A 57,671-nucleotide genomic window follows, 5' to 3' on the forward strand; every position below is an offset into this window, starting at 1 on the left:
TCTCCTCATTGGATGTTTGCTAAATATGACCTTAAATATTTAGAGGATCCAAAAGGGACTATGGGTAAAGAAGAAGCCATTCACACAATGGCCCGAAAAGGATTAGAGAAAGAAAATCCTGAAGCTTATAATGTATTGAAAAATTTCCACTGGACAAAAGAAGATATGGAATCTGTCATGTTGGAAATCAATAACGGAACTGAACCAACTCAAGCTGCCAGAGACTGGATCGACAGTCATGCAAAAGAAGTAGCTGAGTGGAAAAAATAAAAAAAAGAACTGACCATGATAATTGTGGTCAGTTCTTTTTTTATTTTGGGAACTTCTCTCCCTTTGGTCGACAAGTACTGTTCATCATCTACTCTGTCGAAGCCTGTCGTAGTGATTCCTAGTATGGGAACTTCTCTCCCTTTGGCCGACAAGTACTGTTCATCATCTACTCTGGCGAAGCCAGTCGTAGTGATTCACAGCAAATACCGCTCGGCTGGGTGACCGAGCGGAAAGGAGTTCTTTTTTACTTGAGGAGTAAAAATGAAAAAGTGTTTTGTTTGGGTTTGTTATTGGGTATGTATTTATAATAACCGGAATATTTGAAGAAACTATGTCTAAATCATTTAGGTTTTCTATAGAATACTTAAGAAAACCTAAAAACTATTTTCTTATAATAAAAACCAATGATCCTATCAAACGTATTACGTTAGGCAGGATCATTGGTCTATTTTTTATTTAGGTGTTACATATGCTAGTGTAATGGCAGTGTCTTTGTCAATCACTCTAAATGAAACCATTCCTAAACCAGCTACATTCATTTCTGAAATTAGGATTGAACCATCTTCATAGACATGCTCTACAAATGCCACATGTCCATATGTTCCATCTGCTCCAGCAACTGTAGGTTGGAAGCTAACTGCGGTACCAGCTTTTGGTTTGTTTGTTACTTCATAACCATTGGCTTTTCCTGTTGCACCCCAGTCCATCCCATTACCCATAGTTGTTTCAACATAACCATCTAATTGAATGATACGATTATAAACATATTGCGTACAATTACCTGCTGCATACGCTTCTGAACCAGAATAAGTTTCTCCAGTGTATTCTTTAAAATCACTATCTGGATGACTATCCGTTACGATAATACCACTAGTTGATGTAGATGGTTTTTCCTTATCGTATTCAGTCAAATCATATTCTTCGATAAAGGCATTCAACTTTTGATCGTAGCTAGTATCAGTAGCATAAACACCTGTTAAAGATTTCGTTGCTTCACGATAACTAACTGCATTGGCTTTCCATGTTCCTGAATAGATTTCTTTATTTGAATCAATGCCTTCTTTCATCAACTTAGCATAGTCTTCAAAAGACTCTTTATAGCTAGGGTATTTTTTAAAAGATGCATCGATTGAGTACCAATTACCAGATCCGTCATCTTCCTGTGTAGAAAAGACAACTTTTTCTCCTTTGTACTCCCCTTTGATTCCGAAAAGATTATGATATGGTTGTTGACTTAAATCACTGTTACCAGAACCTGTCTCCAAAATAGCTTGGGCAATCATGACAGATGCGTAGAGATCATTTTTTTGTCCAACAGCACGCGCTTTTTCACCGATACGGCGAATAAATGTTTCAGTTGGTTCGTTTTTCAAGACTTTGATGTCTTGATCCAATTGTGCAGCTGCATCATAAACAGGCGCTGGTTGTGGTACTTCTACCGGTGCCGTTTCTGCAGGTGCTGTTTCAACCGGTACACCTGGCTGCGGTGTTACAGGTACTTCATCATGACTGTTTGCAGGAGGTTGGACCGTTTCTGAAGATTCTGTTGTCATATCCGTTGTTGTTTCAGTCGTCCCAGTTTCCGTTTCTGAAGTTGATGAATCGGTTGTGGGCGGCGTTACTTCTGTTGAAGAAGTATCAGTTGTTTCGGTTGGACTTTCTTCAATAACGTTTGACTCCGATTCCGACTGAGTTAATTCATCTGCATGGCTAATCACAGGGATTAAATTAACACTGAGCAATACACAAATCATCTGGAGTGATAATAGTTTTCTTTTCATTCATTTTAGTTCCTCTCACATGTATTAAAGATTCAATTATTTTAGAATCCATCACTCATTTTTTAGGTTTTCTCCATAGAACTGCCTGATTTTAAAGAAGTCAGGCGACCTTGTCGTGATTTTAAAGTGCTAAATCTGACTGTAGCTTTTTAAGATAGTAAAGCATTCTGAGTGTGAGAATATCATGAACTTCCAATTGTTCTTGCACTTCTTATGATGTTTCTCCATAGCTTCACCTAACCTTTTCCTCTAAAAACCGCATTTAACCTTCTATAAGTTGAGTTTATTTTACCATAAGTATGTTGGAAAATCTTGCACTTGACTCAAAAGATTGGAAAGTTTCGAAAAAAATTCACGTTTCAGTCAAAAAGAGAGCGATTTTGTTAAAAATAAGTAGCAATAGTAACATAACGCTTATTTTATTACTTTTCAGCCAATCTAACTTTTTTTAAAATCGCTCTAGCTATTTCCTGATTTAACGGCTTTTGATTTTCTAATAAAGCTGTTACTTTCCCTACTTCATCCCCAATAGCTCCAACAGTTAAAGCAAGTGAACGGCTTTGCATTGACATATGTCCTTTTTGAATCCCTTCTGTTACTAATGCTTTGAGAGCAGCTAAATTTTGGGCAAGCCCCAAGGCGGCTATAACTTCCATTAACAAAATTGCCGAATCAACTTTCAATATTTCTAAAGCAATTTTAGCTTTAGGCAACACATTCGTTGCCCCACCCACGGTTGCAATGGCTAACGGAACAGTCAGAGTCCCAACCAGCGTCTCTTCTTTCATGCTCCAACAGCTCAATCCACGATATTGGCCCTCTTTCACCGCATACGCATGACAAGCAGCTGCAATTGCTCTAGTATCGTTTCCTGTTGCTAAAACAACTGCATCAATACCATTCATAATGCCCTTATTGTGCGTTGCAGCTCGATAAGGATCAACTTTTGCTAGTTCAGAAGCCTGAACGATTTTCTCTGCTACCAATTTCCCGCTGATTTCGCCTTTGTTCAAAAGAGAAAAAGGAATCTCACAAGTTGCCGTTACCAATGACTCTGTTGAATAGTTACTTAAAATACTGAATAAAACTTTCTCGTTAGGAAGCGCTTGTTGCAAACGATTCGCCACCGCTTCTAGAATCGTATTGACAATATTGGCCCCCATAGCATCCTTGACATCAATGAATAAATCAAGTGATAGGAATTGAGATGCTGGTAAGCAGCGGATCGACATTTTTTCCAAGCCTCCTCCTCGCTTAATGATCGAAGGATAACTTTGACGTGCCGCTTCAAAAATCTCAGATTCTCTGCTTTCAATCAGCCGACGCAACTCATTTTCATCCTCAACATCATAAAAAACGATCTGTCCTCGCATTAAACGTTGGCTGACCGATGCTCTAAAACCACCTGCCATTTTTACTATCCTCGCGCCATTGCTAGCCGCTGCAATCACAGAAGGTTCTTCAGTTGCCATCGGAATAACGAATTCAGCATCATTGACCACGAAGTTTTGAGCTACTCCAAGCGGTATACTGATTTCGCTAATTTGATTTTCAATCAAGTTATTAGCGATATCCGCTGGTAGCGAAACTTCATATAATAGCTCATTTTTGCTCTCTCGATCAATTGTTCCACCATCTTCTAGTTTTTGTAGTCTTTCCTCACGAGATAACTGATAAAATTTCCGCTGTGTATCTTTCTCTGTTTGACATTCAATCAATAGGGCTAAGCCAAGCCCTCCACCTACACAAAGTGAAGCGATCCCATATTGCTTGCCTTCAGCTTTTAAACTATGAGCTAGTGTCGTAATGACCCGTGCACCAGAAGCGCCGATAGGATGCCCCAAAGCGATCCCCCCACCTTTAGTATTGACTTTATCCTCTGGTAACCCCAGCTCGTTGGTCACAGCGATCGATGTAGCTGCAAAAGCCTCATTGATTTCGAATAGATCAATATCACTGACTTTCAATTGATTATTCTCTAATAATTGACCAACGGCTTTTACTGGAGAAACACCCATGATAGACGGGTCAATCCCAATCTCGGTGCAATCTTTGATCGTCGCTAAATAAGGCAAGCCCTGCTCAATAGCATAGCTTTTTGAAGCTAAAATCAAGACAGCTGCACCATCGTTGATTGTTGAAGAATTACCTGCGGTTACCGTACCATTTTCTTCAAATGCTGGTTTTAATTTCTCTAAATGATCCAATGTTATCTCTGAAGAAATTCCTTCGTCCTCATCAATGACCTCACCTGATTCCAATCTTATAGGTAGTATTTCTTGAGCGAATAAACCTTCTTTTTGAGCTTTTGCTGCTTTAAGATGTGATTTCAATGCAAATTCATCTTGCACCACTCGACTAATCTTAAATTGTTTTGCGACCTTTTCAGCGGTAACACCCATTGGTTCTTGTGTAAATGCATCCTTAAGACCATCGTTCCACATACTAGAAGTTGATGTGTCATATGTATTTGTTTCAGCAAGATATTTTTTTATTTTCGGTGCTTGCGTCATACTTTCTACTCCGCCTGCAACAACAACCTCAGCTTTTCCTAATTGGATCAATTGTTCCGCTAAAATAACGGCTTTCATACCTGAACCACACACTTCATTGATTGTCATGGCTGGTATTGTTTCTGATAATCCTGCACCTAAAGCGATTTGCCTAGCTGGATTTTGTCCTAAACCTGCTTGCAGTACATTTCCAAAAATAACTTGTTTAATATCTTTGGTATTGATTTCATTTCTATCTATAATTTGTTTGACTACTGTTTTGCCTAACTCTACTGCCGAAACAGAACTTAAACTGCCTTTATACTTTCCAATCGGTGTACGTGCAGCGTCAATAATAACAACTTCTTTCAAAAAAGCACCCCCTCATGAGAATATAGCATTTTTATTCTATCAAAAGCAATTACTTTTATTAAATAGTAGAAAATTAAAAATTCTTTAACCATTCTTAAACTATGGCTTTTTTTTGACTACTTTTCTGCGGAAATATGGTACCTTATAATTGGAGCTTTTTTAAATTTGAAGGGAAGTAGATTTTTATGAATATTGGTATTGATAAGTTATCTTTTTATGTTCCGAATTTATATCTTGATATGACTGACCTTGCAAATGCCAGAGACACAGATCCTATGAAGTTTCATGTTGGTATTGGGCAAGACCAAATGGCGGTTAATCCTGTTAGTCAAGATATTATTACCTTTGGAGCAAATGCAGCGGCCGCAATTTTAAGCCAAGCTGATAAAGAACAAATCGACATGGTGATTGTTGGAACAGAATCTGGTTATGATTCTTCAAAAGCTGCGGCTGTAATCATTCACCATTTATTAGATATCCAGCCTTTTGCTCGCTCATTTGAGATAAAAGAAGCTTGCTACGGGGCTACAGCAGCAATAAAAATGGCAACAGATTATGTACGAAGTCATCCAGAGCGTAAAGTATTAGTGGTTGCCTCTGATTTATCTCGTTATGGTTTACATTCAGATGGTGAACCAACACAAGGAGCTGGTGCTGTTGCACTTTTAATCAGTAAAGATCCTCGTGTGTTAGTCTTAGAAAATGATAGTGTATTTTTTACAAATGATATTTATGATTTCTGGCGACCTGTTTATGAAGAGTTTCCTTTGGTAGATGGTCCTTTATCTAATGAAACCTATCTTCAATCTTTTGCTACCGTTTGGGCGCAGCATAAACAGCAAACTGGGTTGGCTTTAGAAGATTATGCTGCTCTTTGCTTCCATATTCCTTATACAAAAATAGGAAAAAAAGCTCTATTGAGCATTGCTGAAGAAACTGATGAAAAAACACTCGAACGACTTATGGCTCAATATGAAGAAAGTATTACTTATAGTCGACGAGTTGGTAACTTATATACTGGTTCATTATATTTAGGGTTGATTTCTTTATTAGAAAATAGTTCTTCCTTAGAAGCAGGTTCAAAAATTGGTTTATTCAGTTATGGATCTGGTGCTGTCAGTGAATTTTTCTCTGGTTATTTAGTAGAAGGGTATCAAAATCAGTTACACAGCGTAGAACATCAAGAGCTTCTTGATAATCGCAAGCAGCTTTCTATAGAAGACTATGAAAACGTCTTTAGCGTAAGTTTACCGAATGACGGCCAATCTGTCTCTTTTGCAGATTCTGTCCCTTATTCGATTGAAAAAGCGGAGAATCATATTCGTTATTATCGTACAGATAAATAAAATAAAATAACTGAGCCGTAGCTATATAAGTTACGGCTCAGTTATTTAGTTTGGTCTAAAATAGTTTTATTATATTTCCATTTGGTTTGCTATTTCCGATACATCTTAAACTCCAAAAACAAGTCATTATAAATCCCCAAATATTTTGCCCCTAGGTCCTCATAAACCTCCAGATGTTTGATAACTTCATCATTAGGATAAAATTGTTCATCGCTAGAGATTTCTTCTGGCAATAGTTTTTCAGCTATTTTATTAGGTGTAGAATAACCAATGTACTCAGCATTTTGAGCTGCATTTTCAGGTCGTAGCATAAAGTTGATAAAATCATATGAGCCTTTAATGTTTTTAGCAGTTTTAGGAATCACAATATTGTCAAACCACAAATTTGATCCTTCTGCTGGAATGACATAATGCAGATGTTCATTGCTCACAAGCATTTCAGCAGCTTCACCTGAAAACGTCACAGCTACTGCGCTTTCTTCATTGATCATATACATTTTGATTTCATCCGCTACGATCGCTTTTACATTTGTGGTCAATTTATTTAGTTTATCCGTTGCAGCTCTTAACTCTTGATTGTTCTTGCTGTTCAAAGAATAGCCCAAGCTATTCAATGATAATCCTAATACTTCTCGTGCACCATCAATCAGCATCACATTATCTTTTAATTCTGGTTTCCATAAATCATCCCAGTGCTTGATCTCATCTTTACCAATGAATTTGTCATTATAGATGATGCCTAACGTCCCCCAGAAATAAGGAATCGAGTATTTATTTTGCGGATCAAAATCTAAATTCAAAAAGCGTTCGTCGATATTTCCTAAGCCTTCCAGCTTCTTATGATCAATTGGTAATAACATTTTTTCTTTCATCATTTTTTGAATCATATATTCTGAAGGAATCGTAATATCATAAGCGGTCCCACCTTGCTGGATCTTGGTGAACATGGCTTCATTTGAATCGAATGTTTCATAATTGACCTTGTATCCTGACTCTTTTTCAAATTTACGCAACAAATCAGGATCAATATAATCGCCCCAATTATAAATCGTCAATGTATCAGCACCAGCCATGCCACTTGCTTTTTCAAGTTGCTGTACACCTAAAAATAAAATCAATATAATCACTAAAATACCAATAAACAAAGATTGTAGTTTTTTCATTTAAGGTTTGCCACCTCACTTTGTTCTCGACGCAGTTTTTTGATTCGTTTTGATGTATTATCTTGGCTGATAAAATAATAACCAATCACTAAAATCATCGAGAAGATAAATACCAATGCACTCAAAGCATTGATTTCCAAACTAATTCCTTGTCTTGCTCTAGAATAAATTTCAACTGATAATGTGGAGAAGCCATTTCCTGTAACGAAAAAGGTCACGGCAAAATCATCAAGTGAGTAGGTAAACGCCATAAAATAGCCAGCGATGATACCTGGCGCTAAAAATGGTAAGATAATATTTTTGATCACCTGAAAGTTATTTGCACCTAAATCGCGAGCTGCGTCGACCATAGAATCGTTCATCTCTTGAAGTTTCGGCAAAACCATCAACACAACGATTGGGATACTAAAAGCGATATGAGATAATAAAACACTAGTAAAGCCTAAGCTAATAAATCCAACTGCTGTGAAAAAAATCAAAAAACTAGCACCAATAATAACATCTGGTGAAACAAGTAAAATATTATTAAAGCTCATTAGTGTTGTTCTCGTTTTTCTTTTCTTCGTATAATAGATAGCCATTGCACCAAACGTACCGATCATCGTTGCTAGCAGAGCTGATAAGAAGGCCAATAAGAATGTATTCAGCACAATGATCAACAAACGAGTATCTTCAAAAACGGCTGTATAGTTATCCAGTGTAAATCCAGTAAAGGTATTCATCGTATCTGTATCATTGAATGAATAGAAAATCAGGTAAAAAATTGGTGCATACAATAAAGCAAAAACGATGATCAGATAAAGATAGGACCATTTAAATTTTTTCTTTGTCATTTCACTCGCCCCTTTTTCTTCTTCTCACCCGTTAATAGCATTACGACGAACATAGCTACGATCAAAATCACACCAATTGTTGATCCCATGCCCCAATTTTGTGTGACCATAAAGTGCTCTTCAATCGCTGTTCCAAGTGTGATCACTCGATTTCCGCCAATCAAACGAGTTAGCATGAATAATGAAAGTGACGGAATAAAAACAGCTTGAACCCCACTTTTCACGCCATTCAAAGATAGAGGAAAAATCACCCGCTGAAACGTCTCAATACTATTCGCTCCTAAATCACGACTAGCACTGATCAAGGAAGGATTCAGCTCTTCCAAAGCATTGAAAATCGGCAAAATCATAAAGGGTATTTCAATATATGTCGCGACAAACAAAAAACTAAAATCGGTAAATAAAATCTGATGCGCTCCAATTCCAATAAAGCTTAGAAACTGATTAATATTCCCATGAATGCTAAAAATCCCGATAAACGCATAGGCTTTTAGTAACAAATTGACCCAAGTTGGTAAAATTACTAACATCAACCATAATTGTTTATGTTTTAACTTAGTCAAAAAATAGGCTGTAGGATAGCTGATCAACAACGTAAATAATGTAATCAAAAAAGCATACCAAACAGAATTTAGTGTCATACTCAAGTAGGTTCCAGAAGTAAAGTAAGTTTGATAATTTCCCAAAGTGAAGTGTCCATTCATATCAAAAAAAGATTGGTAAATGATCATCAAAACCGGAGCAATCACAAATAATAATAGCCACATCATATAAGGAATTGAATAAATCCGACGCATTGTTTTCATTATTCTTCCCCCCCTATTCTTCGTAGCTTTCTAAACGAGCATCAAATTCTTCCTCAGATTCATTGAAGCGCATTACGTGAATATCTTCTGGTTCAAAAAAGAGTCCAACCTTGGCACCTTCTGTGGCTTTCCTAGTTGAATGAACCATCCACTCATTATGGTCTTCATCGTGACAAATAATCTCATAATGAACGCCACGAAACAACTGTGTATCAACTGTTACAACTAGTTTACCTTTATCCGCTGTAGTAATCGTTAAGTCTTCTGGACGTAACACGATTTCAACAGCTTCATTTTGACGCATACCGCCATCTACACATTCAAAGCGTTTGCCGACAAATTCAACGAGATTATCTTCAATCATCGTACCGTTAACAATATTACTTTCTCCTACAAAATCAGCCACAAAATGATTGATCGGCTCATCATAAATATCGACAGGCGTTCCACTTTGCACAATATGCCCTTTGTTCATCACAAAGATCTCATCACTCATAGCCAAAGCTTCTTCTTGATCGTGAGTCACAAAAATAAAGGTAATACCTAAACGTTGTTGTAAATCACGAAGTTCATATTGCATATCTGTCCGTAATTTTAAATCTAAAGCCGACAATGGTTCATCTAATAATAAAACCTTTGGCTCATTGACGATGGCACGTGCGATGGCTACGCGTTGACGCTGACCACCTGACATTTCACTGATTTCACGGACCTCATAACCAGGCAATTGCACCATCCGTAACGCATCTTTGACTTTTTTTTCAATTTCTTTCTTGGGTATCTTTTTGATTTTCAAACCGAATGCTACATTATCAAAGACATTCATATGGGGAAACAAAGCATAATCTTGAAAAACCGTATTGACCTGACGCTTATTTGCTGGAATATCATTGATTCGTTGCCCATCAAAATAAATATCCCCCTCAGTAGCATCGACAAAACCTGCTAAAATACGTAAAATCGTGGTTTTCCCACAACCAGAAGGCCCTAAAAGAGTATAAAATTTCCCTTGTTCAATCTCAAAACTAACATTTTTTAATACTTTTTCATCATCATATTCTTTCACAACATTTTCAAACGTAATAATATTTTTTTTCACTCGTTAATGCCTCCTATTAATAAAAGTGAAGCGGGCTCGTTTAGTCTCGACTGAAAAATAGGAACTTATAACTGAGGTGTTCTTTGCCTCATTTATAATTTATCTTTTTTCCGAGAGACTAGTCCACGTACCTAGATAAATTTAAAAGCTGAAAGAGCTCGTTTAGCCTTGACAGGAAAATAGGAATAAATAACTGAGGTGCTTTTTACCTCATTTATTTTTTATCTTTTTCCCGAAAGGCTAGCTCTTGAAGCTAGATAATGCATGGTAAAAACGTTTAGCTCCGACAGAAAAATAGGAAAATGGGAGGGTGCACTTTATGCCACAATCAGATTTTATCTTTTTCCCGAAAAGCTAGCCCTTAAAGCCAGATACTATAAATAAGATTCCGTAGCCACAATCAATACGCAACTTTTTCCTTTTGAATGATTGATTAACTGATGTGGTTCTGTCGCTTGATAATACATGGCTTCCCCTTTTTTAGCAGAATAAGTTGTTTCACCTAAGATTAAAGAAACAGAACCGTCAATCACATAGATAAATGTCTCAGATAAAGAAGGTTCAAATGTTTTATATTCACCATTCTTATCAAAAGTCAGTAAAACTGGCTCCATTTCTTTTTCATTCGATTCGGGAATCAGCCACTTCAACTCATAACCATTTTCTTCATCGTAATAAAGTGTACTATCTTCATTTCTATAAAGAATTTTTTGTGCCAAGGTTCGTTCACTAAAAAATTGTTCTGGTGTGATCCCTAAAACTTCGAGAATATTAAAGAACGTTTCCATCGAGGGCGAACTTAAATCACGTTCTAACTGAGAAATATAGCCTTTCGTTAAATCAGTTCGCTCACCTAATTCTTCTTGTGTTAAGTTTTTCTGCACTCGTAAATTACGGAGCTTCTCACCAATCTCCATTGTCCCAACTCTTTTCTATTTTTTAACTCTCTATAAGTTTGCTAATACTAAACTACAAGTTTAATTTTACTTTTTCTAGTATACGAATTTTTCAAAAAATAGCAACTAATTTTAATAAAAAATTTTCATTTTTTAGCATCATCTTATTCTTTTATGCTAACACTGATTGGATTATTTTAACAAAATAAAAAGTGTCTGTTAATCAGACACTTCTTCACTCTTACTAGTTCTTATAAATCTTTTTTTACCAACTTTGCATGGAATTACGTAATTCACCAACAACGCAATCCCCATACCGATGAAGCTATCAACAACTCTTGCAAATGCATAACCATATGATTGATTAGCTGGGATCATAAAAACGATCGTCAACAGTGTTGCACACGCTCCAACTGTTCCTTCGTGATACCCTAAGCTAGCCAATAATGCAATCATCAGTGTAATAATTACTGGAATAAAAATCAGCTGTACTAATTCTGTCCTCCCCAGCCAATTAAATATTGCAATCACTGCTATAGACATGATTGCACCCATTACATTCCCAATAATACGATGCTTGCCGTATCTCAAGGTATTTTCCATATCTTCTCTCAAAGTGAAGACGGTTGTGATTGCAGCAACTACATAGGTTTCTCGTTTTAACAAAATACTGACTAAAATACAAAAAAAGACACTTAACCCTGTTTTAAATGTTCGCATACCGATCTTAAATTTCAACAAACTAAATTCCTTTCAAACTTGATCATAGAATGAGGGCTCTCAATGCCTTACTTTAGTTGACCAATTCAACTAAGTAAAGACTACTCTTTCTCATTTTACCCTATTTCGGCTTAAGTATCATCCTAAAATCCAAAAGAGTTCTCACATTATTTTATGAACTATCTGTTTAAATCATTACGATCAGATAAACAAGTTCTACTAGGAATCATTTTTTATTTAGTGTAATCAACCTTATTCATAACAGGTATACCCGGATGTGTAGCAATAAACGTATTAATCACCTGTTCTTATTCCTCAGACGTATAAAAAACACCTAAAAACAAGGCTTCAGACTCTTCGACTTCTTGTTTTGTCAGTTTTTCAGAGCTAGTCCCCATAAAACCATTCCGCATTCTGTACAGATATTTTTTTCCATATCATAACTCTCCTATTAGTTGGTTTTACAAGTCGTTCATTTTTCGCCACATTCTTAACGTTGTTGGCGATGTATTAAAAAGAGCTGCAATTTTCTTTTGATTGTAGCCTTTTGTCTTATAATATAAATATTCTTTTCGCGTAATAGTTGGTTTTGGAAAATTCTTTTTAATATCTGGTTCAATCAAGACTTCTCTCAAGCTTTCAATTTGTTGCGTAATATTTTTCTTTGTTCCCAGTCTGGATATGTATCGATCAATGCAATAATTCTTAATCGCACCATGCGTTGCTCTTGTTTTTTCTTATGATCCATCACAGATTGTGCCTCTTTTCTGTTTACTGATAATTATTTATTCATTACGTAGTGTATATAATCCTGCCAAAGTTGATCGACCGCTTCTTTTTCATTTTTTTCGATTGTGAGATTTAATATCGGGTTATTAGATATGATATTGGTGAACTCATACTTGTCAGCTTTTCTTTAGCATGACATAAATTGATTTTAGTCATGCTAGTATTCGTTGGATATTTAATCGATACGTCCCGCTTTTTAATGACTTCTATCACTTTTGCAGCGTCACTTTCTTGCTCGATCACGGCTGAATATTTTTTATAAATGTATTCCTTCATACTATGTTTGTCCTTCCTTTTCTATTTTTAGTGATTTATTTTTACAAGGTTTAAAGGATTCATTTATGTAAAAAAAATTCTCTTACTGTTCTTTTGTTTTTTTATTATGTTATTTTACTAAGTATACAGGATGACTCGGCTTGATCTTTCCCATTAAGTAGTGAATCTGCAACTACTTTTTGTCTAAATAAATCAATTGAGGTCAGAACAGTAGTCACAACTAGTTATGGTGTAAGATCAAATAAACTGCTAGACGGCTCTTCATATAAAACAATTTGGTTACCATTAATGCCAAAAACCTTCCCTGTTAGTGCTCCATGCATTTGGCTTAATTTATATGCTGTATCAGCTAAAGCTTCACTTGTTCCTATTTGCCAATAATCTGGAAGAGGCTGATTTTTCTTATTATATTTTTTCGCTATTTTATTCATTACTGGCATTGTCATGTCGGTCAAAGCTGCTGGCGCAATGGCATTCACTTGAATGCCGTACTTCTTTCCTTCAAGTGCTAAAGACTTTGAAAAACCAATGATCGCAGCTTTACTTGCACTGTAATTGGTTTGACCAAAAACACCGTAAATTCCTGCCGTTGAAGTCATCATGTAAATTTTTTTAGAACCAGATTGTTGCATCATCTGCTTAAAAACAGCCTGCGACAAAGTGAATAAGGAACTTATATTGGTGCTAAGTACTTTTTCCCACTGATTATCTGTCATTTTACTAAACGTGATATCTTCACAAATACCACTATTCAAAAAAAGATAATCAATTCGACCAAATTTTTTTATCGTATCGGTAACAAAAGCTAGTGAATCTTGTTTATTATTGATATCGACGGTTCGCAAAAAAAGACGGTTTTCTTCAGGATATGCTTGTCGCAAAAGTGACACATTTTTAGCATTACTTGAAAATGAAGCAACGATGAACTGCTTCTGCAGAAATTTATCAACCAGAGATCGACCGATTCCGCGTGTACCTCCTGTAATCAAGACAACTTTATTTACCATTAATTTTCCCCTTTCCAAGACATTTCACACCATAAAAAAGTTCAAAGTTACCATCTGTAGCAATCACTAAGCTAGCCGTTTGGTTGATTATCAACGGTTGGAGTAAGTGATATTCAAAGCTAGTTACCTCATTAAGGTTCAACCATTCTTTTAAGTATCCTTCAATGCGTGCCATTAGTTGGATACCATACACAACACCTGTCTCATGAACTGGATTTTTATCTTGAGAAATACCTTGATAAGCAACTAAATCATCCTTTGTAAATCGAATTTCTTTCAATAATAATCACCTCACATAAAGATCGCTTTCACAAATTGCCATGACTTGCTTTTCATAAAAAAATAGTAGAGTGTACGTCCAGCATTCACCATACGGTTTCTGTTTGATTTCTGTTCGTTGTAACGCACACTCATACTCTTGGTTTACTGTTAACTTTTTGTCTATTTGGATGTTTTGCCTCACTAATAGATACTCTTTGTCATGTAGTTCAGGTGTTGAAAAAGCTTGCCAAAAAACTAATAGATACGCTTTAGGCCAATCTGTGCCTATATAACCAACAACTTTTTTATACTGTTCAATTGCCTTTTCTTCGATAAAGATTTTTGTCATGCGATCACCTTCTTAATCAAAACCGCCGTTCCTTGCCCACCACCAACACACATCGCAGCAATACCATAGCGAAAAGACTCATGCTGTTTTAATTCCGTCATCAACCTTCTAACTAAGATTGCACCTGTCGCACCAAAGGGATGTCCATAACTAATTGCCCCACCTGAAACGTTGAGTTTTTCCTTAGGCCAATTCGTTTCAGCTAAACAAGTCAACATTTGAGCTGCAAAGGCTTCATTGACTTCCAAGCGATCAATTTGCGCCATAGTGATGCCAAAACGGGCCATTAACTTCTGAATTGCAACGACTGGTCCTAACCCAAAATCAATTGGTGCTATCCCAATTGATACACCTCCAACTAATTCAAATTCTGGTTTTATATCATGTTGTTGGCAAAAAAGGCCACTTGCCAATAGACTCAGCGCCGCACCATCATTTAATGGACAGCAATTACCTGCTGTAATCGATCCGTCAGCTGAGAACTCTGGAGCAAGCTTCTTTAATTTTTCAATTGATGTCTCTTTTCGTGGACACTCATCTTCTGTTATATCTTCATATGGTATTATTTCCTCTGTAAAAATAGCCTCCACTTTAGCTGACTGATATCTTTTTTGGCTGAGAAGAGCGTATTGGTCCTGCATTTCTCTGGAAATAGTGTATTTTTCAGCTAGAATTTCACAAGCAATACCAAGATCTGGATCACCAAAAGAACCTGCTGATAGGCTTTGACGTTTCAACATTCTTGGCGGCACACCGTATAATCTTTTGGGACGTTCAATTTGCCATGGCGCTCGACTAGTACTTTCAGCCCCGCCACACACAATAAGCTGACAATCCTGGCTGATCAATTTAGCTCTGGCAACAATAAAAGCTTCTAAACCTGAGGCACATTGCCTATCAATGGTGAAAGCCGGAGTTTCCTCGTTCAATCCGCCTAATAAAGCTATTTTACGTGCAACATTTCCACCTCCTGCTATGATATTCCCAATGATAACTTCATCAACAAACGGTTTTATTTCAACATTACGGTCCATTAATTTTTCCAATAATACTGCGCCTAATTCTTCTGCAGTTGCTTGTGCCAAGGCTCCACCATACTTTCCTATTGGCAAACGAGCACTATCAATGATATAGATTTTTTCAGTTTGCATTTGGCCGCTCCTCTGTGATCTTATTTAGTGAAAAGGTCGCTCGTTTGCCGCTAGGGTTTACCTTAAACGTTTGACGGTCAACGATTTCATCAATTTTCCCTTTAAAAATGAGTTCTTTGTCTAAGTATGCATTAAGCCGCTCTACATTCAATTTTTGCGACCGCCAACTAATCATTGCAATGACTTTTTGCCCAAGTATTTCATCGGGTGCACTGACAATCTTTATGTCCTCAATTTCAGCTCGTTTTCTTAAAGTCGTTTCTAATATAAAGGGAATAATTTTTTCCCCACCTCGATTGATTCGTTCATCGACTCGTCCAAAATAGTATAATCTTTCTTGAATCCTCCCGAGATCTCCTGTTTTTATAAATGAATCAGGTTGCTGGATCCTTTCTTTACCATAATACCCTTGAAAGTTTAGTGGACTTTCCACAGTAATTTCACCAATGCCATAATCATCAGGATTTAAGATTTTAACCTTCACACCTGTAAACAACTTGCCTAATTCATTTATATCTGGGTTCTTTTTTTGATTGATTGCAATAAAGCTAGTTTCAGAACTTCCATAGAAATCTGACAACTTAGCATTAGGAAAAAAGGTAAAAAAATCACTTCTAAGAGTATGATCAATATATTCGCCTGATAAGATCACATGAAAGTAACTGGAATTCGTGCCTTTTTCTTTCTTAAAAAAATCTCGGAAAAATGTCGGAACACCAAAAATTTGTAAGTTGGAATATCTATCAATTCTCTTAAATAACTCAGCTAGATTTTTTGGCTTAAGTAAAAAGGTTTTTCCTAAATACAGAGCGTTCAACAATGCAAATAAACCCAATGTGTAATTTAGCGGAGACAAACAAGCCACATAAGCTCCTGCTTCCATCCATTGTTCCTTGTCTAACCCTTGAAAGCTTTTTATCCAACTTTCATGGTTTCTAACAAAACCTTTGGGTGCTCCTGTTGTTCCAGAAGTAAAACCAACAAAAAGAGTGTCGTCAGGAAGTTCAGTCGTAATAGTTGGATTCGTGAATCTTTTTGTTGTTCCACCAAAATAGACTGCTGCTTTAAATTGATCAGCAATCGTCGCTATTTTTATTGCAGAAGGCGTTTCTTCTAAGGGAACAAAGATTTTTTGGGATCTTAGACAGGCAAAAAGTGTGGCTACCGTCTCAAGGTCACGTTTTAAAGGTAGTAAGACGATGTGCTCTTGGATCAATCGAAGCTCTTTTGTCTTTTTAACTATTGCTTGTTCTAGTTCTCCATAACATATTGACCTATCGTCGATCATCAGGGCTATTTGCTCTTTTGACCCTTGCCATATATCGATCCTCATTTTTTATCCTCCCGAAAAGTATAATCCCTTAAACGCAAAGTGATCCAAGTTGCTACAATTGCTTTAAGCGTATCGACCGGTAGAAAGAAAGCAGCTATTTTAAGCCCTGAAAACCAAGAGGTCTGACTAAAATAAGCTAATGAGAAACTGCCACAAAAATCAATGATAAATGCTCCTCCAATCAAGTAAATCAGAAAAACAGTCCAGAAATTTAATTTTTTAACTTTTTCAAACATAAAACCAATCGTAAATGCAGAAAAAAGATAGCCAATTAAAAATCCTGTACTTGGACCGTAAAAAACTGCTGGGCCGCCTCGTCCTCCTGATAAAAGGGGGAATCCTACTAAAACTAACAGTAGAAAGCTCCCAACAGTCAAGGTTCCCCAACGTTTACCTAAAAATCCTCCTGCTAACATAATCATCATATTTTGCAAAACAATTGGTACGCCGATTCCAGGAATCGGAATTGCTATAAACCCTGAAACAATAATCAATGCTAGAAATAGCGCTATCTTAGTCAGTACTTTTGTCTTCATTTGAAGTCCCCCTCCAATTGTAAACCTATTTTAAAACAAGGTTAACAATAGTAAACCAAAAAAAATTATATTTGGCAAGAACTTTTTGTTTCTCCCTTCATTCTTTTCACCCAAAAAAAAGTTTAAGTCGATTTTACCAAAGAAAAAAAACAGAATATGGTATGATAGTAACAATCAAATAAACATCTAAATAAAGGAGGTTAGCTACAGTGAAATTTTCAGCACTAAAAATTAATAAACACGAGGAAAATATTGCTCTAAACATAGAAGAAACAACGATTGATGCACTATCTCAAGGTGAAGTGGTCATTCAAGTTGCTTATTCTTCCGTCAATTATAAGGATTCACTTGCCGTAAAACAAAATGGTGGTGTCATTCGTACGTATCCGATGATTCCCGGAATCGATTTAAGTGGGACTGTTTTGTCCTCTCAAGACGATCGCTTTAAAAAATCTGATAAGGTTCTCGTAACAGGTTATGGATTAGGCGTTACACACACAGGAGGTTTTGCCCAAATCGCTCGAGTCCCAGCAGAATGGGTCATTCCTTTACCAGATAATCTGAGTTTAAAAGAAGCTATGCTTTTCGGTACTGCCGGATTTACGGCAGCCTTATCAATTCAAGCTCTTGAACAACATGGATTACCTCAAAATAAAGAAGCCACAATTTTAGTTACTGGGGCTTCTGGCGGTGTAGGATCTTTAGCAATTGCAATGTTGAAAAAATTAGGTTATGGGAATATCATTGCCTTAAGTCGAAAAAAAACAGTTACTGATTCCTTGAAAAAAATCGGAGCAACTAAAGTTCTTTTACTAGATGAATTTATTCCTGAAAAAATTAAACCCTTAGCAAAACAAGCGATTGATTTTGCTATCGATACTGTTGGCGGCGAGGTTACTTGTGCCCTTTTATCCCAACTTAGTTATGGTGGTAGTATTGCGATTTGCGGAAATGCAGCAGGAATTAAGTTAAACACAACTGTGTTACCCTTTATTCTAAGAGGAACAAATTTATTAGGGATTGACTCAGTCAACGTGCCAATGAATCAACGAGTAGCTATTTGGCAACGTCTAGCAACTGATTTAAATGTAAGTCAACAGGCGCTAACGAATGAGATTTCTTTAGAAGAACTTTCAACGATTTTTGACCAATTACAATCTGGTACTCATCATGGTCGTACTATCGTCAAAATGAAGTAAAGGAGCATCACATAAATGAATATTTTAATTACAGCAGGTGGAACTTCAGAAAAGATTGATAATGTCCGTTCCATCACGAATCATTCGACAGGACGTTTGGGAAAAGAAATCAGTGAACACTTTTTAGCTAACGGTCATCACTTAACTTATGTAACAACTCCTCAAGCTGTCAGACCAAAAGCAGAAGAAAATTTGACCCTTATTGAAATCGAAACAACAAAAGACTTAGAATCAGCTTTGCTTGAACAATTTAAGCAGCAGTCGTTCGACGGAATCATTCATAGCATGGCTGTCAGTGATTTTACAACTGAAACAACTATGTCAGAAGAGACCTTTATTGAAAAACTGGCTACTACACTAGCAAAACAGCCTACTTTATCCGATTTAACTAAATTAACTGAAGCTCTTTACCTTAGTCTGGATGAAATTGGTAAAACTAGCCAACAAGAAAAAAAAATCCCTTCCGGAACTGATCGCCTCTTGCTTTTTTTGAAGAAAAACCCTAAAATAATTGCAATGCTGAAGGAACAACAGCCACAGGCAATTCTTGTTGGATTTAAGTTGTTGGTCGGCGTTTCCAAAGAAGAACTGATACATGTGGGACAATCAATTTTAGCAAAAAATAATTGTGACTTCGTATTAGCAAATGATCTTGAAGAGATTCATGGAGACCAACATAAAGGGATCTTGATTGACGCACAAGGTCGAACCGAAACAGCTCAGACTAAAAATGAGATCGCTCAACTGATCGTAAACAAAGTTGAAGAAAAATGGAGGAACTAATGATGAAAAACATACTGTTAGGAATTTCCGGCAGTATCTCTGCTTATAAAGCTGCAGATATAACTAGTCAACTCACGAAATTAGGGTATAACGTTGACGTCATTATGACAACGAATAGTACCAAATTCATCACACCATTGACGTTGCAATCACTATCTAAAAATCCGGTCCATACCGATGTTATGGAAGAAATTGCACCAGATAAGATCAATCATATTGAATTAGCCAAAAAAGCAGATCTTTTTTTACTCGCTCCAGCTTCTGCTAATATTCTAGCCAAATTGGCAAACGGAATTGCAGATGACATGCTTTCAACTGTTGCCTTAGCTTTAAAAGAAGAAATTCCGAAGTTTATCGCCCCTGCGATGAATACGTATATGTACCAAAACCCAATCACACAACGGAATTTGACGATGCTGAAAGAAGTTGGGTATCATGAAATTGATCCCCGTGAAGCATTATTAGCTTGTGGTGATTTTGGGCGTGGCGCTCTGGCAACCGTTGAGGAGATTGTTGCGACGATCAATGAAGTTTTAGCGAAATAATTTTGAGGAGTCATTTATGAAAAATACAAAAACATTTACCTTAACCGCTATGTTTTTAGCAATCTTGATTTTGTTATCCGCCGTTCCTTTTTTAGGGTTTATCCCAATTGGACCTATCAATGCAACCACTATGCACATTCCTGTGATTATAGCTTCTATTGTTTTAGGTCCAAAAATTGGTGCGTTTTTAGGCGGTGTCTTCGGCATCATCAGTATGATTCGCAGTACGATTGTACTATCTCCGTTGTCGTTTATTTTCTCACCATTTATTCCTGTGATCGGAACAGATCAAGGAAGCTGGAAAGCGATTATTGTAGCGATGGTCCCAAGAATTTTAATCGGTATCGTACCTTATTTTGTCTTTATCGGTCTTAAAAAACTAACAAAAAATAAACCGAGCTCTCAACCAGTCAGTTTATTCATCGCAGGCTTCCTAGGATCAGCTACTAATACGATTCTTGTAATGAACTTGATTTATTTTCTATTTAAAGATTCTTATGCACAAAGTATCGGCGTTAGTGGCGCGGCCATTTATACTGGTATTTTGACCGTTATCTTTACTAGTGGTGTTGTTGAAGCAATCGTTGCAGCAGTTGCGACTGTTGGGGTCGCTTCAGTATTATTACGTTTAGTGAAAAGGAATGCTACGCAGAAATTATAAAAAGATTGAGGCAGCTAATCCTGCCCCAATCTTTATTTTTTTTGTTTTTTCAATTTATAAGCATATTCACTCGCTTTAAATAGCAAGCCATTAACTGGCAAATCAAATTCACCTATAAATTCATTTACGGTTGGGTTAAAGTTCGCTTTAAACTTGATCAAGCCATCACTCAAGCTACCTTCTAAGCCACCCATATTGCAAGACGTACAGCCTCTTTCAAAACATTCACTGATTGCGTCAAACCAGGTTAGATATGCAGGCATATAGCGCTTGTAGCGATCGTCCATCCCTGCATACAAAATCTCACTAGTTGACCCAAAGGTAATCGCTAAGGCTCCAGCAACCACTGCAACATCACCGGAATGGGCGATATTTTCTTCCAATTCTGTCATTTCACGCGTTAGAGAAAAATCAAGTTCTTCTAAATTATGACGTTTCTTGACTTGATTTTCTTTTAAATTCGCTAGATCCTCTTTGTTTTTATCAAAGCGTTTCTTAGTTTCTTCAAAACGTTCTTTTAAATTTACTTCTGCTAACATGATAAATGAATTCTCTGGATAGATCGTTAATAGTTTTTCAAAATAGTCACTATTTCTCAATGAAATATTTTGACGCTCCGTCGTCAATTCAATCACTTTAGCAAAATCATCCACTAATTCAGTATGCCCCTTTTTAACCGTAACACCTTTTTTCAGGGCTTGTTTCATCATTTTTTTTGTGCTTTTTGATAGTTGTTCTTCGCTGAAATCTTCTTTGTATATATTTGCTTGAAAACGGGGTTGGATCGTCGCATCCATCGCCATCGTCAAGCCTTGGTGTTTCGCTCCACTTGCGACGATATTATCAATGACTGATTGTGCCATTGGATCAATTGTTTGTTCTTCCCCAAGATGAAAATCTTTATAATGAACCGTTGGATCCATTTTTACGAATAAAGCGCGTTTTTGCTTACCGAACTGCTTTAGCTCTTTTAAAAAGAATGCAACTAGTTCTGAATTTGTATAATCCATGATTGGTCCACGTGGTGTATAAAGCATCGAAAATTTCATTGGTAGTGGTCTGATCAATACCAAGCTAGAGGCAACCAGGGTATCATTTTCGTAAACTCCGACAATTTCTGAGCCCCAATTATCTTTTACTTTTGCCCATGCAGATGACTGTAATAAATTGCATAAGGGATGGTTTTTCACAAATTTATCGTGTTCTTTGGCATCAACGCCAATTTTAAATTCAAACATTATAAAAAAACTCCTCTACATTTTAGCTTCTGTATTACCATATCATAATTTATTGTACAGGAACAGTAAAGTTTTTCATGAAATTGGTTAAAAAATAATAAGAGGTGTTTTCTAGACTATTTTTTAGTCTAGAAAGCACCTCTTATTATTTTCTATTGATCAAAGTCGTTTTTCAAAATGAACGGATTTATTGATCCAGTACATCACAGGTGCCGCAACTGCCATAGTTGCAAATTCACTAAGAGCAAGTGTTGCGTAGTTCCCCCAGAAAGCTGCACCGCCATTTGGTGCTAGCATAAAGGCAATAATACACATTGTCGCAGTGAAGAATACCGTATTTAGCGCTAAGCGTGCAATAACATTCGGTACTCTTTTGTGTAATAATGCTGTCAGTCCTAACGAAATAAAGGATTGTAGTCCGCCATATAATGCATCAATTGCACCAAAGCCAAAGAAAAAATTATAGACCACAACACCACCTAAAACGCCCCACATCAATTTCCGATTGAAAACAACTAAGTGATTCAAACTTTCAGAAATTCTAAATTGGACAGGTCCTGACGAAACAGGTGCAACTAAAATCGTTAAGCCAAGATATAACGCCATCACAATACCATTCATGGTGATTGCTTTTCCTTTACTGTTTGTTGTAACAGTTTTTTGCATAGTTTCCCCACTTTCTCCGAGTTTTTTTACAAGGGATGGTTGATGAACCTTGTTGAGGATCAGTTTCCTCAAAAATTGATACGTAGGCATTATATCGCATTATTAGTGGTTTCACAATAAAAAGTCTAAACAAATTCATTTTTGTACAGGTTTATTTATCGTTTTTAAGCATCCATTATTCTTAATTTTTCGCATGTCTGTTATAATAAGACTTTGTACAAGGAGGAAACAAATGAAGAAACATTTTTATCTCGTCATCAATGAGAATGCCGGCAGCGGTACTGGGCGTAAAGCTGCAGATAAAATTATTAAACAATTACAAACGGCTACTATTGATTATACGACTTTTTATACAGATCATGCTGGACATGAAATTGAGATTGTCCAAAATTTAGCACAAGATACTCTGATTCCATGGAGCGCTGATTTAGAGATCGATACTTTCCCACTTTTAGTTGTTCTTGGCGGAGATGGTACCTTGCATAGTGTTCTTAACGCCTTACAACCTTTTGACCCTAAGATTCCGATTGGTTATATTCCATGCGGTTCAGGAAATGATTTTGCCCGTGGTGTTGGAATCAATAGACAAGCCGAAAAAGCTTTCTTTCAACTGCTCAAAGCGGAAATACCACAAGAAATCCAAGTGATTACTTATAATGAATCGATTCAAGAAGAAACTGGACTTGCGGTCAATAATATCGGGATTGGTCTAGATGCTGCGATTGTCAATGCAGCCAATACTTCTGCATCAAAAAATGCACTAAATAAATTCAACATGGGGTCATTATCTTATATTTTTTCTATTCTAAAGGTATTATTCACGCAAAAAGGCTTTCCAATTCTTGTTGAAGTAAATGGAAAGAATCATGAATTTGGCCGGGCTTTTTTATGTACGGTGACAAAGCATCCTTATTTTGGTGGCGGGGTACCGATTGCTCCAGTTGCTGATCCACGTAAACATGTTCTGGATTTTGTTTTAGTAGAACGAGTGAATATGTTTAAAATTTTTTGGCTGATTAGTTTATTGATTCAAAAAAAACATATGAAATCGAAATACTTTCATCATTTTCAATCCAGTAAATTTAGAATCGTTTCTACCGTTCCACAATATATTCACGCAGATGGAGAAATTCTAGGAAAAAGAAGTGCTGATATTTCTTTTGGAACAGAAACTAGATTATTTTGGTTTTAAGCATAAAAATAAGGTTGAAAAAACATTCGCTGTTTTTTCAACCTTATTTTTTATGCTAATGATTCAAAGGCCTGCTTCAAGTCAGCGATCAAATCTTCACTTGCTTCAATTCCAGTAGATATTCTTAATAAATCTGGTGTTAGACCATATGATTGTCTTAATTCTTTTGGAATGTCCGCATGGGTTTGTGTTGTGGGATAGGTGATCAAACTTTCAACACCACCTAAACTTTCTGCATAGGTAAAAATCGTTAAATTCCGTAGAAATTCTTTGATTATTTCTTGATTTTTGATTTTAAAACTCAGCATACCGCCACGTCCTGGATACATTACTTCGTTAACATAGGGACTCGATTTTAGATAGGCTACCACCGCCTGCGCGTTTTTTTCATGTCTTTCCATACGCAAAGCTAACGTCTTGAGCCCTCTGATCAACAACCAACTATCAAAAGGCGACAGGACAGCTCCTGTTGTATTCAAACTATATGCTAGTTTTTCGCCAACTTCTTGAGAGCGTGCAATCACAGCACCTGCCAATAAATCATTATGCCCACCTAAATATTTAGTTGCGCTATGCAACACAATATCCGCTCCTAAGTCCAAGGGGCGCTGGATCAATGGTGTGTAAAAGGTATTATCCACGATCAATTGCGCTTGATGTTGCTTAGTAAAAAACGCAATTTTTTCAAGTGAAACTTCAGTCATCAAAGGATTGGTCGGGGTTTCAATGAATACTGCTGCTGTTTCGTCTGTAATGGCTTTTTCAAAGCCTGCTTCATCATCAACATAAATAAATTGATATACCCCTTGATACTCTAATTCTTTAAAATAGCGGTAACTACCACCATATAAATCTCTTGATGCTACGATTTGACTGCCTACAGGAAACTGACTGAAGACTAATTGAATCGCACTCATGCCAGAACTTGTTGCTAAACCAACTGCACCATTTTCTAATACAGCTAAAGCGGATTCTACAACTTCTCTAGTTGGATTTTTAGTTCTTGTGTAATCATAGCCCGTCGACTCTCCTAGTGTTGGATGTTCATACGTTGTTGAAAAATAAATAGGCGTATTGATCGATCCAGTTACTGGGTTTTGATGATTACCGATTTGTGCCAAAAATGTGTCGGTTTGAATTTGCCCCGATTGTTCTTGCTGTTCCATTAACTTCCCTCATTTCTACCAAAATTAAACTACCTTCATGTGAATAAACGGCGAGAGCAAACGGTCCTCCACGCTTCGAGGATCGGAGTGAAACGAAAACCGTAGATATAGAAGCAACCCCTTCTTATTGCTGTAAAACACAGCGAGGTACGAGCTGATGTTGCACAGTACCTACTTGGTTCTCGATTTTAAACACTTCTGTCCCAGCCTTTGCATTTCATTATATACACCAGTCTTCGCTTAAAGCAAGAAAAAAACTGGAATAACGGCGATCCGTTCCTTCCAGTTTAGCGATTATTTCATAAAATCATAAGGTGTTGTTTGCCCCATGCCGATCATTGGATCAATTGTCTGCGTTTTTACTAGGTCTGGCGTTAGTAATCGATCTAAGACTTCGTTGACTTGCTCCGCACTTTCCTGTACCGGTTCATTAAATAATGAAATTTCTTCTATTTTAGGTTTGGCAGGTGTAATGATCGGCTCTGTTGTTTCTTCGATTACCGCTACTTTATTCTCATTGGCTGCCTCATAAACGATCGACTTTTCTGCTGCCACTGTTTCAGAAAATGGTGCCTCTTTATTTAAGCCTTCTTCATAGGCTTCCAGCTGCATTCTAGTAGTCAGTGACATATCATCAGCACTAGTAATCCGTTCTTTCAACATTGTTAAGCGACTCGCAGATTCATGAGCAACACAAGTATTAAACGCTTGAACTTCTCCCAGTAAAATTAGAATATCTTTACTTCGAGTTACTGCCGTATAAAGCAAGTTTCGTTGTAGCATCCGATGATACTGGTGAACCATTGGCAAAATAACCATTTTAAATTCACTACCTTGGGCTTTATGAATCGAACAACAGTATGAAAGTGTGATTTTATTCCACTCATTACGCTTATAGCTAACTTCATTGTTATCAAATTGAATCACCAATTCATCGACTTTATCTTCTGATTCCTTAGCTAAAATGATCCCGACAATTTCTCCCATATCGCCATTAAAAACATTCAATTCCGGCGTATTGACCAAATGTAGGACCTTATCTCCAATACGGTAAACCGACTCATTCCACTTTACTTCTTTTTTTGTACCATCATTTGGATTGAAAATTTCTTGCATCATTTTATTCAGCGCATCGATCCCAGCAGCTCCACGATACATCGGAGCCAATAATTGAATATCTTGCGGTGAAAAACCTTTCGCCTTTGCTTTGGTCACGATTTGACGAACATAGGTCTCAATATGATGGACATCACTAGGGAAAAATGAACGGTCTTTTTGATTTACAGTAAAATTCTGAGGTAATTTGCCTTGCTTGATTTCGTGCGCCAATGGAATAATGCTTGACCCATCCCCTTGTCGATAGATTTCGGTTAACTCTTTTTGGGGAATTTCGTTGATTTGCATCAAATCGTGCAATATTTGTCCCGGACCAACAGAAGGTAATTGATCCTTATCTCCAACGAAAATCACTTGCATATTAGTTGGAATAGCTTTAAACAAGGTATTTGCTAACCAAGTATCAACCATCGACATTTCATCGACGATCAAGAGACCACCCTCTAGTTCTTTGGCTGTCATACTGGGATTTTTTTCCCTTCCAGTTAACCCTAATAAACGATGGATCGTACTGGCAGGCAAGCCTGTTGTTTCATTCATTCGTTTGGCTGCACGACCAGTTGGAGCCGCTAGCAAAATTGGAAACATTTCCTGAGAGTAATCTTTTACATCGAGAGAAAGGCCGTTTAGTTCAGCAAAAACTGAAACAATCCCATTGATAACAGTAGTTTTCCCCGTTCCTGGTCCGCCAGTTAAGATAAATAATGGCGACTTGATCGCTTCTTCGATTGCTGCTTGTTGAGAATCGCCATATAGAATACCTAAACGTTTTTCCACACCTCGTATATTTTTTTCAATCTCTTTTTTATCGTATTTAATTTCTTTTTTTCGCGAAAGTAAACGCTGGATCGAGGTCCCAATTCCCCACTCAGAAAAATATAAGCTGTTTTCAAACAGTTTAGTGCCTTCTTGCTGGATTTTACCTTCCTCCACCAAATGAATGATTTGTTCTGCTACTTGATCTAAGGATATTTCAACAGGACGACTGGCTTCCAAGGTATTGATCGTTTCACGAAGGAGTATTTCCGCTTCCACATAGGTATTTCCTGACCGAACAGAATGTTGAAAAATCTCATGTGTGATCGCAGCTCTGACTCGTTTATCAGAATCTGCTCCAATGCCAAGTTGTTCCGCAATATTATCTGCTCGTTTAAAGCCAATACCCTCAATGTCCTCTACTAATTGGTAGGGGTTTTCATGAATAATATCTAAGGTCTCTTCTTTGTATGTTTGATAAATCGCAAAGGAAAGCTGACTACCAAAACCATAACGATTTAGGCCAACAATCACTTGTTCCATTCCGTGATTCAAGCGGATCGTTTCAATAATTGTTTGCTGTTTTTTTTCATTTAATTGAGGAACTTCTGCTAATACATCAGGTGTAGCAATGATTCGGTCAATTGCATCTTCCCCTAAGATTTCCACGATTTTCTCAGCTGTTCGTTTTCCGATTCCTGGAAATTTTTCACTTGAAAGATAATTTACCACACCACTTGCAGAAGTTGGTCGTTCTTGCTGGTAGCTATCGACTTGAAATTGTTTACCATAACGAGGGTGATCGACGAAATGACCAAAAAAACGGTAAATCTCTTCTTCTTGTATTTGACCGAAGCTGCCCGTTGTTACGATTTCTTTTTCTAAATAATCTGTATTCGTATCCGTGATTTTTACTAATAAAACTTTATAAAAATTGCTAGGGTTCTGAAAAAAGATTGCTTGAACTTGCCCTACCACATACTCTTTTTCCTCATCACCAAACAATGTTTCCATCATTTTCACCTCGTTCCATCAAACATAATTTTTTATTGTAAAAAAGAATCGTCATTCCATAATTTTAACGTGTAAGCTGAATCAGCCTCAGCTTCTGTTGTTTCTAGAATCGACAAACTATTGTTTTTAAGACCACCCATGCTACGTAAATCGGCCAAGTCTTTGCCAGTAAGCGCCTGGATTGCAGCTGTTAGCGATGCCCCATGCCCTACAAAAAGATAAGGTCCATCACCTGATTCTACCGCCGCTTCAACTACTGTTGCAATACGGGAAATTGCCTGTTCGATCGGTTCTCCTTGAAAGACCTCTGGATTGTAACGGTCTAATCGATAGCGCATATGCTCTAATTCTTTTTCGTATGTTTTTCTCATTTCAGCAATCGATTGTCCTTCTAATTTTCCTAAACCTAGTTCTTTCAGCTCATCTGTGTAAACGATTTTTACTGGTCGTTCAAGTTCCTGATTGATGCCTTCAGCGGTTTTTCTCGCACGCATTGAGGTACTTGAAAATATTTTTTCAAAAGGCACATCTTTAATCGTTTGACCCAATTGCTTTATTTCATCATAACTCGTTGGAAGCAGTGGTGAATCACCGCTCATTCCCTGAAATCTAAGCTCTTGATTCCATTCTGTTTTTCCGTGACGAGTAAAATATAATTTCATTTGCTTTTGCTCCCTTAATTCTGATTTATTCATTCGTTGCTTCCCATTTATCGCTAAGTTATCTTATCTAGTGTATCATTTTCACTGTGAAAATTCCATTTAACCAAAATGTTTCTCTAAACAGACTACTTGATTATCTGCCTAAAAAAAAGTAAATTAGACTAAGTAGTTTTAACTCACTAACTTTACTAGTATTTAGATCTAGGAGGAACCTGATTTGTTTTTTAACCACATCCATCACATTGCCATTAATTGTTCTGATTATCATAAGACAAAAGAATTCTATGTTGAAAAACTAGGTTTTGAGATTATCCGTGAAAATCAAAGAACAGATAAAAATGATACTAAATTGGATTTAAAATTAGGGCAACAGGAATTAGAGATTTTTATAACACCTAATGCGCCTAAACGGCCATCTTATCCTGAAGCTTTAGGGTTGCGTCATCTCGCTTTTAAAGTCGAAGACATTGAAGAAGTTATTGCCTTTTTAAATACTAAAGGAATCGAATGTGAAGTAATCCGGACAGATACATTTACAGGAGAAAAAATGACTTTTTTCTTTGATCCAGATGGTCTGCCTTTAGAATTACATGAATAGAGCATTCACTTACTCTTTGATAGCAAAAAAACTGTTCTCTTTGCAATCAAAGGAACAGTTTTTTAGACTCTTAATCTAATTTATCATTTTCATAATGATGCTTCAATTCTAAAGCTGGAAAATCCTGTTGGCGTAATGCTTCATAGACCACTAAAGCCACTGTATTTGACAAATTCAATGAACGGACATGCTCATCATTCATTGGTATCCGTAAACATTTTTCTTCATTTTCCCGCATAAATTCTTCTGGTAGTCCTGTTGTTTCTTTTCCAAACATAAAATAATGATCTTTTCCATCCGTATAATCCATTTGGCTATACGTTTGATTTGCAAACTTTGTGATCAAATGCAATGGTCGATCCTCCAAATAGTCTAAAAAGGTTGCTAAATCTTTATGGTACATAATATTAACGTCATTCCAATAATCCAAACCAGCCCTTTTCAGGTGTTTGTCATCTGTTGAAAAACCTAACGGCTCGATGAGATGTAGTGGAGAATTTGTTGCTGCACAAGTTCGGGCAATATTGCCTGTATTTGCTGGGATTTGTGGTTCAAATAGAACGATATGATTTGTCATGATTACAGTTTCCTTTCAATTATATGACGCATTATCTATTTTATTTATTAAAATCAACATAAAAAAAACGTATCGCCTCGGTGTCAATCACTGCGAGTCGCTACGTTAGTGAAGCTCTTTTCACTAACTTTTATCAGAACAGGAACCTGATAAAAACCAACGAAAAAACAACTTGTATGTAATATAACACCATTACCAGAGCTTTGCAATACCTTTTAGCAAATTAACTGAATGTAAGCGTTATTTAAACTTTCCTTTTAACATCCGAACGTCAATTGTAATTTCAGATAATGGATTTTCTTGAAGCGCTTCTTTTACTTGATCAGCCACTCCCCATTCAAGCGGAGACATTTCTAATAAATCTAAACGATACTCTTTCGGAATAGCATACGTGAAGGTCACGCGTTCATCGCTCAAAATAGCCATTTCTTTAGAAAACTTGGCTAAAACTTTTTCATTTGAATAGGTTTGTTTTGTTTTATCTTCTGGGTAAAATGCTGCTCTTAACTCTTTCAAATAATCAGCTTCTGGAATCACTTTGATCACAGTTCCATCTTGTTTCAAAACACGCTGAAATTCTTGATAATGAGAGGGAGAAAAAATATTCAAAATGGTATTCATTGATTGATTTGCAAATGGTAGATTGGTCAGATCTGCCACTGACCAAAAAGCCTCGATCGGCTGATTACTAGCTAAGTAAATTCCCTCTTTTGAAATATCAAATCCATATTTTGAACCTGCTAATCCTAATTGAGACAATTCAGCTAAAAAGCTTCCTTCACCACAGCCAACATCTAAGGTTGATCCAGTTAAATCCATTGCAGCAATGATTTTTTCCAACAAAGGCTGATACATGCCACTTTGAATCAAACGACCTCTGTGAAGTAGCATTTTTTTATTATATTCCGTCTGAATACTGTGAGAAAGAAAATAAAGCGTTCCCTTCTTTGATAAATCAAATCGATGATTTTGTGCACAAATCAAACTATATTCTTGTAATTGAAATGCCTGTTTGCAAACTGGACAAAGAAACTGTTCTTGATGTGTTTCTAAAAAATTACGAGCAAAATCAATCTTTTTTAACATAATGCTACTTCCTATTCATTATAAATTCTGAAACTTGCTGATAAACTATCGCTATTTATCTTACAACGAGAACCAGACTTTGGCAACCGCCAGAATTATGGTACAATGCCTGTGAAGAAAAAATGAGGAGTGGATCGAATGATCAAAGAATTTTGCGCTGAAAATTTCACAGATATTCCAACTGCTATCAGAAACGGAGCTGGAAGAATCGAATTATGCGATAATCTGGCTGTGGGCGGTACAACACCCAGTACTGGTGTGATCGAAGAAGTCGTTTCATACGCTGGAGAAAAATCGATTCCAGTCATGACAATAATCAGACCTCGTGGTGGCGACTTCGTTTACAATGATATTGAACTTAAAATCATGCACACAGACCTGATCGAAGCGAAAAAAATTGGGACAGACGGCGTTGTTTTAGGATGTCTAACAGCAGATAGCTGGCTAGATGAAGAAGCATTAGAGTTACTGATTGAGACTGCGGAAGGTCTTCAGATCACTTTCCATATGGCTTTTGATGTGCTAAGTAAAGAAAATCAATTTAAAGCTATTGACTGGCTTGCTGAACACGATGTGCATCGCATTTTAACGCACGGTGGACCTTCTGGCACAGCAATCGAAGACAATTTAGACCACCTGAAGGAATTAATCGACTATGCTCAGGATCGAATCATTATTTTACCTGGCGGCGGCATCTCTGATAAGAACGTTGAAACTGTAGTAGCTGCGCTAAAAGTCAGCGAAGTTCATGGAACAAAAATTGTAGGTTAATTACGAAACCAAGAGGCTGGGACAGAAGCGTTTAATCCCGAGAACCAAGTAGGTACTGTGCAACATCGACTCGTTCCTCATTGTGTTTTACAGCAATTTCGGCTTATTTCCGAAGGGATTGCTTCTGCATCTACGGTTCTCGTTTCACTCCGATCCTCGAAGCGTGGAGGAACATTTGCTCCCGCCGTTTATTCGTATTTAGGGTGTGAAACAAAAGTGTTTTTTACTTTTGTCCCACACCCTTGATTTATAACTAACCCATTATTGTTATTTCAATTTCTTCGCTTCAAAACTCATCACAATACTGCTCAAAAGACCCAATCCCCCTAAATAGAATAACTCTTCTCTTTCAAACAATACTCCGGCAGTTGCAAAGCCTCCACCAATAATTAAATTCATTACTGCGCTTTGGTTCAATCTGTTGCTGGTAAATTCTGGTACTTGAACTGTTACGCCTAATTTCTTATTAAGCTTGCTAATTTTTTTGTTTAAATGTTGAATCATTCATTTTCCCTCCTTTTCATACTTTAACTTTACTGTACATTGATCTATTCATTCCACAGATACATACTAACGGTATGTATCTGTGGAAATAAAAAATGCAGTTAAGCATTGATTATTCTTTGATTGCTCTAAACATTCCGATGAGGTCATTGATATAGTCATCATCGATTAAAGGAAAATTAACCCCTTCATATAATAACTTAAAAAAATTAAGTTTAGTCAAAAGCTGTTCTTCTGTCATTTTATAAAGTGAGGGAGCTAACCAAAAATTAGTTGAAAAAACAATCAGTTCTGCGATTTCCTGAGGATAATCTGTTTTGATTGAACCATCAGCAACCCCTTGTTCTACTATTGTTTTGATATAGGGAATAATATTGGCAAATGCGTCTGTATATAACTCACCAATAATTCTAGGATTTGTAATTAAGGATTTGGCTGAAAATGCTAATTTTTGATGTTCTAATGCTTGCAAACTCATTGAATTGATCTTTCTAATCTTCTCAAAACCAGTTAAATTCTTCATCAACTCAATTTGATTCGTAATACCAAGCGTATATTTCTTTTTTAAAATGGTATTAAAGATTTCTTCTTTTGACTTAAAATGATGATAAATAACTCCTTTAGTTAATCCACCTAAATGATCAATAATATCTTGGATCGTAGTCTGATCATAGCCTTTTTCCAGAAAAAGCTGCTCTGATACTTGTAATATTTTTTTTACTGTTTCCTCTGGATACTTATTGCGTGCCATAAAAAAACTCCTCTTTACATACCGTTAGTATGTATAATATATGACAAAAATAGATTTGTCAAATGACCTTTTATTTCGACTTCAATTTAGCCAACTAAAAGTTGTCTGAGGATCCAAATAAACGGTGGTACAGAAGTAATACCTTCTGCACCACCGCAGCGCATTGCTTTCAAACAAAATACTGCATAAAAAGACTAGCAATGTTGAAATAGATCAAAACACTGGTTAAATCACTTAAAGTTGTAATAAATGGACCACTAGCTACTGCTGGGTCAAAACCTAATTTATCCATCAGCATCGGAATCAAACTTCCTGCTAGGTTCGCCACAGTAATCGCACATAACATCGCCATTCCAATGACAAACCCTAATGGAAAATTATGCTGCCAAACACCAACAACCAGAAAAATTGCTACTCCTGTAATTGCTCCTGTTACTAAACCAGTCAATACTTCACTGACAATCAAGCGACCAAAGTTATTATCTTTTTCATCTGATACAGCTAGTCTTCTAACTGCCACCGCTAATGATTGTGTTCCCGCATTTCCCGCAGTCCCTGTGATCAATGAAATGAATACAGCCAAAATACTTGCTTCACTTACTAATTCTTCATAATGGCTAATCAATGTTGCTGTAGACATCCCTAAAAATAATAACGTAATCAACCAAGGCAAACGCTTTGAAGCTGCTTTGAATGGATTTTCACTGACTTCTTCGACGTTGACCCCAGCCAAACCAGAGTAATCGCTGGCCGCTTCATCATCGATAACATCGATGATATCATCAACCGTTACGATCCCTAAAAGATGATCATCATAATCTGTAACTGGTAATGCTAAGAAATCATAATCCCGAATCGTTTGAGCAACATCTTCTTGGTCATCTCCAACATGAACAGAAATGACCCGCTCACTTAAAACATCAGAAATCATCGTGTCATCATCATTTACGATCAAATCACGCAAAGAAATAACACCGACTAAATGGTTTTCCTGATCGACCACATAGACATAGTAAATCGTTTCGGCAACATCTGCCTGATTTTTCAAGACGTACATTGCAGAACGCACCGTTTGGTTAGCCACGATAGAGACAAACTCAGTTGTCATGATCGAGCCTGCGGTGTCATCTTCATAATGCAATAGTTCTTTAATCTCACCGGCATCTTCTGTGCTCATCAGACTTAAATATTTTGCTTTTTGACCTTTATCCAGCATATTTAATAAATCAACTGCGTTATCCGTATACATCTCTGATAACATTTCTGCAGCATAGCTAGGACGCATTTCAGCAATATAATCCTTCATATTTTCGTTATCTTCTTCAATAACATCAAACATATCCGCCAATTCTTTTGGTGACAGATAACTATAAATTTGCTTTCGATCTGTTTCGTCAATCGATTGGTAGAATTGTCCTTGTTCGTATATGTGGAGCTCTAAAAACAATTCTCTGAATTCAGCCATTTGTTGGTCTTTCAATTTTTCTAACAGTAACGAAAAATGATCGTCCATTTCTTGCCCTTCATTCACTCAAACCGCTCCTTTCAATCTATAATCGATCTACAATTTTCCTCATATCTTCTGCCAAAGGAGAAGTTAATTCTAAGCGCTGTTTGGTAAACGGATGAATAAAACTCAATTTACAGCAATGTAGCGCCTGACGCTCAATACCACTATCCATTTTACCACCATACATCTCATCACCCAACAAAGGGCACCCAATCGCCTCAAAATGCACTCTGATTTGATGGGTTCTACCTGTATGAAGTTGAATATTAACCAAAGCTTCATCGCCTTTGCGTTTTGTCAGCCAATATTCCGTTTCAGCTTGTTGTCCAGTTTCAACAATTGTTCGTTTCAAAATAGAAGATAAATCTCGACCGATTGGAAGTTGAATGGTTGTATGCTCTTTTAATTCAGAAGTCGAACCGCCTACTAGTGCTTGATAAATTTTGATTACTGCTTTTTTACGCAATTCTCGATCCAGCATCGCATGAGCAAAACCATGCTTAGCAAACAGCATTAAACCTGTCGTATCTCGATCCAAGCGAGTGACGACATGTATCACCTGATTTTTATATTCTTGATTTTTATAATAGGCTTTTACACGATTGGCCATAGTTCCATTAGGATGATATTGAGCAGGGATCGAGGCAACTCCTGCTGGCTTATTCACAACTAGATAATGATCGTCCTCAAATACGATATCAATTGGCACATCCTCTACAAGTAATGTCTCATGCTCTTTTTCATCTGGAATCGTGACTTTAACTTGATCTCCGAAAGATAATTTGAACAAGGCATTTTCAACTGAGTGATTGACTTCGATTTTACCGCCTTGAAACTTAATTTTCGCTAACAGACCTTTTGAAATGCCTTGCTCTTTTAAAAAAACTTTTACTTGTTGTGATTCTTCTTTTTCTACTGTCCAATAAAATTCCATTAAGTTATTAATCCTCGCTAATAAAGGCATCTTTTACACGATGCCAAAAGTGCATATGTCGATATGAGGCAAAGTGGATACGCTCATCCGCAATACGATAATAAATCGACTTGATATCATCTTGATAAATATCTAGCTGGTCGACGGTAATCAAATAATCATTGCTTTCCTGCAATTTAATTTCCAACCATTCTGTATGAGCTATCACGATCGGAGACCCTAATGTTCGAAACACGCGATTATTCAATGAAGCAATTTCAGCTAATTGAAATGCATTAATACTTGGATGCAGTACGGCTCCGCCAATACTCTTGTTATACGCCGTTGAACCTGTCGGCGTAGAAACGGACAACCCATCACCACGGAAGCGTTCAAAAAGTTCGTCCTTGATCAATACATCCGCAACCATCGTCCGATTGGCTCGCTTGATCGTTGACTCATTTAATGCTAGAAAATGTTTATCCGGTTTATTTCCATGAAAACTGATTTTCACATCTAACAAGGGATAACTAATACTTTTTTCTTGATGAACTAACAAACTTTGAACTAATTCTTCTAGCTCATAATCCCGCCAGTCCGTATAGAACCCTAAATGACCAGTGTGAACACCTAAAAAACTGACTTCATCTAATCGATGACTAAAACGGTGAAAAGCAGATAATAGCGTTCCATCACCACCTACAGAGATCACAAGATCGGGTTGATGATCATCGATTTCAATTTTATTTTTTTTCAGAAGCAAGAGCAAATGGCGGGTAACTTCACTTGATTTATATTCATGATTATGAACAATGGCTACTTTCATTTTGCTCCTCCTATTCTTTCCCTAACTGCTTTTTATGATCATTGAAATTTTGATAATAGTTAGCTTTTGATTTTCCTCGTCCATGTGAAAATAAATGTTGAGCTTCTTGAATTTCTTCACGGATTGTGGACATTTCTTCATCTAATTGATAGGCAGCTTCAGCCGCACGCTGTAGCCGTTCTTTCATCTCTTCTGGAAAAGCACCTTGATATTTATAATTTAATGAATGTTCGATCGTAGCCCAAAAGTTCATCGCCAATGTCCGGATTTGAATTTCAGCTAAAATCATTTTTTCGCCTGTAATCAATTGAACTGGATATTCGATCACTAAATGATACGAACGATAGCCACTCTCTTTTTTATTGGTAATATAATCTCGTTCTTGAATGATTTTCAAGTCTTTTCGATTACGAATAATCGCTACCACTTGCCGAATGTCCTCAACAAATTGACACATGATCCTCAAACCTGCAATATCCTGCATCTCTTCTTCTAAACGATCAACAGAAATATTACGCAATGCCGCTTTCGTTAAAATACTATCTACAGGTTTCACTCTGCCTGTTACAAACTCAATAGGTGTATGTTTATTTTGCTCTCGAAACTGCTTACGAATACCGCGCAGTTTAACTTTCATTTCTCCAACAGCCTGTTCATAAGGTGCCAGAAAAAGCTCCCACTCTTTCTCCATCCTAATCCCTCTATTTCCTTGAATTTGATTCACTGCTTATTTTACCATAGAGCTGAGAAAAATAGGGTAAATTGAGAAATTGTATAAATTTTTTCAACAATAGGAAATTTTTTAACTTCTAGTTCACTTTTCTTGACGTAAATAGGGGAAGTATGCAAAAATTGAATTAAATTAAAAAAGGTGGGTCTAAAAACATGAGTGAAAATTTAGAAATAGAATTTAAGACATTATTATCTATAGAAGAATTTTCACGTGTGATTGACTACTTTCAACTTAAAGAAGAACAATTTTTTACCCAAATCAATTATTATTTTGACTCAGCCGATTTTCAACTTAGAAAAAGGCGGATCGGTCTGAGAGTTCGTGTCCTATCAGATAATGCAGAAATCACTTTAAAAGTTCCTGAAAAAGTCGGTTTGTTGGAAATCAATGATGCGCTTTCTGTTAAAGAAGCAAATGCTATTATTGAATCGGCCACACTTCCAACTATTGGAAATGTTTACACCAAATTGAATCAATTAGGAATTGACCAAAGTGATTTACGTTTAATCGGCAGCTTAACAACTAAACGAGCAGAAATAAAACTTCCCCAAGGTTTACTTGCGCTAGATGAAAGTTGGTATAATAAGCAACATGATTTTGAGCTGGAGTTAGAAGTAAGTGACGCAACCAACGGTAAGAAAGATTTTCTTTCCTTATTGAATACTTTGACTATCAAAGAATCCCCGTCTCCTAACAAAATCCAACGCATGATGCTAAGCTCAAAAGAGAAAGATTAAGAAGTTATAATAGTAAAAACATATCATTTCATTTTTCCTAGTTTTTCTGATAAATTAGGGTCACTTAGTTGAGAAATGATGTCTAGTCGCAAAAGAGTCAAATTGGAGGAAGTATGAATGATTGAAATCTATCTGTTCGTTAATCCTTTGGGGGGCATTTGTCTCAACGTAGAAAAGGATATTTTAAAATTGGTTGAAACTGAGAATAAAAAAATTCAATTTCGTTTCATTCCGCTGGTTAATATGCGGACCATAAACCATCTTATAAAGTTATTCGAGATACCAGCACATGATATCGAACAACGAAATCAATTGTTTGAGGATGTTTACTCAGCTGCACTTGATTACAAAGCAGCACAATTACAAGGAAAGAAAAAAGGACGCCATTTACTACTCGGTTTACAACAAGCAGTAGCCGAAGAAAACACACCTTACTCGTTAGAGTTAGCTGAAAAATTAGTAGTAGAAGCTGGCGGTGACCTAGATATGTTTAAAGCAGATCGTCAATCTGACTTTGTAAAGGAATCTTTTCAAACAGATCAACAAATTGCTCGTGAAATGGGGATCGTGAAACACCCTTCTGCAGTAGTTTATAATTATACATGTGATCGTGATTTTGGCGTACTCGTAGAAGACTGTGATTCAATGGATGAAATCAAAAGACTTTGTGAAACGTCAGAAGATAATCTACAGTATTTTCACGAAAAATTTGAATTAAATCACTTTGAGGAATCTCGTGTTCCTCATGGTCATTTACATTTACTTTGAGGAAAAAAAGAACGATCAGATTTCTTCTGAATAAGAGGAAATCTGATCGTTCTTTTTTATTGCTCTAAAGATTCTATAAGTTGTTCTAATTCATTTAATCTCGCTTCAAAAACCGTCATCGCATCTTCGATATACTCTGGTTTTGTCATATCTACTCCAGCTTTTTTCATTACCTCGATTGGATAATCACTACTTCCAGACTTCAGATAGGTTAAATAATTTTCTAAAGCTGAGGGCTCATTTGCTAATATTTTATTTGCTAGCGCTGATGCTGCTGAAAAACCTGTAGCATATTGATAGACATAATAATTGTAATAAAAATGAGGGATACGAGACCACTCTAATGAAATTTCTGGATCTTTCTTAACATCAGGTCCATAATATTTCTGATTCAGATCTCCGTAATACTCACCTAAATATTCACTCGTTAGAGGTGTTCCTTTAGCATCTTCCGTATGAATAAAGTGCTCGAATTCAGCAAATTGTGTTTGACGGAAAATTGTTCCTTTGAAACCATCCAAATAATGATTCAAGACATACGCACGAATTCGGGGATCTGTCTCAGTCTCCAATAGATATTCGGTCAATAGATTTTCATTTGTCGTAGATGCTATCTCAGCTAGAAAAATTGAATAATCTCCATAAACATATGGCTGATTGCTTCTAGTAAAATAGCTATGAACACTATGTCCCATTTCATGAACTAAGGTATATAGTTGATCCAAACTATCATGCCAATTCATTAAGATATATGGCGCTGTGTCATATGCCCCTGATGAATATGCCCCACTACGTTTCCCTTGGTTTTCAACAACATCGATCCATCGATCATTAAAAGCAGATTCAACAACCGTTAGGTATTCCTCTCCCATAGGTTTCAATGCAGTGAGGGCTTTCGCTTTGGCTTCATCATAAGAATACTTGATCGATGCTTCTCCTAAAATAGGCGTATACATATCATACATGTGCAGTTCGTCCACTTTCAATAGACGTTTACGTAAGGACACGTAACGATGCAACAATGGTAAATTGTGATTTACTACGTCCACCAATGTATCATAAACACTTTCAGGAATGTGGTTGTTACTTAGTGCTGCTGCTCTCGCTGAGGAATAGTTGCGAACTTTTGCTTTATAGTTATGCGCTTTAACATGCGAACTTAACGTTTGAGCAAATGTATTCTTAAACTGTTCATAAACGCTATATAGTCCTTTAAATGCTTCTTCGCGGACGCTTCTATGGATATTTTCCATCAATTGTCCATAGACACCATGAGTCAATTGGATCTTCTCACCATTTTCATTTTCGATAACTGGAAATTTTAAATCGGCATTATTTAAGATTGAGAACGTATTACTAGACGCTTCGAAAATTTCCCCTGCACCAGCCAATAAAGCTTCTTGATCAGCAGACAAGATATGCGGACGTTCACTTAAAATAGTTTCAATAAAATGACGATAGGTTGCCAATTTAGGATTTTCATCAAAATAACCCCAAATTTTCTCGTCATCCAACGATAATACTTCTGGTTCAAACCAAGCAACTGATTCACTAGCCTGAGCTAATAAAGAGCTTGCTCTAGCATAAAGGGCTTGATACGTTGTATTCGTCGTATCTTGGTCATTTTTCAAATGAGCATAAACATAAATGACTTCAACTTTACGATAAATCGCTAATAACATTTCAATGCTGCCTAGAAATGCATCACTGCCTTTATCTAAAGTCCCCTTAAACTGTTCAACTTCTTTCAACTCATCAGATAATGCTTGAAACGCCTCATCAAAAGCTTGATCATCCTTAAAAATTTTCGTTAAGTCCCACGTTTTTTCTACTGGTAAACTTGAACGTTCTGGTAATTGTTTCGCTTCACTCATTCGATCTACCCCTTTTCAATTATTCTTACAACAAACTTATCTTATCACATTTTTTAATGGAGTAGCAGTGATTAGATAGTTATTTTCAATTCTTTTCAACCATTCTAAAATAGTGGAGGTGCTTTGATCCTGTTGCTCAAGACTGACCTTCCAACCTGTTGGAACTCTGATTAAATGATGACAATCGATCAGATAATTGAATACTTGGTTCAGACAATAAGCCTGGAGGACTTTATGAGGGATATTAGGTAGCTCGTAAAATAACTCACTTCCTTTGGCTAATTCTTTTTCTAACGCATGGATCAGCTCAAAATGGCTAATAACATCCTGATCAAAAAACTGTACCAATTTCCAAATTCGGACTTTTAGCAGGAGGTCTGATCCCCTACAGCAGAAAATGTGTAGACCTGGATAATAAAACCAATTTGGTAATTGAATCAGATGAAAACGATTGTTATATAATTCAGCTTGAATCACTCGAATTTTCTCATCTCGTCGATATAATTTTTTATTCAAGTCAGAGTAATAACTATGTAATAGCTCACCTATTTTATATTTACGCTGACTATGAATATTGCCTTTAGTGGGAAAATGAAAGATATTTATCAATGACTCACTGTAAAAAGACCAAGTTTTCTTTGAAGCGAATAGCATTTTTTTCCAATCCTCTTCAATGTGAAAATGTACCGTTAATTCTGCTTGCTCCCAGTCGGCACTCCATAAGTAAAAGCCTAATTTTTCAGAATAACAACATAAATTTTTGGCTAATTCATTTAAACTATGATGCTTTGAGAATAACTTATTACCACAGATCCAAAGTGGGATATACCCGTGTTCCTGATAGCTACGAGTTCGTTCTACTAATCTTGAAGTACTTAGAGAACTGCATTGAATTTCTACAGCAATATTTCCTATTAAAATATCGGGCCGCTGATGTAAAGCAGGTAGATACTTTTCTAATTCATATGAGAGGTCCTCTTGCTCACACCATCTAACAAACATCTTCTTTAACGTCAGATGTTCAATCGTCTCACCTTCTGAATAAACACTGCAAGTACTTTGATTATAATGTGAGAAATGTGGGACTTTTACCTTGCCATTTTTTATCCTGACTGGATGATCACAAGCAGGACAAAAATAGTTTTCCGTTTTTAACTGTTCGATTTCTTCTCTAGATAAATTCAATAGTGTTATCATTTCTTTGTTATTTGAATAAGCACTTAACATATCACTCACCTCATAATGAAGATACGTAAGAAAAGTGCTTTTTCATCAAAAAAACTGAAACAAAACGATAATCGTTTGTCTCAGTTTTTAAATTATTCAAAGTAATATCTTGTTAGTTCTAAAGCATTGCGTTCCATGATGCATGTACCGTATTCATTCAATGTTTCAGATGTAACAGCAGATAAATTAGCATATTCCAATAATTGAGCCAATTCATTTTCTACATCATTTTTTCCTAATTCTTCTAATAAGAAAATAGTTTGGAGATAATACGTCCCTTTAAATGTATATAGATTTGCTATCACAGACTGTAAGAAAACTTCATTTGCCAATTGAACCATTGTATCAAAATCGTTAAGTTCAAATACTAAACTTTTAACTGTATTATCAGCAAATTCTTGCGTCTCATCAGCAAAATCTTCTTCGATTTGTTTGCGAATTATATTACTAACTTCTTCTGAATTTAAATCACTAAAGCCTTCAAAATTAGATACTTCATCGATTGATGCATTCTTACTAATAAATAGTTCTAACCCATCACTTTTTGGCAGAACCTGAAAGGTAACAGCTTCACTGCCTTGAAATTCATCTTCCACATCAACTTCTTCTAAAATACTGTAGAAAAAATTTTCCACTTCTTTGTGGTTGCCAAGTAGATCTAAGAAGGTAATGCCTCTATCTGCTAGATCTTCATTGCCGATCAACACACGTATGGTATTTTCATTGATATGTTCCATTTCCATGTCGCTACACCTCACTTTTGCTAATCAGGAAACTTATTCTTACGTACATTGTAGCGGAATCACGCCAAATGTAAAGGGAAAAGTAACAATATTCCTAAATAAACTGTTGTCTTAGTATATTCCTTAAAACTTGTTCTACAAACATATGTGCACTTTTTTTATAAATATTTATAAAAAATCAATAAATCATTTACTATGTAGAGAAAAATAGAAAAAGAAAACCTCTGCCACAAGGACAAAGGTTCTCCAGTACCTTTTATAAACCTGCCATCAATTGCGCTTGACGTAATTCCAACTGCCGAACTCCTCTTGGCAAGAAACGTCGAATTTCATCCTCATTAAAACCAACTTGTAATCTTTTTTCATCAATCATTATTGGTCGACGCAACAATCCAGGATTCTCTTTTACTAACTCTAGCAAGTCCTGCAACGGAAGTTCATCCAAATCCATATTAAGTTTTTGGAAAACCTTAGAACGAGTGGAAATAATCTCCTCTGTTCCATCTTCTGTCATTCGCAAAATTGCTTTCAATTCAGAAATATTCAATGGTTCTGAAAAAATATTTCTTTCCTTGAATGGAATCTCGTGTTCTTGCAACCATGCACGAGCCTTACGGCAAGACGTACAACTTGGGGAAGTATAAAGTATCAACATGTGCATCACTCCTTTTTGTGATTCTCATCACTGTTTTGAAACAGGAAATCAAACTGTTTTCCTATTTAATGCTAGTATACCCAACTTCTACTAAAAATACTAGCTCTTTTTCCAAAAAAAACATAGTTTTTCGTTATTTTACAAGTTTTTTTTAAATATTGAAATAAAGCGAACCTTTTTTCAACATAAAATTATAACGTTTTCAAAACTAAGAAAAATGATACAGCTTTCACAAACTACTATAACTGTACTAGTCTAAAAATTCTGACATTTTATTTTTTTCTTGTAATCCTGTTTTTTTTTTCTTTTAGCTGTATAATGATATCAATGACTTTTTATTAATTGATTAAGGTGGTTACTTTATGGAAACGATATTTTCTGGCATTCAGCCAAGTGGTACACCAACTATTGGAAATTATATTGGTGCAATGAAACAATTTATTGATTTACAAAATCACTATGACTGTTATTTTTGTATTGTTGATGAACATGCTATAACAGTCCCTCAAGATCCTTTGAAATTACGACAACAGACGCGTGGTTTAGCTGCTTTGTATTTAGCTGTAGGACTTGATCCTGAAAAAGCAACAATCTTCATTCAATCAGAAGTTTCAGCTCATGCTGAAGCTGCATGGATCATTCAATGTAACACAACGATTGGTGAGTTAGAACGGATGACTCAATTTAAAGATAAATCTCAAAAAAATGGCCGGACAGGTGTTAGTGCCGGACTTTTAACTTATCCACCATTGATGGTTGGAGATATTGTTTTGTACAATGCCAATTTAGTTCCTGTTGGTGACGATCAAAAACAACATTTGGAATTAACACGTGATTTTGTTGAACGCTTCAATAAACGATACGGTCAAGCGAATCAAGAAATTCTAGTGCTTCCAGAAGTTAAAATCGCTGAACAAGGCGGACGTGTAATGAGCTTACAAGATCCAACTAAAAAAATGAGTAAGTCAGATACAAATGCTAAAGGTTTCATCTCTATGTTGGATGAACCAAATGTGATTCGTAAAAAAATCAAATCGGCCGTCACTGATTCAACGGGAATCATTGAATATGATCCAGAGAACAAACCCGGTATTTCTAACCTACTAAGTATTTTCTCTGCTGCAACAGGTCGCCCAATTGAAGAACTGGCAACAGCGTATGCTGGAAAAGGCTATGGCGAATTTAAAACAGAATTAGCAGAAGCTGTCGTCGAACTACTTGCTCCGATTCAAGAGCGCTATCATGAATTATTAGCCTCTGACGAATTAGATGATATTCTTGATACTGGAGCTGAACAAGCTCGTCTGGTTGCCAATAAAACCTTACAACGTATGAAAAATGCAATTGGTTTAGGCAGAAAACCACGAAAAAGAAATTAAATTAATAAAAAGCCAAGCTGAACGAATCAGCTTGGCTTTTTATTAATCTCTAAATTGAGCATCGTGCAATCGGCGATAATGACCACCTTTTGCTAATAATTCTTCGTGAGTTCCTTCTTCTAAGATGCCTTTATCACTAACAACGATGATTCTAGTCGCATGTTTGATCGTTGCCAAACGATGGGCAATAATCAATGTTGTTCGCCCTTGCGCCAATGAATTCAGAGATTCTTGAATCACTTGTTCTGTTTCAGTATCTAAAGCAGAAGTTGCTTCATCTAAAATTAAGATTGGCGGATTTTTTAGGAACATCCGCGCAATTGCTACACGTTGTTTTTGACCTCCGGAAAGTTTGACTCCACGTTCACCGATCATTGTATCTAAACCTTCAGACATTTGATCAACTACTTTTTCCAAATGAGCTAACTGAACAGCTCTTTGGATCTCTTCTTCAGTGGCATCAAGTTTACCATAAGCAATATTTTCTCGAATCGTTCCTGGAAATAGAAATACGTCTTGTTGCACGATCCCAATTTGACTTCTTAAAGAAGCCAATGTCATATCTTGAACATCAATACCATCTATTGTGATTTTTCCTTCTGTCACTTCATAAAAACGCGGCAACAAGTTACATAGTGTCGTTTTTCCTGAACCGCTTTGTCCTACAAAAGCAACTGTTTCACCGGGAACAATCTGCAAATTGATATAGTTTAAAACTTTCGTTGAGTCCGCATACGAAAATGAAACATCGTCATAAATAATATCTCCATGTAAATGGTCAACAGAAACCGCATTAGGTTTGTCTTCAATAGTCGGTTTCTTATCGATTTCTTCCGTGAAACGTTTAAAGCCTGCAATCCCTTTCGGGTAACTTTCAATCATATTATTGACCTTCTCGATTGGACGAACAAAAACATTGGATAATAGAATAAATCCAACAAATTGCCCATCAGTGATCTCACCTTTGATTGTATAATAAGCCCCAAAAATCAGTGTAAACAAATTGATCAAACGAATCAAAAAGTAATTATATGCCGAACTGATCCCCATCACTTTATAGAACGTAATTTTTGATTGGCGATACGCTTGATTCAACCCCTCAAAGCGCTGACGTTCAAATGGTTCGTTAGCAAAAGATTGTGTAACACGAATCCCACTAACGGAGGCTTCGACACCTGCATTAAAGTCACCTAGATTATCATAAATTTTGGTATTGACTTTTGTCATCTTTTTATTGAAAAAGACTAATGCGATCGTGATGAACGGCAAGACGATAAACGTTACCAAAGCTAGTTGTACATGAATTCTCAGCATTAAATAAAAAGAGCCTACTAGCGTCATGATTGTAATAAATATATCCTCTGGACCATGATGAGCAACTTCTGAGATTTCAAATAAATCTGTTGTCAACCGACTCATCAATTTCCCAGTCTTTTGATTATCATAATACTCAAACGGTTGCGTCTGTAAGTGTCCATATAATTCGCGACGCATATCTGTTTCAATATTGACCCCCAATTTATGACCGAAAAAGACCACAATATACTGTAAAATAGTGTTAAGTATATAAAATAAAAGCAAACCTAGACACGCTAATGCGATCAATCGGAAATTTCCTTTAGGCATGATTTTATCAATGACTTGATTTACTACAACTGGAAATGATAATTCCAGCAAACCAGCTAAAACAGCACAACCAAAATCTAAAATAAATAAGTGCTTATATGGTCGATAATAACTAAAAAATCGTTCTAACATAATCTCCCTCTTTCTTTCGACACTACCACCATTATACGCAAAGAATGATTGGATGCAAAGCTTGAAAGACGTAAAATTGTAAGAAAATAACGCTAAATTTGGTAGTAAAACCGCTCAAAACATATTTCTATTCATTTTAAGGTAAAAGCAACCCAAAATAGAATAATAATAACCAAAATTCATATTGAAAAAAAGTTCTTTTAACTATATTATATATAGGGTTGTATAGTTAGATATACAGTCAATATTGATTATTATAAGGAGTGTTTAAGTGAAAACAACAAAATTAGTGATTGGCATTATCAGTATTATTTTATCATTATTAGTTTTATTCCAATCCTGCGTCGCCGGGCTATCAAACAGTATAAACAATAATGGGGAAGCTGGCGGAAGCGCTGGTATGTTGTTAGCTATCTGTTTATTAGTTGCTGGGATTGTCGCGATTGCAACTAGAAATTCGTCTGGTAATGGCGGTTTTGTCGCAGCTGGATTTTATATTGCTGGAGGGATTATTGCCTTCTTACTTGCTGGCGGCTACGGAGATTTATATATTTGGTCCGTATTGTCGATTATTTTTGGAGCAACTTTCGTGATTGGGGATACGAAAAAAAGAAAATAGCTAAGATAATTATATCGTAAATAATGAGTTTCCAAACTGGAGAGGAGACATTCTCTCCAGTTTTTTAGACATTTTGAAAAACTCCGATTGCTGTTATGTCAATAACTTGAAAAGCAGCAAGCAATTTGTTAAATTAAACATATACATGTACATCATAAAAAACACCGATGAGTTGCTTATGTCTTGGGGAAGATAGGCCTGATCGGTGTTTCTGTTTTTATTATACTAAATGTAGGGTTTTTTCACCACTTCAAAAAAAAACTATCGATAGTACTTTTTTGAAGAACAAATTGTCAAAATATGTTTTTTTATTCGCTTTCTGATCATGAAAGTGAATTTTTTAGCGTATATTTTTTTTATGAGTTTATTTACCCAAACATACTTTTTAATAGCCCCTTCCTGACAGCATTCTAATCTATATTAAAAATTTCTTTCTGTTCTTTTGTGAAGAACTTCGCTACAATGAAAAAGGATTCAGAAATTTTTCGTGAAAATTAATAAGGGGTGCAATTTTTTTAATGAAAACCATTGTTTTTGATGTAGATGATACGATTTATGACCAGCAACAACCATTTAGAAATGCAATAAACTCAGTATTTCCAGATGTAAAACCTGAGGACATGCATGCGTTATATATTCGCTTTCGCTTTCATAGTGATGAAACCTTTCCCAAAGTCATGTCTGATGACTGGACACTAGAGTTTATGCGCTTTTATCGAATTAACGAGTCATTAAAAGACCTAAATTATCCAAGTGTTTCACAAGATAACGGGCTGATTTTTCAAAAAACATATGAAGAAGAGCTGGATAATATCGTGATGCATCCAGAAGTAAAAAAAGTGTTCGATTTCTTAAAGGAAAACAACATTCCGATGGGGATCATCACAAATGGTCCAACAGATCATCAATTCAAAAAAGTGAAGCAGCTTCAATTGGAAAATTGGGTTCCTACTGATAATATCATTATTTCCCAAAGCACTGGTTTCCAAAAACCAGAGAGAGAAATTTTCGACCTTGCTGCTAAAGAATTTAACATGGAATGCGCTCATACATTATATGTTGGTGATAGTTTTGAAAACGATATTGCCGGTGCAACCAACGGCGGTTGGAAATCTTTATGGTTCAACCACCGCTTACGAGAAATGCCTGTTGGTGAAAAAGCACATCATCTGAAAGAAGTCACTTCATTTGAAGACCTTTTCCCAACGATCCAATCATTATTCTCATAATAAATCTAAAAGAGCTTGGAGCATACCAGTGGTATGCTCCAAGCTCTTTTTATTCACCAATACTCAAAATCGTTCGAATATCGTCTTCCGTCATTTTGGCTAATTGCTCCTCATTTCCTTGAATTACTTTTTGGAATAGCTCACGCTTTTCTTGTTGTAAGGAATCCATTTTTTCTTCAACAGTTCCTTCAGCAATCATGCGCCAGACTTCAACAACATTCTTTTGCCCGATTCGATGGGCGCGTCCAGCCGCTTGTTCTTCTACTGCTGGATTCCACCATAAATCGTAAAGAATCACGGTATCAGCACCCGTTAAGTTTAATCCTGTGCCCCCAGCTTTCAATGAAATCAAGAAGACATCTTTTTCACCTGCATTGAATGCGTCCGCCATTGCCATCCGTTCTTTTGGTTTTGTACTGCCTCGTAGATAAAAGGTCGTTAAACCTATTTCAGTTAATTCTTCTTCGATAATCGACAACATACTTGTAAACTGTGAAAAAAGTAATACTCGTCGATTATTTTCTTTAGCCGCTACTAGTAAGTCTTTAACTTGCTCTAGTTTTCCAGAGCCACCTGTATAATCATCAATGAATAAACTAGGATCACAACAAATTTGGCGCAGACGAGTCAAACCAGCTAAAATACTCAAACGATTTTTCTTGAAGGAATCTTGGTCCATTTGACTGACATCTTCTTGCATTTGTTTCAGATAAGCCAGGTAAACTGTCTTTTGTTCTTCTGTCAGAACACTGTACAAATTACTTTCAATCTTATCAGGCAAGTCGGCCAGTACCGTTTTCTTATCTCTTCTTAAAATAAACGGTTGGATCATTTTGGCGATTTCTTCTGGTTTCATCGATCTAAACAAGGTTTTAGATGGAAATAATCCTGGCAAGATCATTTGGAAAATCGACCATAATTCATCGATATTATTTTCGATTGGTGTCCCACTTAAGGCAAAGCGTTGAGGAACCGTCAAGCTTTTTAGTGCTTGTGCTGTTTTTGTCGCACTGTTTTTTACCATTTGAGCTTCATCTAAAATCAAGTAACCCAAATTTAAAGCTTGATACATCTCGATATCTTGTCTTAAACTAGCGTACGAAGTGATCACAATGTCTAAGTCCGTTTGGTTGGCTAGCCGCTCACGTTCTGATTTATTTCCAGCAACAACTTCGGCTTGTAATTCTGGCGCAAATTTTTTGATTTCCGCTGCCCAGTTATAAATCAAACTAGCAGGTGCCACAATCAGCGCGGCCCCTTTTTGTTTTTGTTCCTCTTTTTCAGACAATAGATAGGTGATCGTTTGTAAAGTCTTCCCCAGCCCCATTTCATCCGCTAAAATACCGCCAAATTGATAATAGCTAAGCATTTTTAACCATTTGAATCCATCTATTTGATAAGTTCTAAGCGTCGCTTGAATATTTTCAGGCAATGTTGCTGCAAACTCTTCGGGATGAGTCAAATTTGAAACCATTTCTTTAAAAGAATCTGAAAAATGCGCACGACTATTGTTTTCCAACATATTTTCGATCATCAGTCCTTGGTTTCGTGGTACTTGGATCGTTCCTTGAACGTTTTTCATATTCTGCCTCAACATGGTTAAGACTTCACTAGTTTGTTGAAATTCTTCCGAATCTAATGATAAGACTTCTCCGGTTTCCAACGTATAAAAACGATCATTACGTAATAAGCTAGCCAGTACCGCATCGATTTCTTGTTCAGCGATACCTGTGACATCAAAACGAACATCTAGCCAAGAATCTGAATCAGACACTTCAATCAATGGTTGATGATGGGCGGCATCTAAATACAGTTCTCGTAGTTTTTTGCCCATTCGAACTTCTCCCAAACGTCGAAAAGTCGGTACTTCTGCTTTGAAAAAGTAGTATAATCGTTCACCAGCTGGTAATGCTTTTTCATAGCCATCTACTGTTTTTTGATAACTAAAAGCTGCTAATTGCTCTAAAATTTCTTGTTCTTTCTTACTGTCGCGCACGACCTCCTGATTATCATCTGATGCAACTGAATGTTCTTTATCAGTTGAAAAGACGACTGCTCCATAGGTAAAATCTACACGTACTTTGATCATTCCTTTGATTTTACGGAAAATGAAAATCGTTTCTAAAGGATGATAAACCACTTCTTCTGCCACCACATCACTAACAGAAACTGTTCCAATTTTCTTCAGCAAAGGAATGACTGAACCAAATAAATCAGATAATTCATTTTTTTCATAAAGAATCTCTGGTTTTTCCACACGCTTTAATAATTGCAGTAATGTCGTATAAATTGCTTCTTGCTCTTGCGTAAAAATAAAAACTTGCTCTTGACTAAAGCCCCATTGATAATGGGCTAAAAAGGTAGTCAACTGGTCATCGATCGTTAGTCGATAATGGTTATCTTCTAGCTTATTCAGACTAAAGTAAATCGGTAAAGCTCCTTTTACAAAGGACAAATGTCGATATTTTTTACCTTCATCATTTAATTGAAAATGAGGGGTTTTACTCATTTTTTCAAGTAGTGTTTGACCTTGATCGATTGGTAAAACGAGATATCGCTTATCGATCTTCCCTTTAACTTGAAGTCCATTGGCACCTAATAATTGACTTGTTTGATAAATCGCTGCTAATTGCTCTAACAACTCCTGATTTTCAATTGGAAAAGCTTCTTTCTTTAAATCAAAATGATGTTGTTTATTGATCAAAAAAGTGCCTTCTTTTTGAAAAGTTTGGAAAAATTCACCGATATTTTTAATGATATAGGTTTTCGGTTTAACGCCTTGGTAACCAAGTCGTAATGAAATCCCTAAAACGGCCAATTCAGGATAATAACTATTCGTTTCAATTACATCAACGATATACTCAACAGTCAACGGTGTAATAGTCGTTTTTTCCTCTAACTGATTTAGTTTAGCGAAACCTTTCGTAAACATTTCTGAGATTGATAAAGTCCGTTTTTCAAATGTAACAGGTTGATCTGCCTTTATGATTCGAGCAGTTCCTTTTTGACGTAAATATAATTCGACGGCAACTGTATGTTTGCAATAACCATGATCTTTCCAATAAGGACATTCACAAATATCATTTTCTTTGGCTGTACCGTCTAATTGCACTCGATATAGTTCATTGCCTAAGACTTCTGCATGCCATATTTTACGTTCAGAGTCTTGAACAACTGACAGGACTCTGCCTTCTTTCATATATTCTCGACCTCGTTCAACAATTCGCTCTGGAATACTCCACTTCATGTTCTCACCTCCTAGGCTGTTTAAGCCGTTTGATAGGTCACTTGACTTTGACCGTTTCCATTTGTTCTGATTTGTAACTGTTGTGGAATTCTCGCTTTTAATTCACTTACATGACTAATAATACCGATCATTCTTCCTTCGTTTTCGATTGTTTCCAATGCCTCCATCGCCATTTCCAAGGCTTCTTCATCTAAAGAGCCAAACCCTTCATCAATGAAGAGCGCTTCGATTAAAACACCACCAGCTTGCTCTTGAATTACTTCTGCAAGAGATAAGGCTAATGCTAGGGCTGCAATAAAGCTTTCCCCACCTGACAAAGTATGAGCGCTACGTGCATTCCCTGCATTATCGTCATACACATTGATTTCAAGCCCCGTTTGATTTTTAAAACTCCCAGAATCCTGATTCAATTCAAATTGATAACGATTTTTCGTCAATAAGCCTAAACGCTGATTTGCAACTTTTAAAACTTCTTCCAAATAGGTCTGTAGCACGTATCTTTCAAGACTAGTTTTTCTGGGATTATCCCCATTGACAGTGGTTGCCAATTGATGCAAAGCTGTCACTGATTCCCATTGCTGTTCGATTGAAACGATCAATTCTTTAACTTGTTTTTGAATTTTTTCGTTTGCTTGGATTTTTTCTTGTTGTTGATAATAATTAGCTTCTTTCGTTTGAAGCGAGATTGTTAATGCTTCAATTTCCTCTAGCAAACTTGTTAGCTCTGGTTTCGCTTTATTTGCCAATTTATTTTCTAGTTCTATCAATTGAAATGTCAGCTGATCCTTTTTTTTATCAAATGCAGTTAGTTCTTCTTTGATAGCTTCTAATTTAGGGACTTCTCTCAATAAAACTCGTACAACTTTCTCGTCTAAATCAAAGCTTGACTCTTTTAACGCTTTAGTCAACTGTTGCTCTAATGATATTTTTTCAGCTAGGTTTGTCGCTTGCTCTTTTTCTAGGTGTTCTTCACTATATTTTAGTAATAATCGACGCTCTTTTGCGTTTGCTAGTTGAGCTTCAATTTCTTGTTTTTGTTGTTCCCACTGTGCAACTTGTTGTTCAAGTTGCTCTTGTTTTTCTGTTATTTCAGCTAAGGAAAGTGTTTCATCGTTCAATTGTTCTGAGATTGTTTTTAGTTTTGTTTGATTGGTTGCTTGCTCTTGCTGTTTTTCAATAACGATTTTTTCTTGTTCATGAACTTTTTGTTCTTGCTCTTTAACTGTTTTTTCTATCTCAATAATGCTAGCTTCAGCAGTTTTGATTTGTTCTAATTCAAATTTGAGTTGGTCAGCTCTACTGTTTAAATCAGTGGTCACTTGGTCGATTTCTTCTGAATTTAACGGTGCCTGTAACGTAATGACTTGTTTTTCTTGTAGTTGTTCAAATAATGAACTAACCTTGCTCTTTTGTTGAGTTAATTCCTTTTGTAATTCTTGTTCAGCAAGCTTCAGTTGAGTCGCTTGAGTTTCTAATTTAGCAACAGTCGCTGCTTGTTTTTGAGCAGTCTGTTCAATTACATCGAGTTGATGTTCAATCGATTGAATTTCCTCTAATGTAAACTCTTGATGTTCTTTTTGACTTGGATGTTCCATGGAGCCACAGACTGGGCAAGGCTCTCCATCTACTAAAAATAAACTTAAACGGCTAATTTGCATCTTAGCCCACTGACTTTTTTGTTGCGCAACTTGATGGTAGATCGCCTCTTTTTCAAGCACCGCTTCTTTTAGTTCTGCTTCCTTTGCGGTTAATTGCTCTATAGTGGTGCTCGTTTTTGCTTCAAGTTGTTGCTGTTTTTCCCAACTCTCCAAAAAAATCAACCACTGATCCTGTTGTCGCTCCAGTTCCAATTGATTTTTTTCAATTTGTGCTTTTCCTTCGATAACTGCAAGTTCCTTTTGATAGGTTTGCTCAGCGCTCTCTTGGATTTTCTTGATTGCTGTAAGCTGAGTTGCTAATATGTCTAACTCAGAACGAACTTTTTCAATATTACTTGCTACTTTTTCCTTTTCTTCATATAAAGGAAGTTGGAATTTCAGCTTGGTTACTTGTTCTTTTAAAGCATTCATTTCAGTAGCTTGATTAAGATTTTCTTCTTGTCTTTGTTCCCATTGCCGGATCAATTGCAACTGTGTTGCTTGCTCGATCTGATTCGTTTTCAGCTCTTGATCATAGTTTGAAATCAGCTTGGCTTTTTCATCGATTTTTTCAATCATGCTTTGATGCTTTTGCACCCATTGAAGTTGTTGCTCTTCTGAACGTAGCTTTTCGATCATAATGGCCGCTTGATCCAGCTCTTTTTTTTGTTTTTTTAGTTGGCTTTGCTTTGTAAATTCATTAGCTAGTTCTTCTAAAGCAAACTTTTCTTGTTCTTTTTGCTGTTTTTGTTTTTGCAAACTGGATAACGCAGCTTTTTCAGTTTCCTGTAGCTTGGTTAGTGTCGCTTGTTGCTGAGCTAATGCGGTTAATTGTTGCTCTACCGTCAATTCTTCCGACAATGGCTCTTGCCAATATAATTGATCCAATTTTGCTTGGATCGTCTGCTGTGTTCCCTCAATGTCTTTATTAACTGCCTTCAGTTGTAGCTTTAGCTGTTCATTTAAGGTCTGATACAATTGCGTGCCAAACAAGTTACGCAAAACTTTTTCTTTATCATTACTATTGGCAATCAAAAAGGTGCGGAATTCTCCTTGTGGTAAAAGAACGATCTGCGCAAATTGAGTCGCATCTAAATGTAGAAGCTCTTGGATAAAATTATCAACTTCTCGTCTTTTCGTATACTCTCTCAGCTCTTTGCCAGCATGATCTTTAACGATCAATGAAATCTTTGCACTTTGAGTCCTAGTACCGTCACCACGTTTTTTATATAGCTCTTGTTCTGGCTTTCTCGTGATATCATAAAAATAATCTCCATGAGAAAAAGCCAAATGCACTTCTGTCGGCTCCGATGGATCAGCAAACGTTGAACGCATTTCTTTTCCTTGCCGTAATTTCCCTGAGCTTTCGCCAAATAAAGCATAGCTCATTCCATCAAAGATCGTAGTTTTACCAGAACCTGTTTTTCCACTGATTAAAAATAAAGATGAATCTTCAAATTTAGTAAAATCGATTGTTTCATCAATATAAGGTCCAAAGTTTTTCAATGTTAGTGCTGATGGTTTCAACTTATTTCCCTCTTTCTGCTTGATGAATATCTGCTAGATTTTCTTTGATCCATACGTGTTGTTGTGCCGTCAATTCCTCTCCCGTTACTTCTGAAAAGAATTGGTCAACTAACTCTGTTGGCGCCAAGGTTTTGATCTCTTTTTTGGCTTGATTGCTTTTTTGTTGCTCTTCTCTTCCAAATAGACGCTCAACACCGATCACTCGCGGATAAATTTGCCGTAGCTGATTCATCATATTTGGAATCACAGCTCGATCTGTTAATTGAATATGTAAATAATTTTCACGATTGATCGCTTCATAAATTTCTGGTGTCGTCAGCTCTTTAAAACTACCTTCTATTTGCAACACATCTCTCAGTGGTGCAATCTCTTGAAACTCAAATGTTGTTTCATTTACTTGAGTATCAACGATCCAAACCCCTTTTTTCTGGTTCATTTCTGACAAAGAAAATTTTAGTGGGGATCCACTATAACGAGCATTTTCAGCTTGCAACGCATTTTTCCCATGCAAATGGCCTAATGCGACATAATCAAATGATTCTAATAATGACAATGGGACTGTATCTAAACCACCAACCATCAGTTTGGTTTCTGAGTCAGACTTTTCACTGCCAGCGACAAAAAAATGACTAACTAGAACATGGGCCATATTAGGCTTGAATTGTTTTTCCATTGCTGCAATGACTTCCTTCATTGCTTGTTCAATCGTCCGAATCTCTTCATTATCAAAGTACAAACGAGCTGAAATTGGTTCAAAATATGGCAATAAGAAAAATTGTGTATTCGCCAGTTCCACTGGCTGAAACGCTTGGTCTAGACGCGTATTCAAGTGAAAATCCGATTGAATAAACCATGGTCCTCCCGTCTCTAAACGAGTACTACTATCATGATTTCCAGAAATTGCCAACACAGGAAATTTTTCCTGCAAGTTCATTTCTACGATCATCCGATTAAAGACCTCGATTGCTTCTACTGAAGGAACTGAACGATCATACAAATCGCCCGCAACAACGATTGCCTCCACTTTTTCCTTTTTAGCAATCATTAAAATTTGCTTGAATGCATCGGTCTGCTCTTCTAATAAATCATAGCCATGTAATTTTTTACCAATATGCCAATCTGCTGTATGTAAAAAACGCATTTTCCCACCACCTAAAAAAGTCCTTCTTACTATTATACCAAATTTATGGAGAAATTTATTGTTCAAATGTATCCTATTTTAATTACTGTAAAAAAATTAGGTCTTAACGGGTCTAGATATGATTAATTTGAAACTTGATTAACGATCGAGCTAATCAAAAAAACGAACCAAAACTATGCTTGTTTTGATTCGTTATGTTCTATTCTTGTACTTCGTATTTAAAATCAGGATCGATTTCTTTGTCTAGAGTATCAAAAGAAGCCTGCATTCTACGTTCAACTTCTGCAATCCCCTCTTTATCCATCTTAGCAATATCACTTACATCGATCGGCTCACCAAAACGAACGGTCACACGACGACGTTTAAATAAATCTTTCAATTTTAATGGTCCTTGATATACTGCAGGAACAATTGGCACCTTCGCCATTTTGGCAATCAAGGCAACGCCGCCTTTTAACTCAGACGAATGACGTGTTCCACTTGGAAACATCACTAAACTTAAATCAGTATTTTTTAAGCTTTTCACAGGTGTTTTGATGGCACTTGGACCTGGTTTTTCCCGATCTACTGGGAAAGCATTCGCATGTTTTAAAATAAAACTTAAAAATGGATTCTTAAATAATTCTTTTTTCGCCATAAAACTAAACTTTTTTGGTGATCCGCCAACCGCTAAATATAACGGCTCCCACCATGTTCTATGAGGAGCAACTAAAATAAAATTTTCATTTTGAGGAATACGGTCTTTCTTTTCATAGTGTGCATTGCCGTTGATAATCAATAAAACAACCCGGACAACGCCACGCATAAACGTAAAAAACATAGTCTTCTTCCTTTCTTTTCACTAGCTATAAGTATGCCGAAAACTGTTGCTTTTGACAAGTCTTTTTCATAGGTTTCTTCTGTATCTTAATCGTAGTATAATATAAGGATATCTTATGTTCCATTAAAGAGTGTTATGAAAAACTGGAGGTGCCACCTATGATCGAATTTAAACCACTCGCTATTACGGAAAACGAAGCTTGCCTGTTTGATTTACTTTCTGAAAATCAAGTAGAAGTCAAAAAAGTTCCTGTCGAAGAAAATAGAGTATTTTCCCTAGCACTTTATGATGGTAATCAATATATCGGTGGCATTACAGCGAATAAATGGATGAATGCTACCCATATCTCACTACTAGCACTCAGCAAATCATACCGTCATCAAGGCTATGGTACACAGTTACTAAAAAAAGCCGAAACTTTTGCTAAACAAGAAGGCGCAGCGCTTATCACAATCAATACTCAAGATTATCAAGCAAAAACATTCTATGAAAAACAGGGCTATCACGTTTTTGGACAACTAGCTGATACGCCTTTTGTTGGAACCACAAAATATTATATAGTTAAGCAAATTTAACACAAGAAAAATTAAAGGAATGAATCATACATGTTATTACCAGGCGAACGAATCGATCAACTATTTGCAGATGATATTCAAATCATTCAAAGCAAAGAAGTTTTCTCTTTTTCCATTGATGCTGTCTTACTAGCAAATTTCCCAGCATATCCTAAAAATGGCAATATTGTAGATCTCTGTGCTGGAAATGGAGCCGTTGGTTTATTTGCTAGTCGCAAAACCAATGCAAAAATTACGCAAATCGAGTTGCAAGAGCGTCTAGCGGATATGGGTCAAAGAAGTATTCAACTAAATCAATTGGAAGAGCAACTGTCGATGGTTGAACTGGATTTAAAACAAGCAACTACCTTAATTAAACCAGACTCAGTTGATTTAGTTTTGTGTAATCCACCATATTTCAAAGAGCTGCCTATTAGTCAAAAAAATCCGAATCCTCATTTAGCAATCGCTCGTCATGAGATTCATACTACATTAACCGAAGTCGTTGAAGTCTCTGCAAAACTGCTAAAAACAAATGGCCGTTTAGCAATGGTTCATCGTCCTGATCGCTTTTTAGACATTTTACACGCAATGGAATCTGCCCATATTGCACCCAAACGAGTTCGTTTTGTCTATCCTAAAGTCGGTAAAGAAGCAAATACCTTATTGATTGAAGGAATCAAACAAGGGAAAAAAGACGGCTTTCGGGTTTTACCACCCTTGTTCACGTATGATGAACAAAATAACTACTCACCAGAAATGAAGGCGATGTTGTATGGAAACTGATCATTATTTTTATGTACTGCACTGCAAAGATGATACTTTTTATGGTGGCTACACAACTGATCCCGCGCGACGATTGCAAGAACATAATAGTGGTACAGGGGCAAAATACACACGACTTTCCTCCCGCTTACCTGCTAAAATGATCCATGTCGAAAAATTCACTAGCCGTAGTGATGCGACTAAAGCAGAATATGCTTTTAAAAAATTAACAAGAAAGCATAAA

The 57,671-nt window shown here is 36.4% G+C and carries 55 protein-coding genes (2 of these 55 running past the window's edge); 17 read left to right on the forward strand and 38 right to left on the reverse strand.

All coding sequences use genetic code 11. From position 1 onward, the window contains the following. On the forward strand, positions 1-270 hold the 3' portion of the coding sequence (locus A5866_RS05310; protein WP_086278986.1) for an ABC transporter permease/substrate binding protein. Its footprint begins 1,446 nt before the window's first position; the window shows 270 of its 1,716 coding nt (coding positions 1,447-1,716); its start codon lies off the left edge, out of view; it ends in the stop codon at positions 268-270. Between the two features lie 452 nt (positions 271-722). Here A5866_RS05310 and A5866_RS05315 read toward each other — a convergent pair whose 3' ends face one another. Continuing rightward, the gene (locus tag A5866_RS05315) at positions 723-2,051 is read right to left on the reverse strand and encodes a glucosaminidase domain-containing protein (protein ID WP_086444158.1); all 1,329 of its coding nucleotides are present in this window, start codon (positions 2,049-2,051) and stop codon (positions 723-725) included. Positions 2,052-2,473: 422 nt separating this feature from the next. Beyond that, a complete protein-coding gene (locus A5866_RS05320) occupies positions 2,474-4,915 on the reverse strand; it encodes a hydroxymethylglutaryl-CoA reductase, degradative (protein ID WP_086444157.1) in 2,442 nt (813 codons plus the stop codon). 185 nt (positions 4,916-5,100) lie between these two features. Between A5866_RS05320 and A5866_RS05325 the strand changes: the two genes are divergently transcribed. Next, positions 5,101-6,261: a hydroxymethylglutaryl-CoA synthase gene (locus A5866_RS05325; RefSeq protein WP_086444156.1), complete on the forward strand. Its 1,161-nt coding sequence runs from the start codon at positions 5,101-5,103 to the stop codon at positions 6,259-6,261. Between the two features lie 89 nt (positions 6,262-6,350). Here A5866_RS05325 and A5866_RS05330 read toward each other — a convergent pair whose 3' ends face one another. The 14 genes from A5866_RS05330 to A5866_RS05395 form a co-directional block, all read right to left on the reverse strand. Then, positions 6,351-7,424, reverse strand: a complete 1,074-nt coding sequence (locus A5866_RS05330) for an ABC transporter substrate-binding protein (RefSeq protein WP_086444155.1) — start codon at positions 7,422-7,424, stop codon at positions 6,351-6,353. Beyond that, complete coding sequence (locus A5866_RS05335) at positions 7,421-8,257, reverse strand: ABC transporter permease (RefSeq protein ID WP_086278972.1); 837 nt, start codon at positions 8,255-8,257, stop codon at positions 7,421-7,423. The genes A5866_RS05330 and A5866_RS05335 overlap by 4 nt, the downstream gene beginning before the upstream one ends. Further along, positions 8,254-9,063 carry an ABC transporter permease gene (locus A5866_RS05340; RefSeq protein WP_086278971.1) on the reverse strand — a complete coding sequence of 270 codons (810 nt, stop codon included), beginning with the start codon at positions 9,061-9,063 and terminating at the stop codon, positions 8,254-8,256. The genes A5866_RS05335 and A5866_RS05340 overlap by 4 nt, the downstream gene beginning before the upstream one ends. A gap of 13 nt (positions 9,064-9,076) precedes the next feature. After that, positions 9,077-10,162 (reverse strand): ABC transporter ATP-binding protein, encoded by a 1,086-nt coding sequence (locus A5866_RS05345; RefSeq protein ID WP_086278970.1) that lies wholly within the window; start codon positions 10,160-10,162, stop codon positions 9,077-9,079. Between the two features lie 374 nt (positions 10,163-10,536). Then, on the reverse strand, positions 10,537-11,079 hold the full coding sequence (locus A5866_RS05350) for a helix-turn-helix domain-containing protein (protein ID WP_086444154.1): 543 nt from the start codon (positions 11,077-11,079) through the stop codon (positions 10,537-10,539). A gap of 198 nt (positions 11,080-11,277) precedes the next feature. Further along, positions 11,278-11,796: an FUSC family protein gene (locus A5866_RS05355; RefSeq protein WP_086444153.1), complete on the reverse strand. Its 519-nt coding sequence runs from the start codon at positions 11,794-11,796 to the stop codon at positions 11,278-11,280. 443 nt (positions 11,797-12,239) lie between these two features. Further along, positions 12,240-12,401 (reverse strand): helix-turn-helix domain-containing protein, encoded by a 162-nt coding sequence (locus A5866_RS05360; protein WP_176332550.1) that lies wholly within the window; start codon positions 12,399-12,401, stop codon positions 12,240-12,242. A 238-nt stretch (positions 12,402-12,639) separates the two neighbouring features. Next, a complete protein-coding gene (locus tag A5866_RS05365) occupies positions 12,640-12,843 on the reverse strand; it encodes a hypothetical protein (RefSeq protein ID WP_086444152.1) in 204 nt (67 codons plus the stop codon). Between the two features lie 224 nt (positions 12,844-13,067). Beyond that, complete coding sequence (locus A5866_RS05370) at positions 13,068-13,850, reverse strand: SDR family NAD(P)-dependent oxidoreductase (RefSeq protein WP_086444151.1); 783 nt, start codon at positions 13,848-13,850, stop codon at positions 13,068-13,070. Beyond that, a complete protein-coding gene (locus tag A5866_RS05375; protein ID WP_086444150.1) occupies positions 13,840-14,130 on the reverse strand; it encodes a hypothetical protein in 291 nt (96 codons plus the stop codon). Before A5866_RS05375 ends, A5866_RS05370 begins: the two co-directional genes overlap by 11 nt. 6 nt (positions 14,131-14,136) lie before the next feature. Then, the gene (locus A5866_RS05380) at positions 14,137-14,460 is read right to left on the reverse strand and encodes a hypothetical protein (protein ID WP_086444149.1); all 324 of its coding nucleotides are present in this window, start codon (positions 14,458-14,460) and stop codon (positions 14,137-14,139) included. After that, on the reverse strand, positions 14,457-15,611 hold the full coding sequence (locus A5866_RS05385; RefSeq protein ID WP_086278962.1) for a thiolase family protein: 1,155 nt from the start codon (positions 15,609-15,611) through the stop codon (positions 14,457-14,459). The genes A5866_RS05380 and A5866_RS05385 overlap by 4 nt, the downstream gene beginning before the upstream one ends. Next, a complete protein-coding gene (locus tag A5866_RS05390) occupies positions 15,601-16,944 on the reverse strand; it encodes an AMP-binding protein (protein ID WP_086444148.1) in 1,344 nt (447 codons plus the stop codon). The genes A5866_RS05385 and A5866_RS05390 overlap by 11 nt, the downstream gene beginning before the upstream one ends. Continuing rightward, positions 16,941-17,480, reverse strand: a complete 540-nt coding sequence (locus tag A5866_RS05395) for a biotin transporter BioY (RefSeq protein WP_086444147.1) — start codon at positions 17,478-17,480, stop codon at positions 16,941-16,943. Before A5866_RS05395 ends, A5866_RS05390 begins: the two co-directional genes overlap by 4 nt. 209 nt (positions 17,481-17,689) lie before the next feature. Here A5866_RS05395 and A5866_RS05400 point away from each other — a divergent pair, with 209 nt between their 5' ends. The 4 genes from A5866_RS05400 to A5866_RS05415 are packed head-to-tail and all read left to right on the forward strand — an operon-like array spanning position 17,690 to position 20,668. Further along, the gene (locus tag A5866_RS05400) at positions 17,690-18,679 is read left to right on the forward strand and encodes an oxidoreductase (protein WP_086444146.1); all 990 of its coding nucleotides are present in this window, start codon (positions 17,690-17,692) and stop codon (positions 18,677-18,679) included. Between the two features lie 15 nt (positions 18,680-18,694). Then, complete coding sequence (gene coaB, locus A5866_RS05405) at positions 18,695-19,462, forward strand: phosphopantothenate--cysteine ligase (RefSeq protein WP_086444145.1); 768 nt, start codon at positions 18,695-18,697, stop codon at positions 19,460-19,462. Positions 19,463-19,464: 2 nt separating this feature from the next. Continuing rightward, complete coding sequence (gene coaC / locus A5866_RS05410; RefSeq protein ID WP_086444144.1) at positions 19,465-20,007, forward strand: phosphopantothenoylcysteine decarboxylase; 543 nt, start codon at positions 19,465-19,467, stop codon at positions 20,005-20,007. A gap of 16 nt (positions 20,008-20,023) precedes the next feature. Beyond that, positions 20,024-20,668 carry an ECF transporter S component gene (locus tag A5866_RS05415; RefSeq protein WP_086278956.1) on the forward strand — a complete coding sequence of 215 codons (645 nt, stop codon included), beginning with the start codon at positions 20,024-20,026 and terminating at the stop codon, positions 20,666-20,668. 32 nt (positions 20,669-20,700) lie between these two features. Here the strand turns inward: A5866_RS05415 and A5866_RS05420 are convergent, their stop codons facing one another. Beyond that, positions 20,701-21,906, reverse strand: a complete 1,206-nt coding sequence (locus tag A5866_RS05420) for an aminoacyltransferase (RefSeq protein WP_086444143.1) — start codon at positions 21,904-21,906, stop codon at positions 20,701-20,703. Between the two features lie 159 nt (positions 21,907-22,065). Next, positions 22,066-22,572, reverse strand: coding sequence for a QueT transporter family protein (locus tag A5866_RS05425; RefSeq protein WP_086444142.1), 507 nt, complete (start codon positions 22,570-22,572; stop codon positions 22,066-22,068). Between the two features lie 232 nt (positions 22,573-22,804). Between A5866_RS05425 and A5866_RS05430 the strand changes: the two genes are divergently transcribed. Further along, positions 22,805-23,764 (forward strand): diacylglycerol/lipid kinase family protein, encoded by a 960-nt coding sequence (locus A5866_RS05430; RefSeq protein WP_086444141.1) that lies wholly within the window; start codon positions 22,805-22,807, stop codon positions 23,762-23,764. A 50-nt stretch (positions 23,765-23,814) separates the two neighbouring features. Here the strand turns inward: A5866_RS05430 and A5866_RS05435 are convergent, their stop codons facing one another. The 3 genes from A5866_RS05435 to A5866_RS05445 form a co-directional block, all read right to left on the reverse strand. Then, positions 23,815-24,930, reverse strand: a complete 1,116-nt coding sequence (locus A5866_RS05435; protein ID WP_086444140.1) for a PLP-dependent transferase — start codon at positions 24,928-24,930, stop codon at positions 23,815-23,817. 294 nt (positions 24,931-25,224) lie between these two features. Continuing rightward, positions 25,225-27,816, reverse strand: a complete 2,592-nt coding sequence (locus tag A5866_RS05440) for an ATP-dependent RecD-like DNA helicase (protein ID WP_086444139.1) — start codon at positions 27,814-27,816, stop codon at positions 25,225-25,227. A gap of 32 nt (positions 27,817-27,848) precedes the next feature. Further along, positions 27,849-28,478, reverse strand: coding sequence for a histidine phosphatase family protein (locus A5866_RS05445; protein WP_086445510.1), 630 nt, complete (start codon positions 28,476-28,478; stop codon positions 27,849-27,851). 217 nt (positions 28,479-28,695) lie between these two features. On the opposite strand from A5866_RS05445, the gene A5866_RS05450 reads away from it, so the two are divergent. Continuing rightward, positions 28,696-29,076 (forward strand): VOC family protein, encoded by a 381-nt coding sequence (locus A5866_RS05450; RefSeq protein ID WP_086278950.1) that lies wholly within the window; start codon positions 28,696-28,698, stop codon positions 29,074-29,076. A 70-nt stretch (positions 29,077-29,146) separates the two neighbouring features. On the opposite strand, the gene trmL is transcribed toward A5866_RS05450, so the two are convergent. Together trmL and A5866_RS05460 are read right to left on the reverse strand one after the other, a co-directional pair. Then, positions 29,147-29,653, reverse strand: coding sequence for a tRNA (uridine(34)/cytosine(34)/5-carboxymethylaminomethyluridine(34)-2'-O)-methyltransferase TrmL (gene trmL / locus A5866_RS05455; RefSeq protein WP_086444138.1), 507 nt, complete (start codon positions 29,651-29,653; stop codon positions 29,147-29,149). Between the two features lie 240 nt (positions 29,654-29,893). Further along, positions 29,894-30,739, reverse strand: coding sequence for a methyltransferase domain-containing protein (locus tag A5866_RS05460; RefSeq protein ID WP_086444137.1), 846 nt, complete (start codon positions 30,737-30,739; stop codon positions 29,894-29,896). A gap of 138 nt (positions 30,740-30,877) precedes the next feature. On the opposite strand from A5866_RS05460, the gene A5866_RS05465 reads away from it, so the two are divergent. Continuing rightward, entirely contained in the window at positions 30,878-31,510 is a 633-nt protein-coding gene (locus A5866_RS05465; RefSeq protein ID WP_086444136.1) for a copper homeostasis protein CutC, read from the forward strand. Positions 31,511-31,777: 267 nt separating this feature from the next. On the opposite strand, the gene A5866_RS05470 is transcribed toward A5866_RS05465, so the two are convergent. The 6 genes from A5866_RS05470 to A5866_RS05495 form a co-directional block, all read right to left on the reverse strand. Then, positions 31,778-32,014 (reverse strand): hypothetical protein, encoded by a 237-nt coding sequence (locus A5866_RS05470; RefSeq protein ID WP_086444135.1) that lies wholly within the window; start codon positions 32,012-32,014, stop codon positions 31,778-31,780. A 112-nt stretch (positions 32,015-32,126) separates the two neighbouring features. Then, positions 32,127-32,765: a TetR/AcrR family transcriptional regulator gene (locus A5866_RS05475; protein WP_086278945.1), complete on the reverse strand. Its 639-nt coding sequence runs from the start codon at positions 32,763-32,765 to the stop codon at positions 32,127-32,129. 169 nt (positions 32,766-32,934) lie between these two features. After that, on the reverse strand, positions 32,935-34,278 hold the full coding sequence (gene mgtE / locus A5866_RS05480; RefSeq protein WP_375179625.1) for a magnesium transporter: 1,344 nt from the start codon (positions 34,276-34,278) through the stop codon (positions 32,935-32,937). 37 nt (positions 34,279-34,315) lie between these two features. Then, complete coding sequence (locus tag A5866_RS05485; RefSeq protein WP_086444134.1) at positions 34,316-35,209, reverse strand: RluA family pseudouridine synthase; 894 nt, start codon at positions 35,207-35,209, stop codon at positions 34,316-34,318. Between the two features lie 7 nt (positions 35,210-35,216). Beyond that, positions 35,217-36,014: an NAD kinase gene (locus A5866_RS05490; protein WP_086444133.1), complete on the reverse strand. Its 798-nt coding sequence runs from the start codon at positions 36,012-36,014 to the stop codon at positions 35,217-35,219. Positions 36,015-36,024: 10 nt separating this feature from the next. After that, positions 36,025-36,705 (reverse strand): GTP pyrophosphokinase, encoded by a 681-nt coding sequence (locus tag A5866_RS05495; protein ID WP_086278941.1) that lies wholly within the window; start codon positions 36,703-36,705, stop codon positions 36,025-36,027. 194 nt (positions 36,706-36,899) lie between these two features. Between A5866_RS05495 and A5866_RS05500 the strand changes: the two genes are divergently transcribed. Together A5866_RS05500 and A5866_RS05505 are read left to right on the forward strand one after the other, a co-directional pair. After that, positions 36,900-37,484 (forward strand): CYTH domain-containing protein, encoded by a 585-nt coding sequence (locus tag A5866_RS05500; RefSeq protein WP_339099750.1) that lies wholly within the window; start codon positions 36,900-36,902, stop codon positions 37,482-37,484. Positions 37,485-37,601: 117 nt separating this feature from the next. Continuing rightward, a complete protein-coding gene (locus tag A5866_RS05505) occupies positions 37,602-38,252 on the forward strand; it encodes a ClpXP adapter SpxH family protein (protein WP_086278939.1) in 651 nt (216 codons plus the stop codon). A 56-nt stretch (positions 38,253-38,308) separates the two neighbouring features. Here the strand turns inward: A5866_RS05505 and pepF are convergent, their stop codons facing one another. The 4 genes from pepF to spxA all read right to left on the reverse strand — a co-directional run bounded on the left by pepF (position 38,309) and on the right by spxA (position 42,751). Then, the gene (gene pepF / locus A5866_RS05510; RefSeq protein ID WP_086444131.1) at positions 38,309-40,126 is read right to left on the reverse strand and encodes an oligoendopeptidase F; all 1,818 of its coding nucleotides are present in this window, start codon (positions 40,124-40,126) and stop codon (positions 38,309-38,311) included. Positions 40,127-40,162: 36 nt separating this feature from the next. Continuing rightward, complete coding sequence (locus A5866_RS05515) at positions 40,163-41,353, reverse strand: competence protein CoiA (protein ID WP_086444130.1); 1,191 nt, start codon at positions 41,351-41,353, stop codon at positions 40,163-40,165. A gap of 92 nt (positions 41,354-41,445) precedes the next feature. Continuing rightward, positions 41,446-42,096, reverse strand: coding sequence for an adaptor protein MecA (locus A5866_RS05520; protein ID WP_086444129.1), 651 nt, complete (start codon positions 42,094-42,096; stop codon positions 41,446-41,448). A gap of 256 nt (positions 42,097-42,352) precedes the next feature. After that, complete coding sequence (gene spxA, locus A5866_RS05525; protein ID WP_086444128.1) at positions 42,353-42,751, reverse strand: transcriptional regulator SpxA; 399 nt, start codon at positions 42,749-42,751, stop codon at positions 42,353-42,355. A gap of 362 nt (positions 42,752-43,113) precedes the next feature. Here spxA and trpS point away from each other — a divergent pair, with 362 nt between their 5' ends. Continuing rightward, positions 43,114-44,130: a tryptophan--tRNA ligase gene (gene trpS, locus A5866_RS05530; RefSeq protein ID WP_086444127.1), complete on the forward strand. Its 1,017-nt coding sequence runs from the start codon at positions 43,114-43,116 to the stop codon at positions 44,128-44,130. A gap of 42 nt (positions 44,131-44,172) precedes the next feature. On the opposite strand, the gene A5866_RS05535 is transcribed toward trpS, so the two are convergent. Beyond that, complete coding sequence (locus tag A5866_RS05535) at positions 44,173-45,888, reverse strand: ABC transporter ATP-binding protein (protein ID WP_086444126.1); 1,716 nt, start codon at positions 45,886-45,888, stop codon at positions 44,173-44,175. Positions 45,889-46,159: 271 nt separating this feature from the next. Here A5866_RS05535 and A5866_RS05540 point away from each other — a divergent pair, with 271 nt between their 5' ends. Together A5866_RS05540 and A5866_RS05545 are read left to right on the forward strand one after the other, a co-directional pair. Further along, the gene (locus A5866_RS05540; RefSeq protein WP_086278933.1) at positions 46,160-46,507 is read left to right on the forward strand and encodes a hypothetical protein; all 348 of its coding nucleotides are present in this window, start codon (positions 46,160-46,162) and stop codon (positions 46,505-46,507) included. 518 nt (positions 46,508-47,025) lie between these two features. Next, positions 47,026-47,736 carry an HAD family hydrolase gene (locus tag A5866_RS05545; RefSeq protein WP_086444125.1) on the forward strand — a complete coding sequence of 237 codons (711 nt, stop codon included), beginning with the start codon at positions 47,026-47,028 and terminating at the stop codon, positions 47,734-47,736. Between the two features lie 49 nt (positions 47,737-47,785). Here the strand turns inward: A5866_RS05545 and A5866_RS05550 are convergent, their stop codons facing one another. The 4 genes from A5866_RS05550 to A5866_RS05565 form a co-directional block, all read right to left on the reverse strand. Next, positions 47,786-50,983, reverse strand: a complete 3,198-nt coding sequence (locus A5866_RS05550; protein WP_086444124.1) for a DEAD/DEAH box helicase — start codon at positions 50,981-50,983, stop codon at positions 47,786-47,788. A 20-nt stretch (positions 50,984-51,003) separates the two neighbouring features. Further along, positions 51,004-54,147: an AAA family ATPase gene (locus tag A5866_RS05555; protein ID WP_086444123.1), complete on the reverse strand. Its 3,144-nt coding sequence runs from the start codon at positions 54,145-54,147 to the stop codon at positions 51,004-51,006. Position 54,148: 1 nt separating this feature from the next. Then, positions 54,149-55,288, reverse strand: coding sequence for an exonuclease SbcCD subunit D (locus tag A5866_RS05560; protein WP_086444122.1), 1,140 nt, complete (start codon positions 55,286-55,288; stop codon positions 54,149-54,151). Positions 55,289-55,487: 199 nt separating this feature from the next. Continuing rightward, positions 55,488-56,108 carry a lysophospholipid acyltransferase family protein gene (locus tag A5866_RS05565; protein WP_086278928.1) on the reverse strand — a complete coding sequence of 207 codons (621 nt, stop codon included), beginning with the start codon at positions 56,106-56,108 and terminating at the stop codon, positions 55,488-55,490. 158 nt (positions 56,109-56,266) lie between these two features. Between A5866_RS05565 and A5866_RS05570 the strand changes: the two genes are divergently transcribed. The 3 genes in view from A5866_RS05570 to A5866_RS05580 are tightly spaced (at most 30 nt apart) and all read left to right on the forward strand, a layout consistent with a single transcriptional unit that may run on beyond the window. Beyond that, entirely contained in the window at positions 56,267-56,683 is a 417-nt protein-coding gene (locus A5866_RS05570) for a GNAT family N-acetyltransferase (RefSeq protein ID WP_086444121.1), read from the forward strand. A gap of 30 nt (positions 56,684-56,713) precedes the next feature. Continuing rightward, a complete protein-coding gene (locus A5866_RS05575) occupies positions 56,714-57,448 on the forward strand; it encodes a tRNA1(Val) (adenine(37)-N6)-methyltransferase (RefSeq protein ID WP_086444120.1) in 735 nt (244 codons plus the stop codon). Next, a protein-coding gene (locus tag A5866_RS05580) for a GIY-YIG nuclease family protein (RefSeq protein ID WP_086444119.1) crosses the window boundary here: on the forward strand, positions 57,438-57,671 show its 5' portion. It continues 42 nt past the right edge of the window; 234 of the gene's 276 nt are visible here — the first part of the coding sequence; the start codon lies at positions 57,438-57,440; its stop codon lies off the right edge, out of view. Before A5866_RS05575 ends, A5866_RS05580 begins: the two co-directional genes overlap by 11 nt.

This window comes from Enterococcus sp. 12C11_DIV0727 (assembly GCF_002148425.2).
In the GTDB taxonomy this organism is placed as follows: domain Bacteria; phylum Bacillota; class Bacilli; order Lactobacillales; family Enterococcaceae; genus Enterococcus_L; species Enterococcus_L lemimoniae.

Bases quoted from the DNA above. Each gene is read 5' to 3' on its own strand.
- A5866_RS05315 (WP_086444158.1), bottom strand. From the start codon at position 2,051: ATGAAAAGAAAACTATTATCACTCCAGATGATTTGTGTATTGCTCAGT.
- A5866_RS05325 (WP_086444156.1), top strand. From the start codon at position 5,101: ATGAATATTGGTATTGATAAGTTATCTTTTTATGTTCCGAATTTATAT.
- A5866_RS05330 (WP_086444155.1), bottom strand. From the start codon at position 7,424: ATGAAAAAACTACAATCTTTGTTTATTGGTATTTTAGTGATTATATTG.
- A5866_RS05335 (WP_086278972.1), bottom strand. From the start codon at position 8,257: ATGACAAAGAAAAAATTTAAATGGTCCTATCTTTATCTGATCATCGTT.
- A5866_RS05340 (WP_086278971.1), bottom strand. From the start codon at position 9,063: ATGAAAACAATGCGTCGGATTTATTCAATTCCTTATATGATGTGGCTA.
- A5866_RS05350 (WP_086444154.1), bottom strand. From the start codon at position 11,079: ATGGAGATTGGTGAGAAGCTCCGTAATTTACGAGTGCAGAAAAACTTA.
- A5866_RS05365 (WP_086444152.1), bottom strand. From the start codon at position 12,843: ATGAAGGAATACATTTATAAAAAATATTCAGCCGTGATCGAGCAAGAA.
- A5866_RS05370 (WP_086444151.1), bottom strand. From the start codon at position 13,850: ATGGTAAATAAAGTTGTCTTGATTACAGGAGGTACACGCGGAATCGGT.
- A5866_RS05380 (WP_086444149.1), bottom strand. From the start codon at position 14,460: ATGACAAAAATCTTTATCGAAGAAAAGGCAATTGAACAGTATAAAAAA.
- A5866_RS05385 (WP_086278962.1), bottom strand. From the start codon at position 15,611: ATGCAAACTGAAAAAATCTATATCATTGATAGTGCTCGTTTGCCAATA.
- A5866_RS05390 (WP_086444148.1), bottom strand. From the start codon at position 16,944: ATGAGGATCGATATATGGCAAGGGTCAAAAGAGCAAATAGCCCTGATG.
- A5866_RS05395 (WP_086444147.1), bottom strand. From the start codon at position 17,480: ATGAAGACAAAAGTACTGACTAAGATAGCGCTATTTCTAGCATTGATT.
- coaB (WP_086444145.1), top strand. From the start codon at position 18,695: ATGAATATTTTAATTACAGCAGGTGGAACTTCAGAAAAGATTGATAAT.
- coaC (WP_086444144.1), top strand. From the start codon at position 19,465: ATGAAAAACATACTGTTAGGAATTTCCGGCAGTATCTCTGCTTATAAA.
- A5866_RS05415 (WP_086278956.1), top strand. From the start codon at position 20,024: ATGAAAAATACAAAAACATTTACCTTAACCGCTATGTTTTTAGCAATC.
- A5866_RS05420 (WP_086444143.1), bottom strand. From the start codon at position 21,906: ATGTTTGAATTTAAAATTGGCGTTGATGCCAAAGAACACGATAAATTT.
- A5866_RS05425 (WP_086444142.1), bottom strand. From the start codon at position 22,572: ATGCAAAAAACTGTTACAACAAACAGTAAAGGAAAAGCAATCACCATG.
- A5866_RS05430 (WP_086444141.1), top strand. From the start codon at position 22,805: ATGAAGAAACATTTTTATCTCGTCATCAATGAGAATGCCGGCAGCGGT.
- A5866_RS05435 (WP_086444140.1), bottom strand. From the start codon at position 24,930: ATGGAACAGCAAGAACAATCGGGGCAAATTCAAACCGACACATTTTTG.
- A5866_RS05440 (WP_086444139.1), bottom strand. From the start codon at position 27,816: ATGGAAACATTGTTTGGTGATGAGGAAAAAGAGTATGTGGTAGGGCAA.
- A5866_RS05445 (WP_086445510.1), bottom strand. From the start codon at position 28,478: ATGAAATTATATTTTACTCGTCACGGAAAAACAGAATGGAATCAAGAG.
- trmL (WP_086444138.1), bottom strand. From the start codon at position 29,653: ATGACAAATCATATCGTTCTATTTGAACCACAAATCCCAGCAAATACA.
- A5866_RS05460 (WP_086444137.1), bottom strand. From the start codon at position 30,739: ATGTTAAAAAAGATTGATTTTGCTCGTAATTTTTTAGAAACACATCAA.
- A5866_RS05465 (WP_086444136.1), top strand. From the start codon at position 30,878: ATGATCAAAGAATTTTGCGCTGAAAATTTCACAGATATTCCAACTGCT.
- A5866_RS05470 (WP_086444135.1), bottom strand. From the start codon at position 32,014: ATGATTCAACATTTAAACAAAAAAATTAGCAAGCTTAATAAGAAATTA.
- A5866_RS05475 (WP_086278945.1), bottom strand. From the start codon at position 32,765: ATGGCACGCAATAAGTATCCAGAGGAAACAGTAAAAAAAATATTACAA.
- mgtE (WP_375179625.1), bottom strand. From the start codon at position 34,278: ATGGACGATCATTTTTCGTTACTGTTAGAAAAATTGAAAGACCAACAA.
- A5866_RS05485 (WP_086444134.1), bottom strand. From the start codon at position 35,209: ATGGAATTTTATTGGACAGTAGAAAAAGAAGAATCACAACAAGTAAAA.
- A5866_RS05490 (WP_086444133.1), bottom strand. From the start codon at position 36,014: ATGAAAGTAGCCATTGTTCATAATCATGAATATAAATCAAGTGAAGTT.
- A5866_RS05495 (WP_086278941.1), bottom strand. From the start codon at position 36,705: ATGGAGAAAGAGTGGGAGCTTTTTCTGGCACCTTATGAACAGGCTGTT.
- A5866_RS05500 (WP_339099750.1), top strand. From the start codon at position 36,900: ATGAGTGAAAATTTAGAAATAGAATTTAAGACATTATTATCTATAGAA.
- A5866_RS05505 (WP_086278939.1), top strand. From the start codon at position 37,602: ATGATTGAAATCTATCTGTTCGTTAATCCTTTGGGGGGCATTTGTCTC.
- pepF (WP_086444131.1), bottom strand. From the start codon at position 40,126: ATGAGTGAAGCGAAACAATTACCAGAACGTTCAAGTTTACCAGTAGAA.
- A5866_RS05515 (WP_086444130.1), bottom strand. From the start codon at position 41,353: ATGTTAAGTGCTTATTCAAATAACAAAGAAATGATAACACTATTGAAT.
- A5866_RS05520 (WP_086444129.1), bottom strand. From the start codon at position 42,096: ATGGAAATGGAACATATCAATGAAAATACCATACGTGTGTTGATCGGC.
- spxA (WP_086444128.1), bottom strand. From the start codon at position 42,751: ATGTTGATACTTTATACTTCCCCAAGTTGTACGTCTTGCCGTAAGGCT.
- trpS (WP_086444127.1), top strand. From the start codon at position 43,114: ATGGAAACGATATTTTCTGGCATTCAGCCAAGTGGTACACCAACTATT.
- A5866_RS05535 (WP_086444126.1), bottom strand. From the start codon at position 45,888: ATGTTAGAACGATTTTTTAGTTATTATCGACCATATAAGCACTTATTT.
- A5866_RS05545 (WP_086444125.1), top strand. From the start codon at position 47,026: ATGAAAACCATTGTTTTTGATGTAGATGATACGATTTATGACCAGCAA.
- A5866_RS05550 (WP_086444124.1), bottom strand. From the start codon at position 50,983: ATGAAGTGGAGTATTCCAGAGCGAATTGTTGAACGAGGTCGAGAATAT.
- A5866_RS05560 (WP_086444122.1), bottom strand. From the start codon at position 55,288: ATGCGTTTTTTACATACAGCAGATTGGCATATTGGTAAAAAATTACAT.
- A5866_RS05565 (WP_086278928.1), bottom strand. From the start codon at position 56,108: ATGTTTTTTACGTTTATGCGTGGCGTTGTCCGGGTTGTTTTATTGATT.
- A5866_RS05570 (WP_086444121.1), top strand. From the start codon at position 56,267: ATGATCGAATTTAAACCACTCGCTATTACGGAAAACGAAGCTTGCCTG.
- A5866_RS05575 (WP_086444120.1), top strand. From the start codon at position 56,714: ATGTTATTACCAGGCGAACGAATCGATCAACTATTTGCAGATGATATT.